Here is a 57,671-nt window from a genome sequence, read left to right as displayed (position 1 = left end):
CGAGCGCGTGCTCGACGTCGAGCTGCCCGCCGGTGACTACGAAACGATCGCCGGGCTCGTCATTTCCGCATACGGCGGCCTTCCGGATCCGGGCACTCGGATAGAGATCGCGCTCGAACCCAGCGGCGCCGACTACATCGATGAGCACGGTTCGGTCGAGCGCACTGTGCGGGCGGAGGTCAGGGCGGTGGCCAAGCATGTGCCCGCGTCGGTGTTCGTGAATCTGCGGATCGAGCGGAAGGCGGCCGAGGATGAGTAATCCATGGGTTGTCGCGGCTGTCACAACCGCCTTGATCGCGGCCAGCGCCTTCTTCGTCGCGGTCGAGTTCGCGCTGATCGCGGCGCGGCGGCACCGCCTCGAAGACGCCGCCGCGACCAGCTCCGCCGCCCGCGCCGCACTGCGCAGTTCGTCGGAACTGTCGGTGTTGCTCGCGGGTTCGCAACTCGGCATCACCGTCTGCACGCTGGCGCTGGGCGCGGTCACCAAACCTGCCGTGCACCACTGGCTCACGCCGTTGTTCGAGCGTCTCGGCGCGCCGTTGTTGGCCGCCGATGCCGCCGGGTTCGTGCTGGCCCTGGTGATCGTCACCTTCCTGCATCTGGTGGTGGGGGAGATGGCGCCCAAGTCGTGGGCGATCGCGCATCCCGAGCGTTCGGCCACGGTGCTGGCGATTCCGATGCGCGCCTTCATGGCGGTCACCAGGCCGCTGCTGAAACTGCTGAATCAGATGGCGAACCGGTGCCTGCGCCGCGTCGGGGTGACGCCGGTCGACGAAGTGGATTCCGGGCAGGACCCGGCGGCATTGCGTCATCTCGTCGAACATTCGGCTACCGCAGGCACCCTCGACGAACGTTATCGCGGCAACCTGATCAGCGCGCTCGAGCTGGAACAACTGTCCGTCGGCGACCTCATGCGCCGGGAGGCCGACCCCGATGCGGTCGCACCCGACGCACATCGGGAGGCGATCCGAGCGATGTCTCGCACTACCGGCCACCTGCGGCTGCTGGTGCGTGACGGTGACGGTTTCCGCGGGGTCGTGCACGTGCGCGACAGCCTCACCGCCACACCGGAGGCCACGGCGGCCGAGCTGATGCGCCCGGTGCTGACCCTGTCGGCGACCATGCCCATTTACGAGGCGCTGCGCACCATGCGCGAAACCCGTACCCATCTGGCGGTGGTGACCGGCGGCCCGACCGGCGAACCGGTCGGGCTGATCACCATCACCGATGTGCTGCGACGGCTCTTACCCACCGCTACCGGGGCGCCGGATCAGCGGGTGGTGTAGCCGCCGTTGGCGAAGATGGTCTGCCCGGTGACCCAGCCACCGTCGGTGACGAGGAATTCCACCAGCGGCGCGATGTCCTCGATGCGGGTCAGCCGTCCGCCCATCGCCTGCGACTTGTGGAACTCCACGCGCTCGGGAGTTTCCTGCGGATAGAAGAACGGGGTGTCCATCGGGCCCGGTGCCACATTGTTGACCGCGATGCCGCGCGCGGCGAACTCCTTGGCAGCGGCGCGGGTGAAGTGCTCGACCGGACTTTTCGCTCCGGCGTAGGTGGAGTAGCCATCGGTGAACGCGGCCAGCAGCGAGGTGACGACGGTGACGATGCGTCCGCCGTCGGCGAGCCGCTTGCCCGCCTCCTGCAAGAAGAAATAGGCGGCCTTGGCGTTGATGTCGAACATCGAGTCGTACTCGGCCTCGGTGACGTCGATGATCGGTTTACGCAACACCTTGCCGACGGTGTTCACCGCGATGTCGACCGTGCCGAAAGCTGCGACAGCGGCGTCGAACATCGCGGTCACCGTCGCGGGCACAGTGAGATCGCCCTGGAAGGTGATCGCTTTCGCGCCCGCGGCTTCGACCGCGGCCACGGTCTTCTCGGCGTCGGCCTCGGTGCTCGCGCTGTTGTAGTGCACCAGAATGTCGGCGCCCTGTTCGGCGAGGGTGGTGCTGATCAGGCCGCCCAGGTTCTTCGCGCCCGCGGCGACGATGGCGGATTTGCCGGCCAGTTTGTCGGTCATCGTGGTGTCCTCACTTGTTCGGGAAGTGGTGTCGACACCGACGCTATGACCGAACGTGACAAATGAAAAACAGATCTTCGCCGTAGTTTCACAAGCAACACTTGTTAGCCTGGCAGGATGCCTGATGACGTGCTCGACCCCCGCCGACTCCGCCAGTTCCTTGCCGTCGCCGAGCACATGAACATGAGCCGGGCCGCGGCCGAACTGCATCTCACTCAGCAGGCGGTGAGCAGCACCATCAAGACCCTCGAACGCGATCTCGGGGTGCGGCTGCTGCACCGTTCGGGCCGTCGGATCTCGCTGACCGCGGCGGGTGCGGCGCTGCACGCGGGGGCCAGGCCGGTGATCGACGCGGCGGCCGCGCTGGCCCGGTCGACCAGACAGTCCGCGCATGGCGAGCGCGCGCAGCTGGTGATCGCCCACACCCCCGCGATCTCATCCGAGGAAGTATTCGATCTGACCGCCGGTGTCCGCGCGGCCTTCCCGGACGCGTCGATCACCGCGCGCCAGTGTTTCCCCGACGAACTGGTCGCCGCGCTGCGCGAGGGGGCGGCCGACGTGGCGTTGCGGCGCGGCGCCACAACGCCCGAGGACGTCGCCGCCGCCGTCATCGCCTACACGCCGTTGCATGTGGCTGTGGCCGCCGCTCATCCGCTGGCTGCGCACACTTCGCTGCGGATGGATCAGCTCGCCGGTGAACGGCTCATCGTGTGGGGCCCGCCCGGTACGTCCTTCTATGCCGATTATCTGCTGTCGATCTGCCGGCGCGCCGGGTTCGAGCCGTCCGTCGTCGTCAACCACATCCAGGGCACGGCGCCGACGACCGCCGTGATCGGCACCGACTGCTTCGCCTTCGTCACCGCCGAACCGGGCACCTACCACCACGGGCAGACAGTGGTCCGCCCGATCGATCAGCCACCGGTCGCCCCGGTCCAGGCGCTCTGGTTGCGGCACACCGAATCCGCCTTGCGGCGAACGTTTCTCAGTGGGCCGCAGGAGTCAGAGGATGGGCCTGCCGCCGGTGACGGCGAGGCGGGCACCGGAGATGTAGCTGCCGTCGTCACAGGCCAATAAGACGTAGGCGGCGGCCAGTTCGGCGGGCTGGCCGGCGCGGCCGAGGGGGACGTCGTCGCCGAAGGCGGTGACCTTCTCCACCGGCATGGTCGACGGGATGAGCGGCGTCCAGATCGGGCCGGGCGCCACGCTGTTGACCCGGATTCCCTTGTCGCCCAGCAGTTGGGCGAGGCTGGCCGAGAAGTTGGCGATCGCCGCCTTGGTCGCGGCGTAGGGGGCCAGCGTCGGGGAGGGCATATCGGAATTGACCGAGGAGCTGCCGATGATCGACGAGCCCGGCGGCATATGCGGGACCGCGGCCTTGACCAGATGGAAGTAGGCGCCGACGTTGACGCGGAAGGTGTAGTCGAATTCCTCGGCGCTGATCTCCTCCAGGGTTTCGTGGGTCATCTGGTAGGCGGCATTGCTGACCAGCACATCGATGTGCCCGAATTCGCGCACGGCGTGCTCGATGACGGTGCGGCAGTGATCGGGATCGGCCAGATCGCCCGGCACCAGCTCGGCGCGACGGCCCGCTTGCTCCACCAGCTGCGCCACCTCCTGCGCGTCCTCGTGCTCGTCCAGATAGGAGATGAGCACATCGGCGCCCTCGCGGGCGAAGGCGATGGCGACCGCCCGGCCGATTCCGCTGTCGGCGCCGGTGACGACGGCGGCCTTACCGGTCATCTTGCCCGAGCCGCGGTAGCTGTCCTCCCCGCAGTCCGGGCGCGGCTGCATCTGCGACTGGATGCCGGGGACCTTTTGCTGCTGTTCGGGAAAGCCCATGGTGATGTCCTTTCTCAGCGGTCAGTGCTCATCGAGGGCGATGACGACCTTCACGTCATCGGGGTCGGGGGTGAACGCATCGGCGAACTTCGTCAGTGGCAGGCGGCGGGTGATGAGGCCGTCGAGCCAGGCCGGGTCGGCGGCGGCGAGTGCGTCGGCGGCGAGACGGTAGTGGCGCAGGTTGGCATTGACGGAGCCGACCACCACGTCGTTTTCCAGCACGATGTCGCGGTGCACAGCGCCGGCGTCGACCTCGATCAACCGGCCCACCGGCGACACTCCGGTCAGGCACACCACCCCGAACGGGGCGGTATTGCCCATGGCGGCGAAGACCACCTGATTCGCGCCGGTGGCCTCGATGATGATGTCGGGGCGCAGGCTCTCGGCGACCGCGGCGGCGTCGCCGTGGTGGTAGGTGGCGCCGAGATCGCGGACCAGGCGCGGTTTCGCGCCGTGCTCGACCCGATCGAGCACGTGCACGTCGAGGCCGCGCCGGCTGCCGAGCAGGGCGGCGAGCAGCCCGATCGGCCCGGCACCGGTTACCAGCACCCGCGACGGCGCGAACCAGCCGCGCTCACCGATGCGTTCGACCTGCTCCCAGGCCTTGGCGACCACGCTGGCCGGTTCCAGTAGCACGCCGACCCGCGCCAGCCGCGGATCCAGCGTCACCGCGTATTCCGGGTCCACACACCACTGTTCGGCGCCGTACCCGTCGAGCTCCTTGATGCCGCGTTCGGTGTAGCGGCCGTTGCGGCAGTTGTCGAATTCGCCGCGGGCGCAGGCCTCGCACGGCACCGGGTCGGGGCGGCGCACGACTCCGACGACGAGATCTCCGGCGGAGAAATCCGAGCCGTCCGGTGCGCTGCGGACCCGGCCGAGGGATTCATGGCCGAGGATCAGCCGGTCTTTGCCCGGTGGCGGCGTGCCGTAGGCGCCGTCGGCGATGTCCCGGTCGGTGCCGCACACACCTACCGCGAGTCCATCGACCAGAAGTTCGCCCGGGCCGGGTTCGGGGTCGGGCAGCTCGTCCAGGCGCAGTGATTCTGGGCGGGCCGGATCCACGGTGAGCGCGCGCATGATGCCGGGCTACCCGTATCCGCGCAGGTCATTCGTCGGCCGCGAGACCTGGTGCCGGACAACCGGTTCGCCGGTGGAGATCGGTGAGAAAAAGTCGGGGCATCGGCGATTAGTCCGTGACGGACCGGGAATCGCACCCCTCGAGGCCGGTGACGGTCTCAGACCAGAAAGGAGTACGAGATGGCAGACTCCAAGAATCCTGGGCAGTTCGGCAATCGTCCGGACACGGAGGAGCAGGCCCGCCGCGGCGGCCAGGCCAGCACGGGTAGCTTCGGCGAGCGCAACGCCGCCGATCCGAGCCAGGCCGGTCGCAAGGGCGCCCAAGCTCAGCCGACCGAAGCGAAGGCACGCGGTGGGCAGCACAGCCATGGCGGCCACTGACCGCCGCCCACCCGACGGTCGCAGCCGCTAGCGGCTGATCCGGACCCGGCGTCGCCACGCCCCGCACCCCTCCGGGACGTATGCGCGCCGGGTCCGTTGCTGGTCTACGAGGCAGCCCGGCGACCGTTGCGCGGAGCGGCGTCGCCCCGCATCACGCTCAACCGCCTGCGCATCGGCGCCACCAGCCACACCACGACGAACACCACCGCTGTCGCCACTCCGGTGACGATGGCAGCGACCGGCCCGACGACCACATCGACGATCAGCGTCGTCACCCCGCACATCGCCACCCCGAGCAGTGCCAGACCGGCCAGCGTGCACCGGTGCGCCGCGGTGACGATGGTCTGCAACCGGTGCCTGCGGAACAGCAGCCGATGCCAGGAGACCGGAGCCACCAGGAAGATGGTGCCGCCCACCGCCGCGCCCGCGGTGACCAGATACACCGCTCGCATACCGGAATCGAGCGCATCGAACGAGGACTGGAACGGCAGGATCATCAGGAAACCGGTCAGCAATTGCACGCCGGTCTGCAATACCCGCAGCTCCTGCAGCAGATGCGCCCAATTGCGGTCCAGCCGCTGCGTGGGGGTCTCGGCCCGGGCATGCCAGTTCCAGGTGTCGTGATCGGCGCCCGCGGGCGTGGAGCCGCGACGATGGCCCGGACGCCGCGGCCGGGCATTGCCCGTGGAGTGTGTGCGACGTACCGGCATAGCGTTCCTCTGTGTTCACCTGCGATGGTCCGGGGACCTGGTTGCGGCGTACCCGCAGCGAACCCGCTCATGCAAGCGGTCGAGGACCTCGAACCGGGCTCACCGATCACCGTAACGCCGCGGCCCGGCGATTCGGCGGTGGTGCACCGGGTACGTCATCGATAGCGGAGCGGTCGGCCGGCGACGCCCGGCCGGACGCCGGAAGCTCAGGAAGGAGCTCTGCGATGCCGAAGACAACCGCACGTGGCGAGGCCAAGCGCTCGGAGTTGCCGAGCACGGTGGCGCGCTCGAGTGAGAAGGCGCAGCGAACCTTCGCCAAGGCCCACGACGCCGCGCTCGAGGAGTACGGCAGCGAATCCCGCGCGCACCGGGTGGCCTACAGCGCGCTCAAGCACAGCTATGAGAAGGTCGGCGACCATTGGGAGCCGAAGGAACGCCGCGGACCCTCCGACGAACGGGCCGCGAGCGGCGGGCCGAACGCGAAGGGCGACACCGCCGAGGGCGTGAACGCCAACGCGACCAAAAAGCACCTGATCAACGTCGCGGGACGGCTGGAGATCACCGGCCGCTGGAAGATGACCAAGTCCGAATTGATCGACGCCATCGAGAAGACCAATCGCCGGAAGACCGCGGCTCGACGCGGGTGAAGCCGGCGCGAACGTCGGTTTCGCGCCGGTCGGACAGGGAATTACGCGACTGTAGGCAGGGCCGGTTGTCGAGAAAACGGCACCGGCCCCCGGGGGGAACCGCATGAATGCCGGTCGGAGCAGGACAGCTCGACAACGGCGTCGGCTCGGCCCGACCGGTGATGTCCCGGCCGCGTGAGCGCCCGGACAGGCGGTGTCGCTCGCGATCAGCGCGCCGACGATGTCGCGCCGACCACGAGATCACCGCCGTGAAGATGGGCGACAGGTCACTCCCGCCGGTGCCTGCGATGGCTCGTGTCGCACAACGGGTAGCACTTGGACCGTTTGCACAGGCAGATCGCGACTTGAAATCTGTCCGAGCGCACGGTGCGTCCATCGGCGGTGGTCAGTTCGACGGGGCCGTCGACGAGCGCGGGGCCGTCTGCGGTGAACCGCACGCGGGTGGGCTCAGGGCTTGGTTCGGTCGGCACGAATCACCACCAGTTCCTCATGTCGCTGACCGGGTTCGATGAGTCCCTGCTCGGCCAGCCACTGTGCCCGCGAGCGCATGACGGGCCCGAACGGGATGTGTGTGCGGGCCACCACGGCCGCCTTCAATCCGCCGGCCTTCAACCGCGACACCGTGATATTCGGTCCGCTGATCGCCGACTGCACCAGCAGGGCGACGCCATTGAGGTCCAGCAGACTCGGCAGCCGGGCGCACAGCGGGTCGAGCAGGTCCCGGCCGTGATGGCCGGCGTCCCACGCCTGTGCGCCCAACCGGGACCTGGCACCGTCGGCGACCGGAACATACGGCGGGTTCGCCAGCACCACATCGAACCGGCGGTTGTGCATGACGGTGCGGAAGTCACCGTGCACCAGCTCCACGGCCAGCCTGCGCAGCCGGATGTTGAGCCAGGCCGAGAGCACGGCCGCGCGCGAGATGTCGACCGCGGTCACCGAGGCGGCGCCGGCCTTGGCGGCGGCGATCGCGACGGCGCCGGTGCCGGTGCACAGGTCGAGCACCCGCCCGCCGGGTGCCAGGCCGGCCTCGGTCATGGCGCGGGCGAGCAGCCACGAGTCGGCCTGGGGGCGGTAGACGCCGGGGGCGCTGATGAGTCTCATGCGAGGGGGATATCCCGTTTACGCCGGGTCATTCTCGCTGGTCGTCGGCGCGCTCGGCAGGACCGATGGATCGAGCAGCGAACTGCGCCCGGCGCGCCAGCTATCCACCACATGATCACCGAAGCGATCCTCGAGCAGATTCGTCGCCTGGATGCCGAAGACGATAGACGGAACAAGGGCGGGTTCGCGGGCCGCCAGATCGCCGATGACGCCGTCACGCATGACCTGCTCGTGGACCGCGTCGGCCTCGACATGCTCGCGGTAGAACAGCACACAGGCCGGATCGGCGCCCATCTGTTCCAAGATCTGCACCAGCCGCGCAGATCCCGGCGGTGAGGTGATCTCCACGGTGGCGAAGTGCCCGACCAGCGCCCCGCGCCACTTCCGGTGCAGCCCGAACAGCGACATCGTGTTGACCAGCGCGATCATCGGCGTTGGCACCGCGTCGAGATAGTGCAGGTAGCCGGAATCCAGGCCGGCTCCTTCGAGGAGGTCGGCGAACAGCCGGGCATGAACTCGCTCGCCGCGCCCGCCGCCGAACTCGTCGAACTCCACCGCCACCAGCGATGCCTTGGCCTGGCCCCGCAGCCGCGGAATCACCCAGGCATACGGGTCGGCTTCCTTGTGGTGGTAGATCGAGCGGTGCACGAAGTATTCACGCAGGTGTGTCCAATCGGGATGTTCGTGCAGATGCCTGGCCACACCCGGGGCGTCCACCGGTGCGGTGAGCAGATACTCGAGTTCTCCGTCGAGGTCGTCGCCGCCGGGGACGTCATCGTGTAGCGCCTCCGACCAGGCCCGCTCGAGTTCGGCACGCAGCCGCAGCAGCCCCGGATCCCATTCCCAGTCCGGATCCACCCCGTCGAAGCCGTGATAGTGCAGCTCATAGCAGGTATGCAGGGCCAGGTGCAGGTCATCGCTGTACGGATCGACATGGCCGGCAGGCGGCACCGGGTTGCCCGGCTGCCCGCGCAAGGTCCGCATGACGGCCTCCGACAGCGGGCCGCGGGGGCGGGGCAGCACGAAATGGTCCTCGATCACAGGGGACATGCTCCCCGCTTACCCGGTGCCGTGGTGATCAATCAGCTCACAGCGCAATCCCGATGTACTTGGTTTCCAAGTACTCCTCGAGACCCTCGACGCCACCTTCCCGCCCCAGACCCGAGGACTTCACACCGCCGAACGGCGCGGCGGGATTGGAGACGACGCCGGAGTTGAGGCCGATCATCCCGGTCTCCAGCCGCTCGGAAACGGTGAGCGCTTCGCCGATGTTCTCGGCGAAGACGTAGCCGATGAGACCGGCGTCGGTGTCGTTGGCCATGGCCACGGCCTCGTCGGTGGTGGCGAAGGTGCGGATCGGGGCGACGGGTCCGAAGATCTCCTCGCGCAGGATCGCCGAGGCCGGATCGAGATCGGTGAGCACGGTCGGTTCGACGAAGTAGCCGGGGCCCGGGAGGGCCTTGCCGCCGGTGAGCACCCGGGCACCGCGGTCGACGGCATCGTCGACCAGCGCGTTCACCTTGGCGACGGCGGCGGCGTCGATGAGCGGTCCGACGTCGGTGTCGGCATCCAGGCCGTTGCCGACCGTCAGCCCCGCCAGGGCATCGGCCAGCCGCCGGCCGAATTCCTCGGCCAGCGATTCGTGGACCAGGAACCGATTCGCGGCCGTGCAGGCTTCGCCGTTATTGCGCATCTTGGCGGCCACGGCTCCGGCGACCGCGCGATCGAGATCCGCGGAGGCGAGCACCACGAACGGCGCGTTGCCGCCCAATTCCATCGATACCCGCAGCATCCGCTCGGCGGCCTGCGCGGTGAGCGCGCGGCCGACGGCGGTGGAGCCGGTGAAGGTCAGCTTGCGCAGCCGCGGATCGGTGATGAGTGGATGCGACAGTTGCGGCGCGGCCGAGGTCGTCACGCAGTTCACCACACCCGGCGGCAGCCCGGCCTCGTCGAGCACCGTCATCAGGGCCAGGGTGGTCAACGGTGTCTGCGGCGCGGGTTTGATCACCACCGTGCACCCCGCCGCGAGCGCGGGCGCGATCTTGCGGGTGCCCATGGCGAGCGGGAAATTCCACGGCGTGATGGCGAAAACCGGGCCAACGGGCTGTTTCAGCGTCATGATCCGGTTGCCGCCGGACGGAGCGCGCTGGAAGCTGCCCGCGGCGCGCACGCCCTGTTCGGCGAACCAGCGCAAGAATTCGGCGCCGTAGGCGACTTCGCCGCGCGCTTCGGCGAGGGGTTTGCCCATCTCCAGGGTGATCAGGGTGGCGAACTGTTCGGCCCGTTCGTGCAACAGGGCGAACGCGGCCATCAGGATGTCGGCGCGAGCACGTGGGTCGGTCTCGGCCCAGCCGGCTTGGGCGCGCACGGCGGCGTCGAGGGCGGCGCGGCCGGTGGCCGGATCGGCGTCGGCGACGTGGGTGAGGGTGGTGGCGGTGGCGGGGTTGTCGACGGCGAGGGTGGCGGCGTCATCGGTCCAGTGGCCGTCGATGAAATGCCCGGTGGGTAGGTCTTTCAGCACTCGGTCGGCGGCGATCATGCCTTCACCCGCTCGGTCCCGTCGAACATGATGACCTGGCGGATCGCCAACCCGTCGGCGAGCAGGTCCATCGCCTCGTTGATCTCGGTCAAGGCGATTCGTGACGAAATGAGCTTGTCCACCGGCAATCTGCCCTCCCGCCACATCTGCGCATACCGCGGGATATCGCGCGACGGGACAGCCGAACCGAGATAGCTGCCCACCACGGTGCGTGCTTCGGCGGTGATGGTCAACGGCGAGATCGAGGCCCGCGCCGCCGGGGCGGGCAGGCCGACGGTGATCGTGGTGCCGCCCGATCGGGTTGCGGCGAAAGCGGTTTCGAAGGCGCGCGGATGACCGGCGCATTCGATGACGTAGCGGGCCTTGATCCCGTTCTCGGCGACCTGCTCGGGGGTGTAGACCTCGGTCGCGCCGAGCGCCTTGGCCTGCTCGAGCTTGTCCGCCACCGTGTCCACGGCGATGATCTGCCGCACGTGCTGTGCCTTCGCGGTGATCACCGCCGCCATACCCACCCCGCCGAGCCCGACCACCATCACCGAATCCGACGGCGCCGGGTCGGCCACATTCAACACCGCGCCGCCGCCGGTGAGTACCGCGCAGCCGAGGACCGCGGCGATATCCGGCGGGATATCGGCGTCGACCGGCACCGCCGAGGCGCGGTCGATCACGGCGTGGGTGGCGAAACCGGAGACACCGAGGTGGTGGTGCAGGGTTTCGCCGTCACGGGTCAGGTGCCGCGTATGGTGCAACAACTCGCCCGCATTGTTGGTGAGAGTGCCCGCCGAACACGGCAGCCGCCCGTCCTCGGCGCAAGCCTCGCATTGTTCGCAGCGCGGCAGGAACGACATCACCACCCGCTGACCAGGGGCCAGGTCTGTCACGGCGTCGCCGGTGGCCTCCACGATGCCCGCCGCCTCGTGACCGAGCAGCATCGGCGTCGGACGCAGGCGGTTGCCGTCGACCACACTCAGATCCGAATGGCAGACGCCCGCCGCCTCGATGCGGACCAGCAGTTCGGTGGGTCCGGGCGGGCTGAGTTCGACCTCTCCCACGGTGATCGGCCGCGATTGTGCGAACGGCCGGGCCCGGCCGGATTCCTCGAGGACTGCTCCGGTGATCTTCATCGGCTCCCTGACGTCGTGATGGACCCGGCGGTGCCGGGTGCGGGCGAGCGATTCCACGATATGGCCGCGGTCACCACCTGTATATGACCGGAACGTACATTCATTCAGAAGGTAGGTGTGCGCCGCGCATATAGAAAGGGGTCGGCTATGGATATGTCGTTGTTGGAAGACATCGATGCCGGCATCTCCGAGGCCGAACTCGACGCCCGGCTCACCGAGGCGTTGCGGCGGCACGAGATCACCGAGGCCACCGCAGCGGCCGCGCGCGGCATCCACCGCAGGCTGGCCGAACGGCGCGAACGCGAAGAGCTGTTGCGGGTCTTGCACGACACCGCGACCGACCTGACCGGAATCCGCGACGTGGAGGCGGTATTGGCCGCCATCGTGCGGCGCACCCGGCTGCTGACCGGCAGCGATATGGCCTACATCAGCCTCAACGACTACCGCACCCGCGAGACCTATATCCGCAAGTCCGACGGTGTGATCACCCAGGCCTACCGGACCATCCGGATGCCGATCGGCACCGGCGTGCTCGGCAAGGCCGCGGCCGGACTGTCGCCGTATCAGTCGGCCGACTATCTCGCCGATCCCGGCATCGTGCACTTGCCGCACATCGACGCCATCGTCCGCGCCGAAGGTGTGCGCGCGATCCTCGGGGTGCCGCTGAATCTGCACGGCAGCGTGATCGGCGCGCTGTTGATCGCGGACCGGTCGCCGCGCAGCTATCCCAGCACCCTGATCGATCTCATCGACACGGTCGGCAAACACGCCGCCGTCGCGCTGGACAACGCCGAACGATTCACCGAGATCACCAGTGCGCTCGATGATCTCGCGTCCGAGCAGGACCTCCACGTCAGCCGGGTGCGCCAGCTCCAGGACGTGATCGCGCTGGATGAGCGGCTGATCGAAACCGTGGTCGGCGGACGCGGACTGGACGGATTCGCCGAACTCGCGCATCAGGTGCTCGCGGCGCCCGCGGTGGTGCTCGACCCCGCCGGCGGTGTGCTTGCCGCCCATCCCGGCGACCACGCGTGGGTCGACGCGATCGCCGAGCAGGCCAACGGCACGGAGTTCGCCGGCGTGATCGCCACCGGCAAACCCCGGGCCCTGCGAGACCGCACCCTGGTGCCCGCCAAGGCCGGCGGCACCCATCTGGCGACGTTGGTCCTGGCCGGATCGATTCCCGCGGGGCAGGGTGGGCTACTCGAGCGGCTGGCGATCTTCCTGACCGTGCTGCGCCTGTTCGACCAGGCTGCCCACGATTCCGCGCAGCGCCAGCAGTTCGAGGTGCTCGACGACATCCTCTCCGGACGTGTGGTCGATCTCGAGCAGTGGCAACGGCGTGCTGCGCGCTTCGGGCTCCGGCCGGGCGATCGGCTGACCAGCATCGTCATCGATGTGCACGGCGCCGATCACCGGCGCGTCGATGCGCACATCCGGCGTGCCCTCGGGGCGAGTCCGGCGCTGGTGGCCGAGCACGGCGGGCATTTCTGTGTGCTCGTCGCTGCCGGGCAGCACGCCGTCGCCGCTCTGGAAGGGGAGTTCGCGGCGCACGGTGTGCTCGCCACCCTCGGTTACGCCGGGCCGGCCGCGGGGCTCGACGCCGTCGCCGCCACCCACCGGCAGGCCGAACGCGCGCTGTCGACGCTGGTCCTGCTGGGCCGCGCGGGCCAGAGTCTCGACGGGGCCAGGCTCGGTGCCGTCGGCCTGCTGCTCGACGCGGCGGGCAAGCTCGGCGCCGAGTACGAGCCACTCGGCGAAATCGCGCCGCTGCTCGCCTATGACCGCGACCACGGGACCGCGCTCACCGAGACCGCCTGGGCCTACCTGGAAACCCATGCCGCACTGGCCGACACGGCCGCCCGGTTGTTCATCCACCGCAACACGGTGCGGCAGCGGCTGGCCCGCATCGCCGATCTGCTCGGCGAGGACTGGCTCGACAGCACCCGCCGACTCGACCTCCACCTCGCGCTGCGCATCTGGAAGTTGGGGGCCTCTCCCACTCAGTAGACGGATAACGGCAGTTTCTGCCACTAAGGCGTAGGCTGGGCTTATGGCACGCAAGCCACTGGAACCAGAAGTCCTGGTGGAAATCTCCCGCACGTGCGCGGACCTGTTCGTCCGCGCGGGTGGGTCGTCGCCGACAGTCGCGGAACTGGCCGCTGCGGCCGGGCTCGCCGAACGCAGCTTCTACCGCTATTTCCCGACCAAAGAAGACAGCCTGCGCCCGATGTTCGACGACGGCAACCACGCCTTCGCCCGCGCCATCGACGCCAGGCCCGAGGCCGACACCTTCGCCGACGTACTCGTGCACGCCTTCGAACGCACCTTCGCCGACACCGGCGACGAGCGATCGCGCGCGATCATGGCGACCGTCTTCGCCGACCCGGCCCTGCGGCGGGTGTGGCTCGAGGCCAGCTACGAGACCGCCGCGGTCATCCGGCCCGGCATCGCCCGCCGGATCGGCGCCGACGAAGCCGCCGTCGCCACCACCGTGGCCTGCGGTCAGGCGGTGCTGTTCGTCATCGCGGGCATGACCCACATGGTGCGCGACGGGCTGTCGTCGGCCGCGGCGGCCGCCGCCGTCGCCCGCGCCATGTTCGGGCGCACCGAAACCCCGAGCGGTGCCGGATCCGCACCGCGAAACGAAAGGAATCCCCATGAATCTCGCTGACAAAGTCGTCCTGGTCACCGGTGGCGCGCGTGGGCTCGGTGCAGCATTCGCGCGCGGCGTCGTGGCCGCGGGTGGTCAGGTGATGATCGGCGACCTGCTCGACGAGGAAGGCGCGGCGGTGGCCGCCTCGCTCGGCGACCAGGCCGGCTATGTGCACCTCGATGTGACCGATCCGGCCGACTGGCAGGCCGCCGTGGACGCCACCGTCGCCGCGTTCGGCAAGCTGAACGGACTGGTCAACAATGCAGGCATCTCCGCGTCCGGCCAGACCGTCGCCGACGAGCCGCTCGACACCTTCCAGCGCATCATTCAGATCAACCTGGTGTCGGTGTTCACCGGCATCCACACCGCGGTGCCCGCCATGCGCGCGGCGGGTGGCGGCTCGATCGTCAACATCTCCTCGGCGGCCGGCCTCATCGGTATGGCCTTGACCGGCGGATACGGTGCGGCGAAATGGGGTGTGCGTGGCCTCACCAAGGTGGCGGCGGTGGAGCTGGGGCGGGAGAACATTCGCCTCAACTCCGTCCATCCCGGCATGATCTACACCCCGATGACCGCCCCCACCGGCATCAGCCCCGAACCGGGCGCCTTCCCCAACAACCCTTTCCAGCGGGTGGGCCGGGCCGAGGAACTCGTCGGCGCCGTCACCTATCTGCTCAGCGACGCCGCCTCCTACACCACCGGCGCCGAACTCGCCGTCGACGGCGGATGGACGGCCGGGCCGTCGGTGGAATACATCATGGGGCAGTGAGCGGCTCGGCTCACCAGTCCGACGAGGCGCGCGCTGAAGTTGCGCTCGGCCGCCACGAATGCGAGCAGCTCGCTCGGCATAAGGTGCGCGAAACCATCGTTGCAGTTCAAAGGCTATTTCTGGCAGGCCGTGCCGGGAGTGGAACGCGAGTTGTGGGCCGCTGTCGTGAGCCGCAGGCTTGGTGCATGGACTACCGCAGATACGCCCAGTTCCTTCCCGCCGGTTACCGCGCAGAATCCCTGACCGCCCCGGAATCGACGTGGTGGTCGTGGCGCGGGCATCGGGTGCATGTCGCTCGCGCAAGGGTGCCGGAGGCATCGGTGCGGGTGCTGGCGGTGCACGGAGCCGGCGGGCACGCCGGGCTGGTGTGGCCGATCGCGGCGCTCGCCGCACAGGCCGGGGTCGACACAATGGCGATCGATATGCCCCTCTATGGCGATACCGTGGTGCCCGACCCGCATTCGGTGCGCTACACCGACTGGATCGAGCTGCTGTGCGAGTTCGTTTGCGCGGAAACTGCATCCGATCCGAGGCCGTTGATCGTGTTCGGCGCCAGCATGGGCGGGATGCTCGCCTATGAGGTCGCCGCCCGCACCGGAGCGGTTGCCCATGTGGTGGCGACCTGTCTCCTGGATCCGGCCGATCCGGCCGCGCGGCGGGCGGCGGTGCGTTGGTCGTTCACCGGTGGCGCCGCACCGACGGTGCTGCGGTCGGTGCGGCCGCTGGCGGGCGGGCTCCGGGTGCCGATCAAGTGGCTGGTCGATATGGGCAACATGAGCCTGGATCCCGAGCTGTCGCGGCTGTGCGCTGCGGATCCGAAGGGCGGCGGCGTTCGGGTACCGCTGGGGTTCCTCGCCGATTTCCTCGACTTCACGCACACACCGCCGGATTCGACTACGACGCCGCTCACCCTGGCACATCCTGCGGCCGATCGCTGGACCCCGCCCGAACTGAGCATCCGATTTCTCCACCGGATCGCGGCGCAGACACGACTCGTCCTCCTGGACGGCTGCGGGCATTTTCCGATCGAAGATCCAGGTATCAGGCATCTGCGGGACACGCTCATCGGTGTGCTGGAGGAGGTTTCGCACTCACACTGACGGCTGATCGGCCGGCGCGGCAGCGATCTGCCGCGCCAGCGTCATCAGCGCATCGGTGTCGAGCCGGTGCCGGGTCAGCACGCGGTGCAGGTGTGCGTCGATGGTGTGCACCAGGGTCTGAGCGAGATACCGCGGGTCCGCGCCGCCACGGCCGCACCGTTCGAGATGGAAGGCGACCTCGGCGGCGAGATGATCCTCGAAAGCTTGCAGCGCGGCCGCTTCGCCCGGCATCCGCGGTGCGACCCGGTGCAACAGGGCGTGCAGTGCCGGCCGGTCACGGTGCAGCTCGACCACAGCCTCGAGGATTGACCGCATGGTGTCCTCGAAATCCGGTCGCGTGGTGCGTAGTTCGGTGAACACCGCCTCGAGCCGCTCGGCCGACTCCGCCAGGTGTCGCTCGGCGATCGCCCCTAACAGCGCGTGTTTGTTCGGGAAGTACTGATACAACGTCCCCACCGACAGCCCCGCCCGCTCGGCGATCCGATTGGTCGTCGTCGTCAGCCCCTCCCGGGTGAACATCTGCGCGGCCGCCTCGAGCAGCGTATCCACCGTCTCCCTGGACCGCCGCTGCCGCGGGACCTTGCGCGCCTCGCTCATGGTGGCTCCACTTGTATGCACCTGCGCGAGGCTCGGCTACGCCTCCAGCCGCGCTATCGACGCTGTTCGAGCCGGCGGATCAGCCCGTGCACCTTCGGGTCGGCGGCCAGGCGGCTGTCCAGGACGATGTTCACCGCGCCGCGGAGCAGGGCGTAGGGCTCCCAGCCGGCGGGGGCGATGGTGCGGGCGGCGCGGCGGGAGATGCCGTCGGCGATGGTGCGGGCGGCCTGTTCGGCGGTGATGCGGACGTTGAGGGGCCAGGGGAGCATGGCGTCGAGTTCGATGCCGAGTTCGTCGGCGTCGAGCATGTCGTGGGTCATCGCGGTCTCGACCACCCCGAAGTAGGCGATGCCCGCGCTGGCGCCGACGGCGGCGAGTTCGACGCGCAGTGCGCGGCCGAACTGTTCGACGGCCGCCTTGCTCATCATGTACGGCGATCCGCCCATGCCCGGCGCGAACGCCGCACAGGAGGACACCACGACCACATGGCCTTTCGATGCGATCACCGCATCGAGAGCCGGATGCACGGTATTGAACACCCCGGTCAGGTTGATCCCCATGACGCGATCGAATTCGCGAGGATCCATCGTGCGCACGGTCGCGGGTGCCGGGGTCACTCCGGCGTTGGCGACGACGACGTCGAGTGCCCCGAAATGCCCGATCGCGCGATCCACGACCTCGGCCATCCGGTCCCGGTCCGCGACGTCGGCGCCGAGCGCGAGCGCCCGTGGACCGAGCGCGCGGGCCGCCGCCTGTGCCGCCGCCTCGTCGATATCCACCAGCACCACCGACGCGCCACGGGCGTAGAGAATCTCGGCCAGCTCCAGCCCGATGCCCTGGCCGGCGCCGGTGATGAGCGCGGTCCGGCCGGCGACCCGGTAGCTGTCGCGACCGGTGAAGGGGCTGAGCAGTTGGCTGATCACAGGGTCACCTCATAGGACTGCGCGTCGAATTTGCTGGTGCGGCGCCGGTATTCGAAACTCCAGTTGGGGTAGAGCCCGGCATTGCCGCCGTCGGGGGTGGTGTAGTAGCTGGTGCACCCACCCGTCAGCCACACCGTCGACGCGCTGCGCTCGGCCATCTCGCGAACGAACGCGTCCTGGACGTGTCGGCGCACCTCCACCCGCCGTGCGCCGCTGTCGCGCATCGTGGTCAACGCATCCACGATGTAGGTGATCTGCGATTCGATCATGTAGATCGCGGACTGATTGCCCGCCGCCCCGAACGGTGCGAGGGTCGCGAAGAAGTTCGGGAATTCGGCGAGGGCGGTACCGAGATAGGACTGGGGACGCCGGTGATACAGGTCGGCGATGGATCGGCCCTTGCGCCCGACGAACCGCTCGAAGACGGAGGGAATGGGGTCGAATCCGGTGCCGTAGATGATGGTGTCCACCGGGATCTCCGCACCCGCCCAGGTGACGATGGAACGCGGCCTGACCTCGGCGATCGGATCGGTGACCACATCGACGTTCGGCTGGTCGAGCGCCGGCAGATACGCGTCGGAGAAGATGGCGCGTTTGCAGCCGATCATGTAATCGGGGGTCACCTTCTTGCGCAGTTCCGGGTCCCGGATCTGACGTCGCAACTGCACCCGCCCCAGCAGCTCATAGGGATGACGGAAACGGTTGTCCACGAATCCGACCAAGCCGAAGCCCTCGATCAGGGTGTACCAGGTGCCGCGGATGGCCTTCTGCGCCAGCGGCACCCGGTCCAAGATCATCCGCTCCAGCGCGACGGTGCGCCGGTCCATGCGCGGCACGATCCACGGCGCCGAACGCTGGAAGACGGTCAGCCTGCCGACCTTCGGCTGGATCTCCGGGATGAACTGCACCGCGGACGCGCCGGTGCCGATGACCGCGACCCGCTCACCGGTCAGATCGTGCTCATGGTCCCAATGCAGGGAATGAAAGGCCGTGCCCTCGAACGATTCCAGCCCCGGCAGCGACGGGTACTTCGCCTCGGCGAACACTCCCGCCGCCGAGATCAGGAAGTCCGCGGTGAGCGGGCCGCGCGAGGTATCGATGTGCCACTGCGCACGCTGCTCGTCCCAGCGCGCTCCGGTCAGTTCGGTGTCGAATCGGATATGGCGCACCACATCGTGTTCGGTGGCCACCGAGCGCAGGTACTCGAGGATCTCCCGCTGTTTGCCGTAGGTGCGCGACCAGCGCGGATTCGGTGCGAACGAGTAGCTGTACAGATGCGAGGGGACATCGCAGGCGCAGCCGGGATAGGTGTTGGCCTGCCAGGTGCCGCCGAGATCGCCGGCGCGTTCGAGCACCACCAGATCGTGGAAACCGGCCTCCCGCAGCTTGATGGCGAGCCCGATTCCGCCGAATCCGGCGCCGACGATGGCGATGGGGGTGTGCTCGATGCTGGACATCGCAGGGGACTCCTCGTCGGGGTGGGTCGAGACGCGCGTGCGTCGAGTACTCGGGGCCATGGGCTTCACAGATCGATCACGAGCGAGTGGCCCGCGGCACGGGAGACGCAGGTGAGCATCCGGTCCTCGCGCTCGGTGGCGGTGAGCAGCCGGTCACGGTGATCGACCGCGCCGGACAACACCGACACCTTGCAGGTCCCGCAGAAGCCCTGCCGGCAGGAATAGAGGACATCGGGGACAGCGCGCGCGATGGCGGTGAGCGCGGTTTCCGCCGCGTCGACGCGCACCGTCGTCCCGGTGCGGGCGAGGGTGAGATCGAAGGGCTTACCGTCGCGCACCGGCAGGGCCGAAAAGCGTTCGGTATGCAGCGAACCGGTGGGGTTCAGGTCGAAGAAGGCGCGCTGGGCTTCGGCCAGGACCGGCGGCGGGCCGCAGACGTACACCGCCGCACCCGGTGCGGCGCGGGCGATCAGCTCCGCGATGCGCGGGCTGCCGTATTCGTCGTCGGGCAGGACCTCGGCGGTCGTGGGCAACTCGTCGAGGAAGGGCATCGTCGAGCGCGACCGGCCCAGATAGATGAGCTGTCCGCGCGCTCCCGCCGCCTTCGCCATCGGCAGGATCGGGGTGATGCCGATACCGGCGGCGAGAAACAGATACGAGGGCGCGTCGACGAAGCTGAACGCATTGCGTGGCCCGCGCACCCGGATGGTGTCACCGGCGCGCAGGGTGTCGTGGATTTCGACCGAACCGCCGCCGCCGTCGGGGAGACGGCGCACCGCGATCCGGTAGGAGTACCGGTCGGCGGGATCGCCGCAGAGGGAGTACTGGCGTTGCCTGCCCGACGGCAGGACGAGGTCCAGGTGCGAGCCCGGTGTCCACCTCGGGAGCGGACCACCGCCGGTGGCACGGAGTGTGAGCACGCGCACGTCCTCGGCCGCCGAGGTGCTCGACGCGACGACCATGGCCAGTTCGAAGCCACTGCGCCGCACCGGCTTCGGCCGGGACAGCAGGGGAGCCGCGGGCCCGGCGACGAACAGGTGTTTGTACACGTCGACGGCTGTGGCGAGCACCCGAAGGCTCGCCGGGGGAGCGGGACGATCGATCACCATCACCACGCCACCAGGTGCTCGTCGCCTTCGGGAGCGTGCGCGGTACGGGCGGCCGGCGAATGGGCCAGGTAGCGCAACGCGTTGTCCATCGAGCCCAACTGCGAGGGGTGGAAACTCGGCCGCAGATACCGGGGCATCTCGGTGAAGAACACCGTCCAGCTCGGTATCACGCCACGCGCGGTCGCGCTGACGAATTGCAGCGGCCAGAACCGGCCCTTGTCGGGTGAGGGATCCTTGCGATACAGGTACGCCGTCGACACGATGAACAGCGGCAGCAGGGTCGCGGTGGCCAGCAGCGCGGTGCGCGCCCGCCGGGCATAGCCGCCGTCCAGATGCATGTAGGCGTCGAAGACGACACTGCGATGCTCGACCTCCTCGGCGCCGTGCCAGCGGACCAGGTCGAGCATCGTCGGGTGCATGCCCTTCTGCTCGAGTACCTGCGCTTCGAGCAGCCATTCGCCGATCACCGCGGTGAAGTGCTCCATCCCGGCGAACAATCCGAGCCGTTCGCGCAGCCAGGCACGCTTGGCCCGCCCGGTCAGGCCGTGATCGCCGAGCACCCGATCGACCAGCCAGGACACCGCCTGCACGTAGCCCTCGGCGTCGAGGCCGAGCGATTGCAGATGCTTGCGGGCGCCTTCGTGGCTGCTGGCATGCATCGTCTCCTGGCCGACGAAGCCCTGCACTTCTTCACGTAGCCGAGGGTCGTCGATATGGGGGAGTGCCTCGGCCAAGGCCATCGCCATCGCGCGTTCGCCTTCGGGCAGCACCAGGTGCATCACGTTGACGATGTGGGTGGCCAGTACCTCGTCGGGGATGTAGTGCATGGGCACCGACTCGAAGTCGAAGTGCACGTCGCGGGCGTGGATCGCGTGCGCTTCTTCCTGGTACGGACGCCTCGTTGCGTCGATTTCCGCCATGCGCCGACCGTACAGTGCAACAAATAGCTTTGCAATGTTGCAGCAACAAATCGCCACAGAATGTTGCACTGCCGTGCCGGGTTGCTAGTTTGGGAGCTGTGACCACAGCGGCTGCCAGCAGGGACGACACCGATTCGATCGAATCGCGGATCCTCGACGCCGCCCTGGCGCAATTCGGTGAGCTCGGCATCAAGAAGACGACCATCGAGGACATCGCCCGCAAGGCGGGCGTGGATCGGGTGACCGTCTACCGCCGCATCGGTTCCCGCGACGACGTCGTGCGTGCGGTGGCGCTGCGCGAGGTGAACGCCGTGCTCACCGAACTCGACGACGTCGCCGCGCGTAACGACACGCTGGCCGACCTCGTCGCCGACATCTTCGTCACCGTTGTCACCCGCTGGCGCGCGCATCCGCTGGTGCAGCGGATGCTCACGGTGGAGTCCGATCGGCTGCTGCCGCAACTGACCACCGAAGGCGGCGCGGCGTTCACCGTGTCGACCGCCGCGGGCGTCGCGGCGGTGCGGCAGGCGGTCGAGCGCGGCCTGCTCCCGGATTCACCCGAGCTGAGCACCCGGGTGGAGATCGCCTGCCGGTTCGTGCATTCGCTGATCCTGCAGCCGGTCGGCTCGATTCCGCTCGACACCGACGAGCAGATGCGCGATTTCGCGCGCACGTATCTGGTGCCCATCGTCACCGGCTGACACGAGATCGCCGGGGGCGGGGCCGATCCTGCCTACTGGGTGTCGTCGCCTTCCTCGGCCTCGGCATTGAGCGCCTTCTCCAATTCGACGCGCAGCCGGTTCGCGGTCGAGGTGTCACCCGCGTCCTCGGCGGTGGTGATGTCCTGGCGCAGCTGCGCGATCGTGTCCTGAGAAACCATGAGTCCTCCTTCGGGGTTGCGGTCGTGTCGTCTCTGACGGGTTGTCCGGTTTCGCGGCGGAGAAACCGGCGGGCCGCCCGGTCGGCGGGGTACGGTGCGAATCCAGACGGCCGTAATGAGATGGGCGTCACAGTCAGTGGGTGAACGGTTGTGCTCTGAAATGGTGGGACCACGTTCGCGTCGTGTGTGGCGATGCGATCTGGGTATGGCAGTGGATGTAGTCGAAAACCGTCGGCCAACTGCGCGAGGACGTAGCTGTGCCGACAACGGAAGTTATGTAGTACTGTCCGTAACATTCATTCGAGACGAGTGTTGACTCATTGCAGTGGGAGGTCTTCGTGTCCGGCGCGATGCACGATGTGGCAGGCGGACTGTCCGCACAGGGCGCCGAAGGTGGCGGCGCGGCGCTCGACCAGGTCGCGATCATGACCGGCTCCGCCGGAGTCATCGCCCTGGTGCTGCTGTGGGTGGGATACCTGCATCGCACTCGCCGCATCACCTGGCTCGGCTCACTGGCCGACCGCGTCGGCGCCCTGGTGAACCGGCCCGGCTGGGTGGCCCTGCCGATCGTGATGTTCCTGGCCACCATCCTCACCGCGCTGCTCGGCTTCATCTGGGACGTCAGCCTGCACATCGGCAACGGCCGGGACGAAGGTCCGCTGGCCAACCCCGCGCACTACTTCATCCTCGCGGGGCTGTTCTTCCTGTTCACCGCGGGCATGCTGGCCATCGTGCTGCCGCTGGACGAGAAGCCCGGCGTGGCGTCCGTGCGCATCACCCGCACCTGGTACGCGCCCGTCGGCGGCATCCTCATCGCCGGCGCGGGTCTGTACGCGCTGATCGGGTTCCCGCTCGATGACATCTGGCACCGGCTGTTCGGCCAGGACGTCACGCTGTGGGGCCCGACCCATCTGATGCTGATCGGCGGTGCGGGTCTGTCCCTGGTCGGTGTGCTGCTGCTGGAATTCGAGGGCTCGCGCAACCGGCCCGATCCCGAACGTGCGGACAACCGGGTGAACTGGCTGTTGCGCGCGTTCGCCTTCGGCGGCTTGATCATCGGTTTGTCGGTGTTTCCGGTCGAATACGATTTCGGCGTCGAGCAGTTCCGGCTGGTATTGCAGCCCATGCTCCTCGTCGCCGCGGCCACCATTACCCTCGTCGCGGCCCGCATCACGCTCGGCGCGTTCAGCACGTTCGTCGTGGTCGCCTTCGCCGTGCTGGTGCGCGGGGTGGTCGCCTACCTCGTCGGCGGCCCGATCATCGATGCGCCGCGCAATGTGTTCCCGCTGTATCTCGGCGCCGCGGTCGTGGTGGAGCTGATGGCCTTGCTGCCGTTGCTCAAGCAGCGGGTGTGGTGGGGTGCGCTGACCGGGTTCGCGGTGGCGACCATCGGCATCTGGCTGGAATCGCTGTGGGTGTCGGCGATGTTCGTCGATCCGTGGCCCGCGTCCATGTGGCCGGAGCTGCTCGCGATGGCGGTACCGACGGGCGTGGCCGGCGGTGTGGTCGGTGCGCTGTTGGGCATCGTGCTGCGCGGTGAGGTGCTGCCGCGTCCGCCGGTGCGTCGTGGGTTGATGGTCGCCGCGGTGCTGATCGTCGCCGCCGCCACCGCGAACGGGCTGATCATCGAGGTACCCGAGAACGCGAAGGCCACGGTGACGTTGCGCGAGGCCGAACCGGTCGACGGCGGGCGCATGGTGACCGCCGATATCCGCTTCAGCCCGACCGACCTCGTCGGCGACGATCCCGAATGGGTGCAGATCCTGTCCTGGCAGGGGGGCGTCGGCTCGGATAGTCCGGGCCGTGGCCTCGTTGTCGATCAGTTGCGTCGGGTCGGCGAAGGTCACTACGAATCCACCGAACCCGTTCCGGCGCACGGCACCTGGAAGACGGTGCTGCGGGTGCAGGACGGGCGGATGCAGACCGCGCTGCCGATCTTCATGCCCGAGGACCCGGGTATCGGTGCGGCCGAGGTCGCGGCGCCGCCGGAGTTCACCCGTGACTTCGTCGCCGAGATCACCGTGTTGCAGCGCGAACGTTCCTTCGACCATCCGGCGTGGTTGTTCGGCGCCGCCTCGCTGCTGGTGCTGCTGTGCAGCCTGATCCTGATCGGCTCGCTGTCGTGGGGTGCGGCCCGGATCAACGACCGCTACCTGGCGGCGGCGCCGCAGCCGAGTCCGGTGCGCGGAGGATGATCGCGGCCGTCGACCGGGTGGACGTGCTGGCCGACCATTCGGTGCTGCTCGCCGTCCCGGCCTTCGCCCCCGCGTTCGTGGTGGTCGGCATCATCGTGTTCATCGCGGTGCGCGATCGCCGCGCGGAGAAACGCGAGAACGGGCCGGAAACCACGCCAACGCAACATCATTCGCCTGATGAGGAGGAGCCTCGATGAGCCGCACCCTGCGGTATTGCGCGCTGACGCTGATGGCAGGCGCCACCATGCTGGCCTGTTCGTCCACACCGGAGCAGACCACCTCGGCCCCAGCGCAGCCGACGGCCGCCTCGGCCACCGATTCGGCCGCCGCGGATGCTCTCGTGATCGAGGTGCGCATCGCCGACGGTTCGGTGACGCCCGTGAACGCCCGATTGGATGCCACGGTGGGACGGCCCATCGAAGTGGTCGTCGACAGTGACACCGAGGAAGAGCTGCATGTGCACGCCACTCCGGAGCACACCTTCGCGGTGGTGCCGGGAGCCGGTCAGCGCTTCGCCTTCACCGTCGAGGTGCCCGGCCGGGTCGAGATCGAACTGCACGGATCGCACCGCACGGTGGCGACGGTGGACGTCCGCCCGTGAGCGATGTGCTCGCGCACGGGATCTCCGGCGCGACCGATCTGCCGATCCCGCTGTCGTACGCGCTGATCGGCGCGGCCTGGGCGTTGACGTTCTCGTTCGCGGTGCTGGCCTTCGCATGGCGGGAACCCCGGCTGGACCCGGATTCGCCGGGTATCCGGCTGCCCGGGGCCGCGCGCACTGTGCTCGATTCGACGGTGGCCCGGACGCTGCTGGCCGCGGCCGGATTGATCGGCGCCGCCGGAGTCGTCGCGGCCGGATTCGCCGGCTCGCAGCATCCGGCGGACAATCCGGTGCCCGGCATCGTCTACATCTTCGTCTGGGTGGGTGTGCCGGTGGCCTCGCTGGTGTTCGGGCCGGTGTGGAAGGTGGTGTCGCCGCCGCGGGCCGCGCACCGGCTGCTGTGCCGGTGCACCGGCCGGGCGCCCGGCCAGGGGTTGCTCCGGTATCCGGAGTCCTGGGGGTACCGGCCGGCCGCGGTGCTGCTGTTCAGTTTCGTCTGGCTGGAGCTGGCGTCACCGGAGCCGGGTTCGGTACTCGCGGTGACCATCTGGTTCACCGGCTATCTGGTGCTGAACACAGTGGGGCTGGTGGTCTTCGGCACCGTGTGGGCCGAGCGTGCGGACCCGCTCGAGGTCTACAGCAGTCTGCTCGCCCGCCTGAGCCCGCTGGCGCGGGGTGCGGACGCGGCGCCGGTGTTTCGGTGGCCGCTGAACAATCTGGCGGGGACGCCGGCGCTGCTCGGCTCGGTCGCCGTCGCCGCCACCCTCTTGGGGTCGACGGCGTTCGACAGCTTTTCGATGTTCCCCGGCTGGCGCGATCTGCTCATCGAGGTGGGCGGCGACTCCACCCTGATCACCACGCTGCTACGGACGGCCGGGCTGCTCGGGTTCATCTTGGTGGTCTGGGCGGTCTTCGAGCTCGCGACCCGAGCCACCGGCGGGCTCACCCGCGAGCAGCGCGCGAGGTTGCCGATCCTGCTCGCGCACAGCCTGACCCCGATCGTCGCGGGTTACATCATCGCCCACTACCTGACCTTCCTGGTGGAGAAGGGACAGGCGACGCTGATTCTGTGTGCCGACCCGTTCGGGCGCGGCTGGAACCTCGCCGGCCTGGCCGACCTCGAGGTGCACTACATCCTGTCCAGCCACCCCTCGGTGCTCGCGACCATTAAGGTGCTCGCCGTGCTCACCGGCCATATCCTCGGCGTCGCCGCCGCCCACGACCGCTGCCTGCGGTTGTTGCCGCCACGGCACCGGCTGACCGGACAGCTCGCCCTCATGCTGGTGATGGTCGGTTTCACCTTCACCGGGCTCTACCTGCTGTTCGAGGCCTGAGCGCCGATCAGCGGCCCTTCCAGATCGGATCGCGCTTCTCGGTGAACGCGCGCACGCCCTCGGCCGCGTCCTCGGAGAACAGGGCGGTGGAGGCGATGTCGGATTGCCGGTCGAAGGCCTCGCCGCGGTCCCAGTCGCCGGCCTCCTCGATGATCTGTTTGCTGCCGAGCACGCTCAGCGGAGCGTTGACGGCGATCCGTTCGGCGAGGGCCAGCGCGGCGTCCAAGGCGTCGCCCGGCTCGGTGATCGCGTTGATCAGACCGAATTCGGCCAGTGTGGTGGCAGGCATGGGATCGCCGGTGAGCGCGAGTTCCATGGCGATATTGCGGGGCAACCGCTCCCGCAATCGCAGCACACCGCCCGCCGCGGCGATCAGGCCACGTTTCGGTTCGGGTATGCCGAACTGCGCATCGCGGGCCGCCACGATGAGATCCGCGGCCAGCGCGAGTTCGCAGCCGCCGGCCAGTGCGGGACCCTCGACAGCGGCGATGAGCGGTTTACGCGGCGGCTTCCCGGTCAGCCCGAGGGGTCCGCGGCCTTCGGTCAACGGTGCTTCACCGCCGGCCATGGCTTTGAGGTCCATGCCGGAACTGAAATAGCCGTCGGCCCCGGTGAGTACCGCGACTCGCAGGGCGGGGTCGGCGTCGAACGCGTCGCAGGCGCGTTCCAGCGCGACGGCCATGGCGTGGTTGACCGCATTGCGGACCGCTGGCCGGTTCAGAGTGAGGATCATGATCGGGCCGCGCCGCTCCACCAGCACCGGAGGCGGGGGAGGGGCGGGCAACTCGATGGGGCGGTCGCCGTCGATGGTGATCTGCTCGCCGCGCACGGTGACGGGCAGTCCGAGCGCATCGGTATCGGCGAGCAGATCGAGCAGTCCGGATTCCTTGCGCCGCAGCAGAACTCGAGCACCCTCGGGGGTGAGCAGGCTCAGGATGGCGGCTTCGGGGCGGCCGTCCCGGTCATACGGCAGGGTATAGGCCTCGACGACGGCCTGCCCTTCATAGCCTTGCCGGACCGGGCGCGCCGGTGGATGGTCGACGATCGGCCGTAGATGCGCATACGCCTGCCGCGGCGGCGTCGCCGAGTAGACGCCGATCGCGTGCTTGGTGACATACCAGCCGAGCGAGGTACTCAGCCCGAACGTGTCGGGATGCGCGCGCAGCTGCTCCACCATGGTGGCGACGGCATGGGTTCCGTAGTTGTTGCCGGGTCCGCCGCCGAAGGTCAGCCCGCCGGTCACCGACAGCGGCCGGGCCGGATCGTCGTCCGGCAGGCCGAGTTCGCGGGCCGCGATCTGCACCGCCACCGGGAAACAGGAGTACAGGTCGACCGGTCCGATCTGGTCGATACCGATACCTGCGTGCTCGAGCGCGGCGGCGCCGATGGTACGAATCGCCGGAGAGGCGGCCAGTTCCGCGCGTTCGGAGACGAACCACTCGTCGTGCGCCGATGCCCCCGCATGCAGGAAAATCCACTTGTCCTGCGCGATGCCCGCCGCTTCGGCCGCCGCGACGCTGCACAGCACCAGGCCCGCCGCCATATCCACCTGGAGATTGGCGCACAGCAGTTTGGTGTAGGGCGCCGAGACCATCCGATTGTCGGACGACGGCGTGGTGAGTTCGTCGCCGGTGAATTCCTGCGGCAGCCAGGCATTCGGGTTGCGCGCCCCGATGGCCGACATCCGCGACCACAGCTCGCCGATCGCGCGCAGATGCTGCTTCGGTTCCCGGCCGAGGCGATGCCGGTTGGCAGATTCCATGAGCGCGTACATATAGATCGGCGCGCCCAGCCCGGCAGCGATCTCGGCGGCGTTGTTGGCTTCGCGATCGATGCCCGCCGTGCGGGTCGGCTGCGTCTCCGGACCTTGTTCCGGCCAGTCGATCTCGGCGCCGGAGCGTTGCGCGGCAGCCAGGGTGGCGCCGGCTTCGGCGCCGGTGACCAGCACCATCTCGTAGGTGCCGTCGGAAATGGCTTGGGCCGCTTCATTGATCAGTAGCTGACCGCCATCGCCGCCGTACCTCGACGACTGCACGGTGTCGACCTCGCGGGCGCCGACCGCCGCGGCTACCAGCGCCCCCATGTCGCGGTACTGCCAGGAGGCGCTGGCGACCGAGAACACCGCATCCGCGCGGGTGAGCAGGCTCTCGCCTGCGCTCGCCCCGGTATCGGCCGCGGCGATGCGCAGTGCCTTGGCCGCGAGCGTGGCCGGGTCGGCGGCGGTGTCCGGGGTGTGCGAGACGAACTGGCCGGCGCCAACGAGGACGGGAGTATTCGGTGCCAGTGTCCGGCCGGAAGCCGTGTGCACCACGGGCTTCGCGGTTCGGCGAGTGGCCAGCGGCCCGGCCGCCGCCACCCGGTCCGGCACCCGGTCCAGCGACTCGCGCAAGGCCTCGGACAGGGTGCGCACCAGCGACGCGCCCAGCGGGCCTTCGACGGGCTGCCCGGACAGTCCGGCGTCGAAGCAGGCGAGCGCGCCCGCGCCGTCGGAATGGACCGTCAACCAGAATCCGAGCGTCAGGCCCATCGGACCGCGACCGCGTAAGGCGATGGCGGTGGGCTCGGCGGAGACGACCGTCCAGGCGATATCGGCGGGCAGGCCCATGAACTTCACCTGCTGGCCGAATTCCAGTCCGGCGTACGCACCCGTCGGTGTCTCGCCGCGGAAGGCGGCATGCATGGTGAGCCATTCGGGGAAACGGGCGGGGTCGGTGAGATAGGCCGCGACCGTCTCCGCCGGGGCGTCGAGGTGCGTGGCGGCGTGCGCGCGTTTGTCGAACTCCGCGAGACCGGCGGGAGGAACGTGGTCGACGTCGATCGGCGTGGGCTCCGGTGATCCGGCACGGCCGAGCGCGCCGGCCGCGAGATCGCGCAGGATGCGCGGATTGCCGAGCACGGCGTCGGTGAGCTGCCGCACCGCCCGCGCCTGGTTACGTGCCTGCCGCAGCACGCGGGGAACACGACCCACGTCGGTCACCACCTTGTCTTGACGTTGATGGAACTACTGGGTGCCCAATAGTTCCGTGGGACTATTAGACGGTTAGTAGTTCCACGTGTCAATATTGATGCCGTGACCAGACCGGGTGCGCCGCTGCCGAGCCTGCTCAGTCGTGCCATGACCCAGGTGCTCGGCGCGGTGCCCGGCGGCGACGACACCGACGCCAAGGTCCTCGACGCCGCCCTGCGGGTGCTGGCCCGCCGCGGCACCCGCGAGGCCACCATGGACGACATCGCCGCCGAATCCGGCGTCGGCCGCACCACCCTGTTTCGCCGCTACGCCAGCAAGGATCAGCTCTTCGAGCGCGCCCTCGCCCGCGATATGGGCCGCTTCCTCGACGATCTCGCCGAACGATTCACCGTCGTCACCGACCCCACCGAGCAGGTGGTCATCGGCTTCATCGCCGGTCTTGGCCTCGGCGATCACATCCTGTTCCGGGACGCGGACCAGGTACGCAGGGCCGAGCTGCTGCAGGCCCTCGGCCACGGCGACCCGTCACCGATCTCCCTCGGCTACAAGGCCGTTCGCGCCAATATCGCCAAAGCGCAGGCCGACGGGAAGATCCCGGTCCGCGATCCGGACGCGCAGGCCGACGCGCTGGTCCACCTGATGATCGGCTACCTCGCCGCGCCGAGCTTCGCCGTCGACCTCACCGATCCGGCGGCCGTGGAACGGCTGGCGCGCGCGGCCGTGGCGCCGATCCTCACCGGCACCATCTGATCAGGTCGGTCGACGCGGGGATCAGGACACGACCTCGAAATCGGCGGGATCGAACTTCGCCTGCGCCTTGTACTGGATCCCGAGCAACGGCCAGTTGGTGGTGATGCGGCCGTCGGGCTGGCGGTACCAGGACGAGCAGCGGCTCCACACGCTGCCGGAGAGCTCGCCCTGGATCCGCTCGTCGAAGGCCTGCTCGACCTCGGGGCGCACCGCCAGCGGGGCCCCGGCTCGGCCCAGGTGATCCACGTAGTCGGCCAGGTATTTCGCCTGCGCCTCGAGGAAGTAGATGATCGAGCCGCCGCCGGTATTGGTGTTGGGCCCGTACATGATGAACAGATTCGGGAAGCCCGGCACTGTCATGCCGTAGTAGGCGCGGGCGCCGTCCTTCCACTCCTCGTGCAGGTCGCGGCCACCGGCTCCGGTGATGGTCATCGGGGCGAGGAACTCGGTGGCCGTGAAACCGGTGCCCCAGATGATCACATCGGACTCGTGCTCGACCCCGTCGGCGGTGCGCACGCCCGATGGCGTGATCTCGCTGATGCGTTCGGTGCACAGCTCGGCATTGGGCTGGGTCAGGGCGGGCAGGTAGTCGTCGGAGAACAGGATGCGCTTGCAGCCCACCGGATAGTCCGGCCACACCTTCTCGAACAATCCCGGCTTCGTCTTGGTCTGCCTGCGCATATGCCACTTGGCGACCCCTCGGATCGCGGCGGCCAGCGGTTTGGCGTAGACCCATGCGACGCTGAGCCCCTCGACCACGGCGTACCAGGTGACCCGCTCGCCGAGTTCGGTCACCGGCGCCTTCTCGAAGACCTTGTGGTGCAGCGGGGAGAATTCCCGGTCCGGGCGCGGAACGATATAGGGCGCGGTGCGCTGGAAGACCGTCAGCCGCTCGACCAGCGGCTGGATCTGCGGGACGAATTGGATGGCGCTGGCGCCGGTGCCGATCACCGCCACCCGCTTGCCGGTCAGGTCGACGTCGTGGCGCCACCGCGCGGAGTGGAAGCTCGCGCCCGCGAATCGCTCGCGCCCGGCGATCTCCGGTAGCGACGGCCGCGCCAGCTGCCCGACCGCGGACACCACCACGTCGGCGGTGACCGCATCGCCGGTGCTCAACCGCACCGTCCACCGCCCGGTCGCGTCGTCGAACGCCGCGCCGAGCACCTCGATCCCGAATCGGATGTGGCGGCGCACGTCGTACTTGTCGGCGACGTCGCGCATATAATCCAGAATCGCCGGCTGCCGGGAGAACCGGTGCGGCCAGCGCGGATTCGGCTCGAAGGAGAACGAATAGAACGGTGAGGGCACATCGCAGGCCGCTCCCGGATAGGTGTTCTCCCGCCACACCCCGCCCACATCGTCGCCCTTCTCGAACACGACGATGTCGTCGAAGCCCCGCTTCTTCAACTCGATCACCGCGGCCAGCCCCCCGAAACCACTCCCGATGACCGCCACCTTCGGCCGCATTCCGGTTCCTCTCGCCGCGCCGTCCGAACATCTCCAGTGTTCAGCATTCCGGGGACCTCGCCCCCGTGTTCGACGGAAAATCGGCGATTCGGTCCTGGCCCTCGCTTGCGGTGGCGTTGCCCGCTGATTCCGGCAATGCGAGCTGGGCGAGACGCCCGCTGGCCTCTCCGGGCAACAGGGTGCGAGCGGGGCTCGGCTGGCTACTGCTCGATGCGAGCGCTGAGCAGCTCGGTGAACTCCTCGGCGTAGGCGAGCTGGCGGCGTAGTTTCGCGCAGCTGTCTTCGGCCTTGGCCCTGAGCTCGTGCACGGTCCCGGTGGCCAGGGCCCGCTGCTCGCGCCCCGATTCCGGGTCGGCGAGGGTGTCCAGCGCGTCGAGCAGTTCCTTCATCTCGGCCAGGGTGAAGCCCAGCGGCTTCATCCGGCGGATCACCAGCAGGCGGGTGACGTCCTCGGCGGTGTAGAGGCGGAACCCGCCGGCGCTGCGCGCCGACGGGGTCACCAGGCCCACCTCGTCGTAGTGGCGAATGGTCTTGATGGACAATTCGGTTCGTTCGGCGACCTGCCCGATCTGCAGGTGCGCGCGGGCGGTGGTCTCGCTCATCTCAATGGGCTCCGGCGAGATGGCCGGACAGGCGCTCACGGCGCTGCTCGGAGGCTTCGTTCAGGCCGATGATCTCGACGTTCTTGCCCTTGCTCGCGTACTTGGTGGTGATCGCGTCGAGGGTGGCGACGGTGGAGGCGTCCCAGATATGGGCTTCGGACATATCGATCACGATATTCCGCGGATCGCCGAGGTAGTCGAATTGGTAGACGAGGTCGTTGCTGGAGGCGAAGAACAACTCGCCGCGCACCTTGTACACCCGAGTGTCGTCGTCGGTGTCGCCTACCTCGGTCACGTCGGTGAAATGCGCGACCCGATGCGCGAACGCGACCATGGCGGTGAGCACGCCGACGATGACGCCGTAGGCCAGGTTGTGGGTGGCCACGGTGACCGCGACGGTCACCACCATCACGGTGGTCTCCGCGATCGGCATGCGGCGCAACGTCTTCGGTGCGATCGAATGCCAGTCCATGGTGCCGACCGACACCATGATCATGACCGCGACCAAGGCCGCCATCGGGATCAACGCGACGACATCACCCAGTCCTACCACCAGGACCAGCAGGAAGGCGCCGGCCAGGAAGGTCGAGATCCGGGTGCGCGCACCGGAGACCTTCACATTGATCATGGTCTGGCCGATCATCGCGCATCCGCCCATACCGCCGAAGAAGCCGGTGACGATATTGGCCACTCCCTGGCCCCAGCCCTCGCGGGTCTTGTCGGAGTGGCTGTCGGTGATGTCGTCGACCAGCTTGGCGGTCATCAGCGATTCGAGCAGCCCGACCAAGGCCATCGCCAACGCGTACGGCGCGATGATCTTCAGCGTCTCCACCGTCAACGGCACATTCGGGACCAGCAGTGCCGGCAGGCTCGATGGCAGTTCGCCCTCGTCGCCGACATTCGGCACATCCAACGCGAAAACGATCGTCGCCGCGGTCAGTGCCACGATCGCCACCAGCGGCGCCGGAACGACGGTGGTGAGTTTCGGCAGCACCACGATGATTACCAGCCCCACCGCGACCATCGGATACACCAGCCACGGCACCCCGAGCAGATGCGGTATCTGCGCCAGGAAGATCAGGATGGCCAGCGCGTTGACGAACCCGACCATCACGCTGCGTGGAATGAACCGCATCAGCTTGGCCACCCCGACCACGCTCAACACGATCTGCAACACGCCAGCCGAGATCACCGTCGCGATCAGGTAATCGAGCCCGTGCTCGCGCACCACCGGCGCGATCACCAGCGCGACCGCCCCGGTAGCCGCCGAGATCATGGCCCGCCGTCCACCGACGATGGCGATCGTGACGGCCATCGTGAACGAGGCGAACAACCCGACCCGAGGATCGACCCCGGCGATGATGGAGAACGAGATCGCCTCCGGGATCAACGCCAGCGCCACCACCAGGCCTGCGAGTACCTCGGTGCGCAACAACCGCGGGCTGCGCAGCGCGGCGAGCACCGAACCCTCGGTGTTTCGCACGGTGGGCACAGGTGTAGGCATCGGGACTCCAAAACGGGTCGAGGCGGCCGGCCGGACAGCGGTAGCAGGCGCTCGCGGACAAGTTCGCATGATGTGCGCAGCCGCCGAAACGCGGCACCGTCGGCGTTGACGGGCATGAGCGGCTCGCGACGGCTGAACCCTACCCTCCCGTACGGGTAGAGTCCGTCTCGGTGGGGTCATCAGTGGTGAGAGTCTCAATCGTCGGTGGTGGCCGCGAGCACGCGGCAGCCCACAACGGGCCGCCGATCCGGTGAGAGACGCTCACGACGACGGGTGCCATCGTTGCGTCCGGGTCACCCGCGGCGGGTGATGTGCGACGTCCCCGGGTCGGGTGACAGTCGAGCGGCGGCACTGCGGAAGGAGCCGACCATGTGCCACGGGAGCCACTGAATCGTGCGGAGGCTACCGCAGCGGTTGCGGGATCTGCTGCCCCGCGAGCGCATGCGGAAATCGGATGTGGTCGCGGGGTTGTCGGGTGCGATCGGCAGCGTTCCGGACGGGATGGCGGCGGGAGTGCTGGCGGGGGTGAGTCCGGTACACGGGCTGTACGCGAGTATGGCGGGACGGCTGTTCGGGAGCCTGTCGACCAGTACTCGGCTGATGGTGGTGACGGCGACGAGTGCCTCGGCCCTTGCCGCTGGATCGGCGCTGGTGGGCGTGGCACCGGAAGACCGGCCCGCCGCGTTGACCATGCTGACGATGATCTCGGGCATCACCATGATCGTCGCGGCGGTGCTGCGGCTGGGACGCTATACCCGCTTCGTCTCGCATTCGGTGATGACCGGGTTCCTGCTCGGTATCTCGGCGAATATCGTGTTCGGGCAGCTGGCCCAGCTCACCGGTGTCAGCGCGGACGCCGAGCTCGCGGTGGGCAAGGCGATACACGTCCTCACCCATCCCGGCCAGATCGATATCGCGTCATCGGTGATCGGGCTGCTGGCGTTCGGGCTGCTGGCCGGCATGGCCCGTACCCGCCTGCGTGTGCTCGGATCGCCGGTGGCGCTGATTCTGCCCACGCTGCTGGTGCTGGTGGCCGACTGGGACTCGGTGGCCAGGGTCTCGGATGTCGGCGCCATACCGACGGGATTTCCGCTGCCGCAGCTGCCGGACCCGACGGTGCTGTCGCCGTCACTGATGGCCGGCGCGGCAGCGGTGACGGTGATCGTGCTGGTGCAGGGTGCCGGGGTGGCGCAGTCGGTGCCGAATCCGGATGGCTCGCATTCCGAACCCGATCGCGATTTCACCGCCCAGGGCGTCGGCAATATCGCCGCGGCCCTGTTTCGCGGCATGCCGGTCGGTGGATCGGTCGGGCAGACGGCACTCAATGCCACGGCCGGCGCGCGCACCAGGTGGGGCGCGATCTGGTCCGGCGTATGGATGCTCGGCATTCTGGTGGTGTTCGCCCCACTGGTCGGTGCGGTTCCGATGCCGACGCTGGCCGCGGTCCTCATCATGGCGGCCTTCGGCGCGATGGATCCGGTACGGCTCTCGGCCATCTGGAGCAGCGGCTCCACCTCGCGCATCGCCCTCGCGGCCACCTTCCTTGCGACGCTGCTGCTGCCGGTCACCACGGCGGTGGGGATCGGCGTCGCGCTGTCGCTGATCTTGCAGCTGAACCGGGAAGCGATGGATCTGAAGGTGGTGCGGCTGCGCGTCGACGGTAGGCACCTGGTGGAAGAGCCGGCGCCGCGGCGGCTCAGCGACCGCCAGATCGTGATCCTCGATGTGTACGGGAGCCTGTTCTATGCCGGCGCACGCACATTGCAGGCGCGGCTGCCGGACCCGAAGGGCGCGGATGCGCCGACGGTGATCCTGCGGCTGCGCGGGCGCACCACGGTGAGCGCGACGTTCCTCGCGGTCGTCGCCGATTATGTGCGCCGTCTCGACGAGGTGGGCGGCGCACTGTATCTCAGCGGCGTCGACCCGCGCGTGCGCGATTTCTGGACCGACGATCTGCTCGACCGGCAGGGCGTGCGGCTGGAGTTCTTCCCGGCCACACCGACGGTCGGGGAGTCGACGCTGGCTGCCTACGCCGAGGCCCGGCTGCGCTCCCGCACACCCGGCGACTAGCGCTTTCACCCGCAACGAATGACGTCACTGCCCGCGCCTTCCCGATAGCGTGAGCTCCCGCGGTTGTCCCGGACGGAGGAGCCGACAATGGGCGAGCTGCTGCTGGTGCTGCTGCCGGAGATGACCGGGCTGGTCGTCACGCCGGGCGCGATCGCCGGATGCATCCTGCTGCTGCATTCGCGACAACCGGTCCGCAATGCGCTGGCCTTCGGCGGCGCGTTCTGCACGGTGTACGCGCTGATCGCGCTGTCGGCGCTGCTGGGCGGTGCTTCCGATCCGGGTGCCACCTCGAAGGGCGTCTCGCACGGGACGGGACTGGTGGTCGGTGTGCTGTTCCTGCTCACCGGCGCGTGGATCTGGTTGCGTAAACCGGTCTCCCGGCGCGCCGGTGACGAGCCGCCGAAGATGTTGCGGGAACTGCAGTCCAGCGGCCCGCGCCGGGCCTTCGTGATCGGCATCGCGCTGGCGGTGATCAACCCCAATCTGTTCCTGATGATGTCGGGTATGGCCGCGATCTCCAGCTCGGACGCGAGCCCGGGCGCGGCACTGCTGGCCACGCTCCTGCTGCTGTTCGCCGCGTCGCTGGATTTCCTCGTGCCGATCGGTGTGTTCGTGGTGCTGGGTGAGCGCGCCCAGCAGTGGCTCGACGCCCTGCAGATCTGGATGATCCGCAACACCAGGGTGCTGTCGCTGGCCGTGCTCTTCGGTTTCGGTGCGCTGTTCACCGTCCGCGGAATCGTCGACCTGCGGTGACCGCGGCACCGGACGCATTTCACCCGGGACGGGTGAACCGCGCGACCGCTCGCTGTCACTAGCGTCCGAAGCATTCGCTGCCGGCCGGCGTGGCCGGAGCTCGACAGGATCGGGGTTCGAGGATGTCGGTGTGGGAAGTGCTCTGGTTGATCGTGGTGAGTTTCGCGTTCATCGCGTACCTGCTGATGCTGTTCTTCATCATCGGCGACCTGTTCCGGGACCGGCAGACCTCGGGATGGGCGAAGGCGGCGTGGATCGTGTTGCTGTTCATCTTCCCGCTGCTCACCTCGCTGGTGTATCTCATCGTGCGGGGTAAGGGGATGTCGGAGCGGCAGGCGGCGGCGATCGATGAAGCTCAGGCGGCGCAGCAGCGATACATCAGGGAAACCGCGGGCACCAGTCCGGCGGCGCAGATCGCCGATGCGCGCAAACTGCTGGAGGACGGCACGATTTCGCAGGCCGAGTTCGATCAGCTGAAAGCCAAGGCGCTCGCCTGAGAATGCCGGAGATCCGTACGGATAACGCTTCGGGCACAGGCGAATTGCGGAACGGGCATCCATTCACACATTCGAGGTGACTACGCATGACCACACATCTGGACTTCGACGACACCACCGACTTCGATAATGCCGACCGCGGTTTCATCGAGGCGCTGGAATCGACCGAGCTGCGCGCCACCGACGGCCGGATGATCTGGGACAACGGCGCCTACAAGTTCCTGTCCGGCGAATGCCCGCCGACGGCGAACCCGAGTCTGTGGCGGCAGGGCCAACTATGTAACAAGCAGGGGCTGTTCGAGGTCACCGAGGGCATCTACCAGGTCCGCAACGTCGACCTGTCCAACATGACGTTGATCGAGGGCCGTACGGGCGTCATCGTCATCGACCCGCTGATCTCGACGGAGACCGCCGCGGCCGCCTTGGCGCTGTACCGCAAATGCCGGGGCGATCGTCCGGTGACGGGCTTGATCTACACCCACTCGCACGTCGACCATTTCGGTGGTGCGCGCGGGGTGGTGCCGGAGGGGCACGCGCCGGTGCCGGTGTTGGCGCCCAGTGGTTTTCTGGAACACGCGGTCAGCGAGAACGTCTACGCGGGCAACGCCATGACCCGGCGTGCGATCTACATGTACGGCGCCGGCCTGGACAAAGCGCCGGATGGCCAGATCGGCTGCGGCCTCGGCATGACGACCTCGCTCGGCACCGTCACGCTGATCGCGCCGACGGTCGATATCACCCGTACCGGCCAGGTCGAGGAGATCGACGGGGTGCGGATGGTCTTCCAGCTCACCCCCGGCACGGAAGCACCGGCCGAGATGAACTTCCTGTTCCCGGATCGGCGCGCGCTGTGCATGGCCGAGAACTCCACCCACAATATGCACAACATCCTGACGCTGCGTGGGGCGCTGGTGCGGGACAGTCGCGTCTGGGCGCGCTATCTGGACGAGGCCATAGCGTTGTTCGGCGACAAGGCCGATGTCGCCTTCGCCTCGCATCATTGGCCCACCTGGGGTAGCGAGAGCTGGATCGAGCTGCTGGCCGTGCAGCGGGATATGTACGCCTACATGCACGATCAGACCCTTCGGTTGACCAATCGCGGCCTGACCGGCACCGAGATCGCCGAAACGCTCTCATTGCCCCCCGTGCTCGACCGGGCCTGGGCGAACCGTGGCTACTACGGTTCGCTGAACCACAATGTGAAGGCGATCTACCAGCGCTATATGGGTTGGTTCGATGGCAATCCCGCGCACCTGTGGCAACATCCGCCGGAAGAACTCGCCAAGCGATATGTCGCCGATTACGGCGGTGTGGATGCCGTGCTCGCCAAGGCCAGGGACTATGCCGAGGCCGGGGATCTGCGTTTCGCCGCCACCCTGCTCGATCACGCGGTGTTCGCCGAGCCCGGCAACGATTCGGCGAAGCAGGCACTGGCCGCGGTGTACGAGAAGCTGGGATACGGTGCGGAGAACGGAACGTGGCGCAATTTCTTCCTGGTCGGTGCACAGGAATTGCGGCAGGGGGTGACAGCCACGCCGGTTCAGACGTCCGACCCGGAGATGATGTCCGCGCTCACGGTGGACATGCTCATCGACTCGCTGGCGGTGCGCGTCGACGGCCCGCGGGCCGCCGAGAGCGGGTTCACCATGGACTGGAAGCTGACCGATGAGAATCGCGTCGTCCGGCTGACCCTCTCCAACGGTGCGCTCACCCACCGCACCGGAACCGACGATGCGCCCTTGCGGGGTTCGGCGGACCTGACGCTGACCATGACCAAACCGCAGCTGGTGAACCTGGTGCTCGGCAAGAGCGAGGGCGTCGCGTTCGACGGCGACCATGCGGTGCTGTCCACTCTGGTCGGGCTGCTCGACACGCCGGATCCGCGGTTCCCGATCGTCACGCCATAACAGCCTCCGCACCGGGCCCGCCGCCGCTGCCGCCGACGGTGGGCCCGCTGCTGTGCGCCGGAAATGTTCATACGGTCATGGGATGATGCGGAATCGAAATCGGCACGGCAAATTTGAAAGGGCAACGTTCCGGTAAACTCCAGCGCGAGCAGTGGTCCGAAGCTAGTGGGTTGCACCTTGTCGCATCGGAGGCCTGATGGCTGGTTCGAACGACCTCGATACGCACCATCATGCCGAGCCCGTAGCGGCCACCTCGGACATTCCTTCCTTGCCGTTCACGCCTATTCCACGGCCAGCGCTGCTTTATCAGCTGGATGAATTCGCCAGCACCGGGACCGGCCGTGTGCTGTTGATTTGCTCTCCGGTCGGCAGCGGTAAGACCGTCCTGCTCGCCGACTGGACCGCACGGACGGCGCGGAGCCTGCCCGGCACACCAACGATGGCCTGGGTGACGATCACCGAGCAGCGCTACACACTGGACGGACTGTGGGCCGACCTGCGCGCCCGGCTCGGCTTGGCGCCGCCGGTGGCGGCGGCGCTGCGGACACCGGTCGCCCGGGCCACCGAACTCGTGGCCGATCTCGAGCGATCCGGCCGGCGGGCCGTGGTCGTCATCGACGACGCCCATCTGATCACCGACCCGATGACCCTTGCCGGTCTGGAGTACTTCCTACGGCATCTTCCGTCGCGGGTCGCGGTGGTGCTCTGCGCGCGTTTCGACCCGCCGATCCGGTGGCATCTGCTCGAGCTCGAGTCGCGGCTGGCCCGCTGGGGCGCTGAGGAACTCGCGCTCTCCGCCGATGATGCCGCGCGGCTGTGCCTGGAGCACGGGTGCGAGCTGGCCGACGCCGAACTGGCCACGCTGATGGAGCTCACCCACGGCTGGGCGGCGCTGATCCGGATCGCGGCGATCTACCTGGCCGCCCATCCGGGCGATTACCGCACCGCGCTCGCCGTGCTCGCCCGGATGCCCAATTCCATCTCCGACCTCCTGGCGGGTGAACTGATCGACGCGTTGGCGCCCGCCCTGCGCCAGTTCCTCACCCAGACCAGCATGCCGGTGGAGTTCACCGAACGGATGGCCGACGAACTGGTCGGCGGCGGGGCCGCGTACTGGCTGCACGAACTCGAGCGGATCAGTTATCCGCTCACCGCGAAGGTGCGCGAGGGCAGGGTCTGGTACGCCTATCACCCGTTCCTGCGCGGCTATTTCCTGGCCGAGGTGAACCGGCTCGGCGCGGGATACCACGACGACCTGCGAGTGCGCACCGCGCAGTCGCTGCTGGCCGCGGGCGAATCCACACAGGCATGGGCGCAGCTGACCGAGGTGTCCGAACCACGCCATCTGCTGGAATTCCTGTCCGCGCACGGGGTGTCGGAGGTCATCGCCGGCGGCGGGCCCGCAGTGTTCGATGCGCTGCGGCGCGCGGGTTCGGCGGTGCTCGACGACCCGTTCCTCCTGCTGTTGCGCGCCATCGATGCCCTGCTCAGTGGCGATCTCGCCGCGGCGGTGGCCTTCCGAGAGGCATTGGGCGGCCGACCAGGACCCAGTGCCTCGCTGGCCGAGCCCGAGGTGGTGGACGCACTCATCGACGCGGTGGACGCGGAGATCGGGGTGGCCACCGCGGACTCCGCCACCGCGCTGGTGCCACCGCCACCGACCCCGGTGCAGCCGCCGGAGGTGCAGTGCTATCTCGCCATCGCCGCGGCCACCGTCCAGATCATGGGCGACAACGTCGCCGTGGGCGAGGAGCGCATGCGGGCCGCGCTGGCCCTCGCGCAGTCCTCCGGCCATCCGCGACTGCATCTGCGCGCCGTCACCCGGCTGGCCACGGCCTCCGGCCGCACGGGAGCCATTACCGCCATGCGCCGCCGCGCCGGCCGGGCGATCGCCCTCGCCCGCGAATACCAGCTCACCCACACCCCCGACGCCGCGCACGCGGTCGCGCTCGAGGTGTTCGGCGCCTACCTCCAAGGGGAGGTGCCGGAGTCCGGCCTCGCCATCGGCCTGCTGACCGAATCCGCCGGCATCGACGGGCAGACCGCGCCTGCCGGTGGGCTGCCGGCCCAGATCGTCGGCACACTGGCCGCTTTCGACAGCGCCGCCGACCGCCGCCCGACCGCCGATCTGCTCCGCAGCGCCACCATCGACATGCTCGGTACCCATCCGTCGGCGGCGATCAGCGGTGGGCTGATCCCGCATGTGGTCTGGGTGCTGCTGCATGTGCAGGAACCGCGCACCGCGCATCTGCTCACCGAGCAGGCCAGGGCCGTGCTCGGCGAGATCCCGGAAACCGTCGTCGCCACCGCGGCGGTCGCCGTCGCGGCGCATCGGTCCAAAACCGTGATCGGGCTGGTCGAGCCACTGCTCGCGACCAGCGAGCCGCATCCGGTGCAGGCGGTCGCCGCATGGTTGCTGTGCTCCTGCGCCCACGCCGAGCTCGGTAATGCGACCAAGTCGATCGAGGCACTGAAATCCGCGGTCCGCATCGCCGCAGCCGACCAGATCGCGCGACCGTTTCTCGACGTTCCCGGTGTACTGAAGCAATTGGATGAATTCGCCGGAAGTTTCGGCCCCGACGAGGATTTCGTGGATTTCGTCCGGCACAATCCGGCCGCCGCCCGTGCGCACCGGCATCCCGCGCTCACCGAGACCCAACAGCGCATTTTGGGACAATTGCCGTCGGGCCGCACCACCCAGCAGATCGCGGCCGATCTGGGGGTCTCGATCAATACCGTGAAAACGCATCTGCGCGGCATCTACGCCAAGCTCGGCGTCAATTCCCGCACCGACGTGCTCGCCGAGGCCCGCCGCAGCGGACTGCTCTGATCGGAGTTCACCCGCAAGGGATGAGGCCACCTGTGCCCGGTCCGACCACACTCGGGGCGGTAGTCGATGAATCCGCCAGGGGAGGACAGCACATACGGAGGGAGGCCGCGCCCCGATGCCGATCCGCTACGAGTTCATCCTGGACGGGGAGCTGTCCGAACGCGCGCTGGCCGCCTTCCCCGAACTCACCCCAGGGCGACATCGACAGGGCACGACCGTGCTGTACGGGCCGCTGACCGGACCGACCGCGATGCGCACCATCCTCGCGCGCATCGACAACCTCGGGCTCACCCTGCTCGAGATGCGGCAATTACCCGATTGAAGGGAGCGGCCATGCATCTGCTGGTCCCCGCAGGTCAGCGGCGCACGCTCGACGAGCTCACCGATCGGCTCGATCTCGGCGTGGGCGAATCGGCGACGAAACGATCGGCATTCTGGATCATGCTCACGCTCTCGGGAATCATCGCCGCCTCCGGCGTGGTCGGCGATTCCACCGCGACCGTCATCGGGGCGATGATCGTCGCGCCGCTGTCGGTGCCGATCCTCGGGGTGGGACTCGGCATCGCCGCCGGACGCGGACCGCTGATCGCGCGCAGCCTGCTGCTGGTGCTGGCGGGCATCGTGCTGGTGGTCTTCGTCGGGTTCCTGTTCTCGCAGGTGCTGCCGAATCCCACGAATGTGCTGTCCAATTCGCAAGTGGTGGGCCGCACTTCGCCGAAGCTGATGGATCTGACCGCGGCATTGGCCACCGGACTGGTCGGCGTCATCGCCATCATCCGCCGCGACGTCGGCGACGTGCTGCCCGGCGTCGCGATCGCGATCTCGCTGGTGCCGCCGCTGGCCGTGGTCGGGGTATGCCTCGGCTCCGACGCACCCGGTCTCGCGCTCGGCGCGTTCGTGCTGTTCGCCTCCAACATGGTCGCGATGATCATCACCGCGACCCTGGTGCTCGTCGCGACCGGATACGCCCGCGAAGCCGGCACCGCGGCGGTGCGCCGGGGCCGGGCGTACGCGGTGCTGGCAGCGGGACTGATCCTGGTGGCGGTGCCGATGGTGGTGAACTCCTTGTCGTCGCTGTGGGCCGACCAGATCGCCGACGCGGCCAGATCCTGGCTGGCGGGAGTGCCCGGCGCCCAGGTCACCGACGTCAGCCTGCACAACGACGCGGCCACCATCCACGTGCTGGCGCGCGAACAGCTGCCTCCGGTCGAGGAGCTCGAGCGGACGGTGCGCGATCTGGTGCCATGGCATCCCGACGTCGTCATCGTGCACACCGTCGGCGGCCGCATCATCCGGTAGTGCCCGGGTTCATCCGTTTCGGGTGACGCGCCGCCCGCCCGCGCTACGGCATACCTGTACTACGGCCGATCACCGAGAAAGGGCTGGCCATGACACACATGACTGAACCCGCGCGCAATCCGGTCCGCCAGGGCGTCGCCGCGGTCACCACGATCGCCGCCGCGCTGCTGCTGCTCGTCCTCGGCGTACTGTCCATCGTGGAGGGCGTCTCCGCGGTCGCCGACGACGAATTGTTCATCGAGGGACCGGAATACACCTACCGGTGGGACCTGACCACCTGGGGCTGGATCCACATCGTGCTGGGCGCGCTGATCGCCGTCACGGCACTGGCGCTGATGACCGGAGCCGTCTGGGCCCGCGTCGTCGCGGTGTTCCTCGCGGGCTTGTCCATCGTCGCGAACTTCCTGTGGATCCCGTACTACCCATGGTGGTCGCTGCTGCTCATCGCCTTGAACATCGTGGTCATCTGGGCGGTGTCCACCTGGCGCACCGGAACGGTATAGCCCATGTCGAACGCAGCTGAACTCGGACCGGTGGAAATGGTCGTGGTCTCGTTTCCCGGTACCAGGGTGGATACGACCGTGCGGGCCGAGCTGGCGGCGGTGGTCGACGCCGGCTACGTCACCGTGCTCGACCTCATCTACCTCGCGATGGATGAGGGCGGGGCCGTCCGCCAGATCGAGGTGGACGAATCGCTGGCCGAGACCGGACTCGACGGCCTCACCGTCGATCCGCGCGGCTTGGTCAGCGATGCCGATCTCGATGTCGTCCGGGATGCGATGGACCCGGGCACCTCGGCGGTGGTGATCGTGTACGAGCAGACGTGGGCGCGCACGCTGGCGGGCACAGTGCGCGGCGCGGGCGGTGAGGTCGCGCTGCATGTGCAAATTCCCCGCGATGCCGTCGACGCGGCGCTGTCGGTCCAGTAGCGGGTCATCGATCGAAAGAGGAGGACGGCAATGGTTTTTCGTGGCGGACGGGTCGGGCGCCCGGGGTTGTTGGGAACTGTCGCGCGGACCGCGGTGATCTCCGGAACCGCACGGGCGACGGCCAACGCCGTGGATCGCCGTGCCCAACGGCGTGCGGCCGAAAGCCAGGCCTACGCCGCCCAACAGCAGGCACCACCACCACCGCCATCACCGCCGATGCCCGCACCCGCGCCCGCGGCCGGCGGGGGCGAGGACCTGGTGGCGAAACTTCAGCAGCTGGGTCAACTGCACGATTCCGGCGTGCTGTCCGACGACGAGTTCGCCGCGGCGAAGCGGCAATTGCTGGGTTGACTTCGCCGATTCGCCCGAACGGGACCGCATGCGCAGGAGGCCGAGCTGCGCGAGGTCGTCGCCAACTGAACGCGTGCCGAGGAGGTCGCCCATGGGAGCCGAGGGTTCGCCGGTGGCGGCTGGTGCGCCGTCCACGATGTGGTCGATTCCGCGTGGGCTGATCGTGTTGCTGGCCGTGGCCGGCGCGGTGGTCGCAGTCGCGGGGGCCAAGGTGTTCGCGGGGATCCTCGGCCCCGTCTTCCTCGCCCTGATGCTCACCATAGCGGTGCAGCCCGTGCAGGGGTGGGCGCGCAAGCGCGGCTGGCCGGCTTGGCTCGGCATGGTGGCCGCGGTGGTGGCGGTGGGCGCGATCATCGTCGGGCTGATCGGAGCGCTGATCGTCTCGGCGGCCCAGTTGGCCACCGAGTTACCGAAATACACCGACAACCTCGACGACCTGCTGGCCGGGGTACGGAATCTGCTGGCCGGCGCCGGGGTGGACCACGATCGGATCAACACGGCCACGAGCAGCGTCGATCTGGGCAAACTCGTCCGCTACCTCGATGACGTGCTGGCCGGACTGCTCGGGGTGTTCTCCAACCTGTTCTTCGTGCTCGCCCTGCTGCTGTTCATGGCCGTCGACGGCATGACGATCGGCAGGCGGATGCGGCTGGTGCGGCGAGCGCGCCCCGATATCGCCTTCGCGCTGTCACGTTTCGTGCACGGCACCCGCACCTACCTGCTCGTCTCCACGGTGTTCGGGTTGATCGTCGCCGTCCTCGATGGTGGCGCGCTGTGGTTGCTCGGTGTGCCGCTGCCGGTACTGTGGGCGATCTTGTCGTTCATCACCAACTACATCCCCAATATCGGCTTCGTCATCGGGTTGATCCCGCCCGCGCTGCTGGCGCTGCTCGACGGCGGTCCGATGGCGATGGTGTGGGTGATCGTGGTCTACAGCGTCATCAATTTCGTGATCCAGTCGATCATCCAGCCCAAATTCGTCGGTGACGCGGTGGGTTTGAGCGTCACGGTGACCTTCCTATCGCTGGTGTTCTGGTCCTGGGTGCTCGGTGCGCTCGGTGCGCTGCTGGCGATCCCGTTGACGCTGCTGGTGAAGGCGCTGCTGCTCGACATCGACCCCTCGACCCGCTGGGTCGATGCGTTGATCGGCGGTGCCTCCGGCGACGACGAAGACGCGGTGCCCACCCCGGACGAGTCCGTGAAATCCGGTGCCGGCGGGCAAGCGCCACCTGCGGCCACGGCGCCGCCGAGCGAACCGGCTTCTCCCACACCCGATTCGGAGCGAGGCGAGCCGCCGTCGAACCGCTAACGGCGATCGAGATCATCGACAGCCGCGCGCACCGTCGGATACACCGGCACCGGCTCGGAACCGGAAATCGAGCGCGCCAGCGCATCTCGGAACTGCCCGACATCGCGCGCCACCGCGAAATCGATACGGCGCCGCGCCAGCACGGTCCGCAGCTCCGCCAGCATCTGCGCGGCGCTGACGTCGATGACGGGCGAGGTCTCGGCGTCGAGTACGACGAGCTTGGTGCGATCGGTGCACTGCGCCTCGATGTGCTGTTTGACGTAATCGGCGTTGGCGAAGAACAACCCGGATTCCACACGCACCACCAGCACATCGGGCCTGCGCTCGAGCTCCGGATGGCGTTCGGCGTCTACCCAGCGGGAGCCGTCCTTGGCCAAGGTCGCGATATGCGGTTGTGAGGTGCGATAGAGCAGCAGCAGCATCGACACTCCGATACCGATGACCAGGCCGGGGAGAGTGTCGAACAGCAGCACCCCGGCCATCGCCGCGATGGCGGCCAGGAAATCGGCGCGGGCGGCGTGGCCGTAGATGCTGCCGAGCCGGGCGGTCCAGACCCGGTAGAGGCGGCGCAGCGCGGCGATATCGACGAGCTCGATGACGGCGGCGATCACCACACCGGCCAGCGTCGCTTCCGGTAGCTTCTCGAACAGCCCGGTCAGAAACAGCAGCGTCAGCACCACGAGTGCCGCCACGACGAGCCCGCTGAGCTGGGTCCTGGCGCCCGCGCTGCCGTTGACGGCGGTCTTGGACAGGCTGCCGTTGACCACCATGCCCGAGCTGAGCCCGGATCCGAGATTGGCCGCGCCGAGTCCGAACAGCTCGCGGTTCGCGTCGACCTCGTAACCGGCTTTGGCTGCATAGGTTTTCGCTGCGCCGAGCCCTTCGGCGAACCCGATCAGCAGCACCCCGACCGCGGGTCCGAGCAGGTCGATGAGGTCACTCGCGCCGACCCCGTCCGGCAGGCCGACCGACGGCAGTCCGGCGTCGATGTGCCCGACGATGGCCACCCCGTGCTCATCGAGCCCGAAGACCGTGACCGCGCCGATGCCGAGCAGCACCGCCAGCAGCGAGCCTGGCACCAGTGGCAGCCAGCGTTTGAGCCCCAGTACCACCGCGAGCGACAGTGCGCCGATCAGCAGCGTGCGCCACTGGGTATCGCCGAGGTGCCGGATGACGCCCCACGCCTGCTCGAAGAAATTGCCGTGTTCTTTCTCGATGCCGAACAGTTTCGGCACCTGGCCGATGATGATCGTCAGCGCGAGCCCGACGATGAATCCCTTCAACACCGGTTCGGAGATGAAGGAGGCGATGAAGCCCAGCTTGATGAGCCCGGCGATCAAACCGACGATGCCGGTGGCGATGGCCAGCGCGGTCGACAACGCGACGAAGCGCGCGCCGTCACTGCCGGCCAGCGGCGCGATGATCGCCGCCGACAGCGCCGCTGTCGCCGACATCGGGCCGACCACCAGATGCCGGGAACTGCCCGCCAGCGCGTACAGCACCAGCGAGGGGACCGCGGCGTACAGCCCCACCACCGGCGGCACCCCGGCGATGGAGGCGTAGGCCAGGGCTTCGGGGACCAGCACCGCCCAGACCGTCAGCCCGGCGAGTACGTCCGGGCGCAGCCAGCCGCGCTGGTAGTGCTGCAACGAGAGGAACACCGGCCAGGTGCGGGCCGGTGCTCTCGTCTCGCTCGGGTCGGCCGTCACAATCCGCCGATGCCCTTCCCGAGCACCACCGCGCCCATGATCAGCAGCACGATGGCCATCACGATGTGGTTGTTGGCCTGGAGCCAGGCCTTCATGGTGTCGAGCCCGCCACGGAGCGTGTCGGCGGCCACCGCGTAGCCGATGACGGGCACCAGCACGGTCGAGCCCGCGAGAACGGTGAAGATCACGACCGCCAGGACAACGCCGCCGGCCGAGAGCCCGGCCGTTCCGATGACGACGCCAGCGGACAGGCACAGCAGCAGGTTCTTCGGGTTCACCGCCGACAGCAGCACGCCGAGCCCGACCGCTTTACCGAATCCGAACTCGTCGATGGCCTGCATCCAACCCGGTACGGCGGTATCGGCGCGATCGAGCCATTGTTTGGCGGCGAGCCCGATCAGCAGGACGCCCAGGACGATCTTGATCCAGGAGGCGGCCGCTGACGGTTGGTCGTCGGTGGAATCGCTCAGGCTGCCCGACAGCGCGACGACGATGCCGGTGACCACGACGATGCCGACAACCCAGCCGAGCCCGAATCCGGTACTGGTCTTGCCCGCGTTGGCGGACAACAGCATCAAGATGGCCGCGACGATCGGGATCGGTGAGATCGCCACACCGACGGCCAACGGCAGCAGATCTCCGATTACGGCACCCATACCGTCAACCTAGGGATCTGCTGCCGCCACCGCGTCACACGGCGAGGGTGAAATCGCGGTCCCCGCACGTCACATCCGATCGGGGTTCCAGGTGGTCACCGCCCAGATGACGACGATGTTCAGCGCGATGATCAGGATCGACCACAGCGGGTAGTAGGGCAGCCACAGGAAGTTGGCGATGATCGACAGCGCCGCGATGGTGACCGCGGCGATGCGTCCCCAGGTGGTGCCCGACATCAGGCCGATCGCGCTGACCACCAGGACGATGCCGAGGATGATGTGGATCCAGCCCCAGGTGGTGGTATCGAATTCGTAGACATATTCGATGCCGACGACGAACAGCTGGTCCTCGGCGACCGCGGAGATGCCCTGGAGGATCGACAGCACACCAACGGTGAGCAGCAGAATCGATGCGCCGATGGAGGTCCCCGCCGCGAAGCCCTGCTTGACCGGAGAGTCGGTTTCAGTGGAGTGCGACATCGTTCATCCCTTCGTGGGGTGCGGATAGTGATCCGAATGTGCCCGATTCGATGCGTCTCCGCTTCACCCGTCGAGGGTGATGACCGGCCCGATCCGGCGCGCCGACGTCGACGATGAGACGCCGCCCCGGGCCCGTACTCGGATCGGGCCCCGTTGTCGCTGGTACCAGCGCCGCGTCGGCCCGTTTGGGTGTGGACCCAAACCTGGGTCGATCTGTCTCGGATCCCGGGGCGCCGGTCGTAGCCTCGGCCGCACGAAGGCCCATCCGAGACGATCGTGAGGTTCCCGAGTGGATGTCCGCACCGGCGGCCGGGACCGCCGCACCCGCCTGCGCGGCTCACCGCTGCTGGTGCTGACGCTCGCGCTGGCGCTCGGCGGATCGCAGGGCCAGGCGACGGGTGCCCCCGGCCCGCCCGCCGATCCGCCGTTCCCGGTGCGCGCGATGGACGCCGCCAGGCCGGCGGACAACGGCTCACGGCTGCTCACCGCGCAGCACGGTCCAGGGCGCGTCGTGGATCTGACGGTCCATTCCGCTGCGATGGGTAGGCCCATCACGGTCGAAGTGCTTCCGGCTGCCGATGCTTCGCGGCCCGCGCCGACGCTGTATCTGCTCAACGGCGTCGACGGCGGTGACGAGAACGGCGCGTGGACCGAGAGCAAGAATTGGTTCACCACCACCGACGCCGTGGAGTTCTTCGCCGGCAAGCAGGTCAACGTGGTGATGCCGGTCGGCGGTAGCGCCAGCTTCTACACCGATTGGCGCGCCGACGATCCCCGGCTCGGACGCAACCGCTGGACGACCTTCCTCACCGAAGAGCTGCCGCCGGTGATCGACTCCGCGTTCACGACCACCGGCGTCAATGCGGTGGCGGGCTTGTCGATGGCCGCCGCCGCGGTCTTCCAGCTGGCGATCGAAGCCCCGAAGAAGTTCCGCGCCATCGCCTCCTACAGCGGCTGTGTCCGCACCAGCGACCCGCGCGGCCGGGCGCTGGTCACCGCCGTCGTGCTGGGCAAGCAGGGCGATCCCGCCAAGATGTGGGGGCCGCCGTCGGACCCGCTGTGGGCGGCCAACGATCCCTACCTACGCGCCGAAGAGCTGCGCGGCACCGCCATCTACGTCGCCACCGGCACCGGCCGGCCGGGCCCGCTGGATGCCCTCGACGGTCCGGGAATCCACGGCGACCCGGGGAAACTCGCCGATCAGATCGTGCTCGGCGGCATGCTGGACGCGGTCGCCCATACCTGCACCGAGCAGTTGCGTGACCGGCTGCGCGAGTTGAACATTCCCGCCACCGTCGACCTCCGGCCCAGCGGCACCCACTCCTGGGGCTACTGGCAGCAGGACCTGCACCATTCGTGGCCGATGATCGAGGCCGCGATCACCGAGTGAGGGCACTTCGCTCGACGGGGATGGCCCCCGGGAAGGCGGGAGAGCTGGTCGGCGGCCGGATTCGGAGAGCGGCCTGCCCGGCGCACGCGCGATGGCTGTAGTCGACGATCGCCTGTGCGCGAAGCGGTCGCTCAGCGCAGTCCACCCGCTGCCGGCGCCGGATCCGCGTCACCGGATGACGTGACCGCCGGTTCCTTTTCGACCACGACCGCGCGCGGCACCCGCCGCATCCACGCCGGGGCCCACCAGCACGCCTCGCCGAGCAGTTTCATGCTCGCGGGCACCAGCAGCACGCGCAGCACCGTGGCGTCGATGAGCAGCGCTGTCACCATCCCGAAGGCGATGTACTGCATCATCACCAGCTCCGAGAGCGCGAACGCGCCGGTGACCACCAGCAGGATCAGGGCAGCGGCGGTGATGATCCGCCCGGTATGGGCGACGCCCGCGCGGATCGCATCCGTGGTGGACAGGCCCGCCGCCCGTGCTTCGACGATGCGGGAGAGCAGGAATATCTCGTAGTCGGTGGACAGCCCATAGATCACCGACACGATCACCACCAGCACCAGCGCCATGATCGGCTGCGGTGTGAAACCGAGGAGATCCGCGCCGTGGCCGTCGATGAACACCCAGGTCAGCACCCCGAGGGTGGCGCCGAGACCGAGCAGGTTCAGGGCGGCGGCCTTCACCGGAAGCACCAGCGACCCGAAGGTCAGCGCCATCAGGACGGTGGTGGCGAGGAAGACCAGCGCGATCATGTACGGCATGCGCGCGACCAGCGCGTCGATGCTGTCCTTCTCGATCGCGGGCTGACCGCCTACGAGCAGCGTGGTGCCCGCCGGTAGCGGCATGGAGCGCAGATAGTCGATGGTTTCCCCGGCCTCGCCGGAGGCGCCGAGCACGGTCTGCGTGGCGAACACATTCGGCTGGGCCGGGCGCTGCATCAACGCGGGGAACGGCGCAGCCAGGCCGGGCGCCTGATTGGCGCGGGCCAGGACCGTCTCGCCCGCACCGGTATCGAAGGTGACGACAACCAGGTCGATCGGGTCGATCTGGCGCAGCGGGAACAACTCGTCGAAGTGCTGCTGGGCCAGCCGGGTGGGATGCTCCGGCGGCAGGAACCGCTCGTTGATCGATCCGAAGGCGAGGTTGCGCATCGGCAGGATCACCAGCAGCAACCCGAGACAGACCACGAATCCCACCGCCAGCGGACGCTTCATGACCCGGCCCGCGATGCGGCCCCACACATTGTCGGGCTCCTGGTTCGGGGCGCTGGTGCGGCGGAACCAGGCGACGCCGAACCGATCCACTCGGCGCCCGAGCACCGCCAGCAGGGCGGGCAACACCGTGATCGAGGTGAGCGCTGCCAGTGAGATGGTGATGATGGCACCGTAGGCGAAGGATTTCAGGAATCCCTGCGGGAAGACCAGGATGGCGCCCGCCGCAACGACCACGATGGTGGCCGAGAACAGCACGGTGCGACCCGCGGTCGACACCGAGCGGCGCACGGCGTCGTCCACCTCGCGGCCGTCGGCCAGCTCTTCCCGGAACCGGCTGAGCACGAACAGCCCGTAGTCGATGGCCAGCCCGAGCCCGACCATCGAAACCACCGGGGAGACGAACGAATTCACCTCGGTCACCGTGGTGAGCAGCCGCAGCAGGCCCCAGGCGCCCAGCACGGTGAGCCCGCCGACGATCAGCGGCAGCGCCGCGGCCACCACCCCACCGAACAGGAAGAACAGCAGCACCGCCACCGCGGGGATGGCGAACAGCTCCATTCGCCGCTGATCATCGGCCATGGTGTCGTTCAACGCGCCGGCCACGGCCTGTCCACCCGCGACTTCCATATCGACGCCCGGCAGGGTGAGAGCAGGGGCGACGGCGCGGAAGTTGCGCATCTGCGCGGTGTCATCGGTGCCGCTGATCGCCACCGACGCGAAGGCGTGCCGTCGGTCGTCGGTGCCGAAGATATCGGGCATGGCCACGCCGGTGTCGGTCGGCCAGAAGGCGCCGTTGACGCGCTCGATCTGCTCGGGGAACCGTTGCGGCAGTGCGTTCAGCCACGCCACGATCGGGTCGGCGAACGCCGGGTCATCGATGGCCGTGCCCTCGGGAGCGTGGAACAGCAGCAGCACATCGGCGCTGTGGTCGGTGCCGAACACCTCATCGCGCAATTGCGCCGCGCGCACCGACTCCGAGCCCGGATCATCCCAGCCGCTGGAACTGAGCTGCCCGCCCAGCCCGAGCCCGTACCAGCCGAGGGCCAGCAGTCCGGCCACCATCACCCCGATGACGGTGAAACGCCGCCGCACCACCACATCGGCCCACTGTGTCAATTCGGCGAACAATTGCCGCCTCCCATTTTCATTGCACGGTTCGGCCCGGTCTGCTGCTACGCGGCGCCGACTCCGCCGGGCATCATCGGACAAGGCGGGACGAAATGTACTCACGAATTCACCACCGGTAGCGATGAATAATCGCGGATGCCGGCTGTATGCATGAGGATCGACGCGACGATACAACTTCGCCGCAGCGCTCCGGGCGGAACGGTGCCGATTTCCGTGGCGTCACAAGAGCGAGTCGTAATCGTTTGTGACGCATGTGTATCGGTGCGCCGTGCGTCGTCAAGGGGCGTGCGCTTGCGGCTTTGTCCGGTGTGGAATGCGGTGGTGAAATGCGGATTCACGACTCTCGCCGGTCGTCGGAGCCGGTCGCCTTCCGGTGCGCCGGGTGGCGGACTGGTGTGCGATCACAAGCCGCACCGGTACGCGCCAGTGGAGTTCCCCAACCTCGGTCGAATCGTTTCCATATCGTTTCGTTCGGTCATAGTTTGGGCCCCATCGGTCGACTGCGTAGGGCCGCATGAGACGAGTGTGATCGCCGAGAAAAGGTTGCGGTGATCGCCGCTACCGAGACACCGGAGGAATGTGTGTCTGATATTGCCATCGTGGGTATTGGTTGTCGGTTCGCGGGTGGAATCGACTCACCGGAGACCTTCTGGGATTTCGTGATCGACAAGCGGGACGGCGTCGTCGACATGCCCGCCGACCGCTGGGACTACCGCCGCTACTACGACCCGGAGCCGCGCACACCTGGCCGCTCCTACACAAAGCGCGGCGCCTTCATGACCATCGATCCGTGGGAATTCGACCCCGACTTCTTCGGCATCTCACCGCGTGAGGCGACGGTGCTCGACCCGCAGCAGCGACTGATGCTCGAGGTCACCTGGGAAGCGCTCGACGACGCCGGGTACGCCGGACGCGCAGCCGGCTCGTCGGTCGGCGTGTACGTCGGCGGGTTCGTGGTGGACCAGTCGGTGATCGGCGTGGTCGGTCCCGCGCTGTTCCACACCGATATGCACACCCCGGCCAGCGCGTCCTACACCATGCTGTCGAACCGGATCGCCTACGCGCTCAATCTCGTCGGCCCGGCGATCACCGTCGACACCGCCTGCTCGTCGTCGCTGGTCGCGTTCCATCTGGCCTGCCAGGCACTCGACAACGACGACTGCGAAGTGGCGCTGGCGGGCGGGGTGAACGTGATGTTGCAGCCGGAGACGTTCGTCCTGATGTGCAAGGGCGGCTTCCTCGCCGCCGACGGCCGCTGCAAATCCTTCGACGCCTCCGCCGACGGATACGGTCGCGGCGAGGGTGCGGGCATGGTGGTGCTGAAGAAGCTCGACGCCGCCGAGCGCGACGGCGACCGGATCTATGCCGTGGTCAAGGCCACCGGATCGAATCAGGACGGGCGCACCACCGCGATCACCGTGCCCAATGTCGATTCGCAAGAGGCGCTGGCGCGTTCGGTGTGCGAGCGTTCGGGCCTGGCCCCGGAATCCATCACCTACCTCGAAGCACACGGCACCGGCACGCTGGTCGGCGACCCGGTCGAATTGCGGGCCCTCGGCCAGGTATTCGGTGCGGCGACCGGGCGTGACGGCACTGTCGGCGTCGGCTCGGTGAAGGCGACCATCGGGCACACCGAGGCCGCCGCGGGCGTGGCCAGCGTCATCAAGGCGGCACTGGCCATCAAGCATCGCACGCTGCCGCCGCAGGGCTGGCTGGAGAAACAGAACCCCGACATCCCGTTCGACGAGCTGGGCCTGCACGTGCAGACCGAGGCACAACCGCTGCCCGCCGACGCGCCGCCGATGTCGGTGGCGGTCAACGGCTTCGGCTACGGCGGCACCAACGCCCACGCCATCTTGCAGGAGTACCGGGGCGCTCCCCGGCAGCCTGCCGAGACCAGGACGAGCTGGACCCACCTGGGCATCCTGCCCATCTCCGCGCGCAGCACCGCCGCCGCCCGGACGCTGGCCGGACGTTTCGCCGACCTGCTCAGCGCCGGCGCCGACCCCGAGCACCTCGCCGAAGCGGCGTGGACGCGGATGGCGCAGCACCCGTACCGCACCGGTGTGCTGCTCGGCGACTCCACCGACGAGCTGATCCACGACCTGCGCGCCTACGCCGGCGGCGAAGGCCGCGACGCCTCCAAGACCATCATTTCCCGCGCCGCCGAACCGGTGTTCGTGTTCTCCGGCATGGGCCCGCAGCACTGGAAGATGGGCCGGGAACTGCTCGCCGACGGCGGCGCGTTCGCCGCGGCCGCCGCGGAGGTCGACGCCGAGTTCCGGGCCGTCGCGGGCTGGTCGATCATCGAGGAGCTGCGCAAACCCGAGGACGAGTCGCGGGTCACCCACACCGAGGTGGCGCAGCCGGCCAACTTCCTGGTGCAGGTCGGGCTCGTGCGTGAGCTGGCGCAGTACGGGATCGAGCCCGCCGCGATCGTCGGCCACAGCGTCGGCGAGGTGTCGGCGGCCTACATCAGCGGGATGCTGTCACTGCCGGACGCGGTGCGCGTGGCCTACCACCGGGCCCGGTTGCAGGCGACCACCGCGGGCACCGGCGGTATGCTCGCGGTCGGTCTGAGCCAGGAGCAGGCAGTCGAACTCATCGGCGGCGATCCGCGCATCGATATCGCAGCCATCAACAGCCCCACCGCACTCACCCTCTCCGGTGACGTGCAGAGGTTGGACGAGCTGGCCGAAAAGCTCACCGAGGAGGGTGTTTTCGCCCGGCGCCTGCGCGTCGAAGTGCCCTATCACAGCAAGCTGATGGAGCCGATCGAAGCCGAACTGCGTGAGGTGCTCGCCGGGCTGGACCCGCGTGCGCCCAGGGTGCCGCTGTACTCGACGGTCACCGGCGCACAGGTCACCGAGGGCGACTGGAACGCCGAGTACTGGTGGTCGAATGTGCGTCAGCCGGTGCGCTTCTACGACGCCATCAGCGCGCTGACCGCCGCGGGCAGCCGCGTGTTCCTCGAGGTCGGCCCGCATCCGGTGCTGTCGGGCAATATTCGCGAGGCGATGCTCAGCGCCGACGTCAACGGCACCACCGTGGCGACCCTCGACCGCGAGCAGCCCGATGCGGTGAGCCTGCGCCGCACCCTGATCGGCCTGCACGCCGCCGGTGTGCTCGACCGCGACCAGCTGTTCCCGCCCGATCGCCCGGCCACTCCGCATCTGCCGCTGCCGCGCTACCCGTGGCAGCGCACCCGGCTGCATTCGGCGCTGCCACTGTTCGAACAGGCCCGCCTCGGCACCCCCGATTCCTATGCGATGCTGGGCGATCCGGACGTCGAGGGCCGCCCCGAATGGTTGTTGCAGGTGGGGACCGAAGTGCTGCCGTGGCTGTCGGATCACGTGGTCAACGGCATCAAGATCATGCCAGGTGCGGCCTACCTGGACGCGGCGCTCAGTGCCACCGCGTCCAGGATCGGCGCGAAACAGGTCGCCTTGGAAGGGGTGCGGTTCATCGCGCCGCTGATCATGGGCGCACCGGACGTGCCGCTGGTCGCGTTGAGCGTGGAGGAGGCCAGTGGCCGCTTCCTGATCCGGTCGCGCAGCGCCACCGGAACCGCATGGACGGTGCACGCCTCCGGGCGGACGTTGACCGGCAGCCATGAGCAGACCGTGGTCCGGGTGCCGTCCATCGAGGTCGGCGTGGATGTGGATCCGGCGATGTTCTACTCCGGTCTGGCCGCGGCGGGCCTGCAGTACGGTCCGTCGTTCCAGCGGGTGACGTCGGTGCGGGTCGGCCGCGACGCGGTGGTGGCCACCGTCGACGGCTCGATCGCCGCCGATTCCGGGCACCTCGCCCACCCCGCCGTCGTCGACGCCGCCATGCAGTGCGCCGCCCTGTTGTTCGCCGATGAACGCATCAACGAGGGCGTGATGGTGCCCGTCGGTGTGGCAGCCGTTCGCCTGCTGGCCGATCTGCCGGACGAGATCACCGTCGTCGTCCGGCGGGACCCGTCGGCCCGACTGCGCGCCGACGTGGATCTGCTCGACTCCGATCACCTGCTGGTCGCCAGGCTGACGGGCCTGCAGATCGGTGCGCTCAAACCCGGTGACAGCCCGATGCACCGGATGGCCGATTTCTACTACAGCGACACCATGGAACAGCGGGACCCGATCGACCCGGCCGCGCTGGCCGAGGCCGGAACGGTGTCCACCGTCATCGTGCAACTCGGTGCGGGCAGCCGTGCGGGCGAACTCGCGGCCGCGCTGCCCGGTTCACGGCTCTACGTCGCCGATCCGGCCGCGGATTCGCTCGACGCCGACCTGGTCGCGAACCTGGCGGCCGCCAGGGCCGACGGCACCGATCGACTGCATGTCTGCCTCGTCGCAGGCACGGTCGACGACGATATGACCGCCCTGTGGACGTTGAAGCGTCTCGCGGTCGCGGTGGACGAATTCGCCAACCCACCCGTCGAGGGCGCCGACACCCCGCAATCGGTCTTCGGTGACGGCGTCGTCCACTGCACCCTGGTCACCGAGGGCGCGTTCACCCTGCCCGACAGCCAGGTTCCGCCGAATCCGCATCAGGCCGCGCTGGCCGGTGCCCGGCGCGTGCTGCTCAACGAGCAGACCCCGCTGCGGTGGCGGCTCGTCGACATCGAGCCGGGCACCGCGATCGCCGACCTGGTCGCCGAACTGGCCGTGCCGGGCGCTTTCTCGCACGACAACTGTGACGAGGTGCTGTTGCGCGATGGCACACGCTGGGCGCCGGTGGTCACCAAGCCGCTGCCCGACCGGCTCGAGGAACTCGATGCGACGACACCGCTGACCGATCCGGAGGCGAACTTCGCACTCGACATCCCACGCAACCGGCTGCTGTCGGCGCTGGCCTGGCGAGAATGCCCGCGCACGGCACCGGGCGCCGGTCAGATCGAGGTCCGTATGCAGGTCATCGGCTTGAACTACAAGGACCCGCTCAAGATCATCGGGCTGCTCGGTGAACGCGAGCTGGCGCCGACCTACTTCGGCACCGTGCCGGGTATGGAAGGCGTCGGGACCGTGGTGCGCGTCGGCGACGGCGTCGATGACGTCGCGGTCGGTGACCTGGTGGCGGTGGCCTCCAAGGGCATGATGCGCCGGTACGCCGTGGTGGACCGGCAGCTCGCGGTCGTGCTGCCCGCCGACACCGATCCCGCCCACTGCACCAGCACCATCGCCTTCGGCACCGCCGAATACGCGCTGCTGGATCTGGCGAGGCTGGAGCCGGGGGAGACGGTGCTGATCCACGGCGCGGCCGGCGGCGTCGGCACCGCCGCCATCCAGGTGGCGAAGGCACGCGGAGCCCGCATCATCGGCACCGCGAGCACCGACGAACGCCGTGCCCATGTGCTCGCCCTCGGCGCCGATTACGCGGTGAATTCGCGCTCGCTCAACTTCGTCGACGATGTGCTGGCCCTGACCAATGGCGTGGGTGCCGATGTGATCGTCAGCAGTGCGCCGGGGGAGATCCTGCGGCAGAACTTCAATGCCGCCGCGGAGTTCGGCCGGATCGTCGAGGTCGGTAAGGCCGACATCTATACCGGCGGACTGCTGGAGCTGGCCAACTTCGACAAGAACCTCGCCTACTACTCGATGGACCTGGACCGGCTGGTGGCGGTGCAGCCGCAGCGGCTGGCCCGGCTGCTCGAGCGGGTGTTCGAGAAGGTCACCGACGGCACCTACACTCCGCTGCCGTACCAGCTGTACGAAACCGAAGAGGTGAGCAAGGCGTTCGAAGAGACGTTGCGCTCGTCGCGGCCGGCCCGGATCGCCCTGCGGATGGATTCACCCGAACCGCCGGTGCGGCCCCACCTGCCCGAGGTCGAGATCAGCGACACCGCGAGCTACCTCGTCACCGGCGGTTTCGGTGGGTTCGGCCTG

Annotated in this window: 51 protein-coding genes (2 of these 51 cut by a window edge); 28 read left to right on the top strand and 23 right to left on the bottom strand. The window is 68.5% G+C overall.

The annotated features are described in order from the left end of the window. Positions 1-259, top strand: the 3' end of a protein-coding gene (locus GV790_RS08935; protein ID WP_163812445.1) for a hemolysin family protein. 1,106 nt of this gene lie to the left of the window's left edge; 259 of the gene's 1,365 nt are visible here — the last part of the coding sequence; its start codon lies beyond the left edge, outside the window; its stop codon occupies positions 257-259. Then, the gene (locus tag GV790_RS08930; protein ID WP_163812443.1) at positions 252-1,286 is read left to right on the top strand and encodes a hemolysin family protein; all 1,035 of its coding nucleotides are present in this window, start codon (positions 252-254) and stop codon (positions 1,284-1,286) included. Before GV790_RS08935 ends, GV790_RS08930 begins: the two co-directional genes overlap by 8 nt. Here the strand turns inward: GV790_RS08930 and GV790_RS08925 are convergent. After that, positions 1,271-2,023, bottom strand: coding sequence for an SDR family oxidoreductase (locus GV790_RS08925; RefSeq protein WP_163812440.1), 753 nt, complete (start codon positions 2,021-2,023; stop codon positions 1,271-1,273). The genes GV790_RS08930 and GV790_RS08925 overlap by 16 nt on opposite strands. A gap of 117 nt (positions 2,024-2,140) precedes the next feature. Between GV790_RS08925 and GV790_RS08920 the strand changes: the two genes are divergently transcribed. Beyond that, positions 2,141-3,097: a LysR family transcriptional regulator gene (locus tag GV790_RS08920; RefSeq protein ID WP_163812438.1), complete on the top strand. Its 957-nt coding sequence runs from the start codon at positions 2,141-2,143 to the stop codon at positions 3,095-3,097. On the opposite strand, the gene GV790_RS08915 is transcribed toward GV790_RS08920, so the two are convergent. Together GV790_RS08915 and GV790_RS08910 are read right to left on the bottom strand one after the other, a co-directional pair. Then, positions 3,023-3,862: an SDR family oxidoreductase gene (locus tag GV790_RS08915; protein ID WP_163812436.1), complete on the bottom strand. Its 840-nt coding sequence runs from the start codon at positions 3,860-3,862 to the stop codon at positions 3,023-3,025. The genes GV790_RS08920 and GV790_RS08915 overlap by 75 nt on opposite strands. A gap of 21 nt (positions 3,863-3,883) precedes the next feature. Then, complete coding sequence (locus GV790_RS08910) at positions 3,884-4,939, bottom strand: glucose 1-dehydrogenase (RefSeq protein WP_163812434.1); 1,056 nt, start codon at positions 4,937-4,939, stop codon at positions 3,884-3,886. Between the two features lie 180 nt (positions 4,940-5,119). Here GV790_RS08910 and GV790_RS08905 point away from each other — a divergent pair, with 180 nt between their 5' ends. Beyond that, a complete protein-coding gene (locus GV790_RS08905; protein WP_163812432.1) occupies positions 5,120-5,320 on the top strand; it encodes a hypothetical protein in 201 nt (66 codons plus the stop codon). A 104-nt stretch (positions 5,321-5,424) separates the two neighbouring features. On the opposite strand, the gene GV790_RS31025 is transcribed toward GV790_RS08905, so the two are convergent. Further along, positions 5,425-6,030, bottom strand: coding sequence for a DUF6328 family protein (locus GV790_RS31025; RefSeq protein ID WP_228806454.1), 606 nt, complete (start codon positions 6,028-6,030; stop codon positions 5,425-5,427). Positions 6,031-6,254: 224 nt separating this feature from the next. Between GV790_RS31025 and GV790_RS08895 the strand changes: the two genes are divergently transcribed. Next, complete coding sequence (locus tag GV790_RS08895) at positions 6,255-6,677, top strand: ChaB family protein (protein ID WP_163812429.1); 423 nt, start codon at positions 6,255-6,257, stop codon at positions 6,675-6,677. A 266-nt stretch (positions 6,678-6,943) separates the two neighbouring features. Here GV790_RS08895 and GV790_RS08890 read toward each other — a convergent pair whose 3' ends face one another. Genes GV790_RS08890 through GV790_RS08870 form a run of 5 tightly spaced genes read right to left on the bottom strand, consistent with a single transcriptional unit; the run spans position 6,944 to position 11,444 of the window. Further along, positions 6,944-7,114, bottom strand: a complete 171-nt coding sequence (locus tag GV790_RS08890) for a CDGSH iron-sulfur domain-containing protein (RefSeq protein WP_163812427.1) — start codon at positions 7,112-7,114, stop codon at positions 6,944-6,946. Positions 7,115-7,124: 10 nt separating this feature from the next. Continuing rightward, positions 7,125-7,781, bottom strand: a complete 657-nt coding sequence (locus tag GV790_RS08885) for a HemK2/MTQ2 family protein methyltransferase (protein WP_163812425.1) — start codon at positions 7,779-7,781, stop codon at positions 7,125-7,127. An 18-nt stretch (positions 7,782-7,799) separates the two neighbouring features. After that, entirely contained in the window at positions 7,800-8,831 is a 1,032-nt protein-coding gene (locus tag GV790_RS08880) for an iron-containing redox enzyme family protein (protein WP_163812423.1), read from the bottom strand. A 37-nt stretch (positions 8,832-8,868) separates the two neighbouring features. Continuing rightward, the gene (locus tag GV790_RS08875; protein WP_163812421.1) at positions 8,869-10,320 is read right to left on the bottom strand and encodes an NAD-dependent succinate-semialdehyde dehydrogenase; all 1,452 of its coding nucleotides are present in this window, start codon (positions 10,318-10,320) and stop codon (positions 8,869-8,871) included. Continuing rightward, positions 10,317-11,444, bottom strand: coding sequence for an alcohol dehydrogenase catalytic domain-containing protein (locus GV790_RS08870; RefSeq protein ID WP_163812419.1), 1,128 nt, complete (start codon positions 11,442-11,444; stop codon positions 10,317-10,319). The genes GV790_RS08875 and GV790_RS08870 overlap by 4 nt, the downstream gene beginning before the upstream one ends. A gap of 147 nt (positions 11,445-11,591) precedes the next feature. Here GV790_RS08870 and GV790_RS08865 point away from each other — a divergent pair, with 147 nt between their 5' ends. From GV790_RS08865 to GV790_RS08850, 4 genes are all read left to right on the top strand, one after another. Next, complete coding sequence (locus GV790_RS08865) at positions 11,592-13,454, top strand: helix-turn-helix domain-containing protein (protein ID WP_163812418.1); 1,863 nt, start codon at positions 11,592-11,594, stop codon at positions 13,452-13,454. Positions 13,455-13,497: 43 nt separating this feature from the next. Beyond that, on the top strand, positions 13,498-14,118 hold the full coding sequence (locus tag GV790_RS08860) for a TetR/AcrR family transcriptional regulator (RefSeq protein WP_163812416.1): 621 nt from the start codon (positions 13,498-13,500) through the stop codon (positions 14,116-14,118). Further along, the gene (locus tag GV790_RS08855) at positions 14,105-14,869 is read left to right on the top strand and encodes a glucose 1-dehydrogenase (protein ID WP_175585832.1); all 765 of its coding nucleotides are present in this window, start codon (positions 14,105-14,107) and stop codon (positions 14,867-14,869) included. The genes GV790_RS08860 and GV790_RS08855 overlap by 14 nt, the downstream gene beginning before the upstream one ends. Positions 14,870-15,054: 185 nt before the next feature. After that, positions 15,055-15,969 (top strand): alpha/beta hydrolase, encoded by a 915-nt coding sequence (locus GV790_RS08850; RefSeq protein ID WP_163812414.1) that lies wholly within the window; start codon positions 15,055-15,057, stop codon positions 15,967-15,969. On the opposite strand, the gene GV790_RS08845 is transcribed toward GV790_RS08850, so the two are convergent. From GV790_RS08845 to GV790_RS08825, 5 genes are all read right to left on the bottom strand, one after another. Beyond that, on the bottom strand, positions 15,961-16,566 hold the full coding sequence (locus GV790_RS08845) for a TetR/AcrR family transcriptional regulator (protein WP_163812412.1): 606 nt from the start codon (positions 16,564-16,566) through the stop codon (positions 15,961-15,963). The genes GV790_RS08850 and GV790_RS08845 overlap by 9 nt on opposite strands. A 53-nt stretch (positions 16,567-16,619) precedes the next feature. Then, a complete protein-coding gene (locus GV790_RS08840) occupies positions 16,620-17,486 on the bottom strand; it encodes a short-chain dehydrogenase/reductase (RefSeq protein ID WP_175585837.1) in 867 nt (288 codons plus the stop codon). Then, positions 17,486-18,946: a flavin-containing monooxygenase gene (locus tag GV790_RS08835; RefSeq protein ID WP_163812408.1), complete on the bottom strand. Its 1,461-nt coding sequence runs from the start codon at positions 18,944-18,946 to the stop codon at positions 17,486-17,488. The genes GV790_RS08840 and GV790_RS08835 overlap by 1 nt, the downstream gene beginning before the upstream one ends. A gap of 65 nt (positions 18,947-19,011) precedes the next feature. Continuing rightward, on the bottom strand, positions 19,012-20,055 hold the full coding sequence (locus GV790_RS08830; RefSeq protein WP_163812406.1) for a PDR/VanB family oxidoreductase: 1,044 nt from the start codon (positions 20,053-20,055) through the stop codon (positions 19,012-19,014). Continuing rightward, positions 20,055-20,975, bottom strand: a complete 921-nt coding sequence (locus tag GV790_RS08825; RefSeq protein ID WP_163812404.1) for a metal-dependent hydrolase — start codon at positions 20,973-20,975, stop codon at positions 20,055-20,057. The genes GV790_RS08830 and GV790_RS08825 overlap by 1 nt, the downstream gene beginning before the upstream one ends. A 98-nt stretch (positions 20,976-21,073) precedes the next feature. On the opposite strand from GV790_RS08825, the gene GV790_RS08820 reads away from it, so the two are divergent. Beyond that, complete coding sequence (locus GV790_RS08820) at positions 21,074-21,676, top strand: TetR/AcrR family transcriptional regulator (RefSeq protein ID WP_163812400.1); 603 nt, start codon at positions 21,074-21,076, stop codon at positions 21,674-21,676. A 32-nt stretch (positions 21,677-21,708) separates the two neighbouring features. Here the strand turns inward: GV790_RS08820 and GV790_RS08815 are convergent, their stop codons facing one another. Next, entirely contained in the window at positions 21,709-21,855 is a 147-nt protein-coding gene (locus GV790_RS08815; protein ID WP_163812398.1) for a hypothetical protein, read from the bottom strand. Between the two features lie 350 nt (positions 21,856-22,205). Here GV790_RS08815 and GV790_RS08810 point away from each other — a divergent pair, with 350 nt between their 5' ends. The 4 genes from GV790_RS08810 to GV790_RS08795 are packed head-to-tail and all read left to right on the top strand — an operon-like array spanning position 22,206 to position 25,985. After that, on the top strand, positions 22,206-24,050 hold the full coding sequence (locus tag GV790_RS08810) for a hypothetical protein (RefSeq protein ID WP_163812508.1): 1,845 nt from the start codon (positions 22,206-22,208) through the stop codon (positions 24,048-24,050). Continuing rightward, positions 24,047-24,247, top strand: coding sequence for a hypothetical protein (locus GV790_RS08805; protein ID WP_163812395.1), 201 nt, complete (start codon positions 24,047-24,049; stop codon positions 24,245-24,247). The genes GV790_RS08810 and GV790_RS08805 overlap by 4 nt, the downstream gene beginning before the upstream one ends. Further along, entirely contained in the window at positions 24,244-24,651 is a 408-nt protein-coding gene (locus GV790_RS08800; RefSeq protein ID WP_163812393.1) for a hypothetical protein, read from the top strand. The genes GV790_RS08805 and GV790_RS08800 overlap by 4 nt, the downstream gene beginning before the upstream one ends. Beyond that, on the top strand, positions 24,648-25,985 hold the full coding sequence (locus GV790_RS08795; protein ID WP_163812391.1) for a hypothetical protein: 1,338 nt from the start codon (positions 24,648-24,650) through the stop codon (positions 25,983-25,985). Before GV790_RS08800 ends, GV790_RS08795 begins: the two co-directional genes overlap by 4 nt. Before the next feature lie 7 nt (positions 25,986-25,992). On the opposite strand, the gene GV790_RS08790 is transcribed toward GV790_RS08795, so the two are convergent. Next, positions 25,993-28,953, bottom strand: coding sequence for a crotonase/enoyl-CoA hydratase family protein (locus GV790_RS08790; RefSeq protein ID WP_163812389.1), 2,961 nt, complete (start codon positions 28,951-28,953; stop codon positions 25,993-25,995). A gap of 102 nt (positions 28,954-29,055) precedes the next feature. On the opposite strand from GV790_RS08790, the gene GV790_RS08785 reads away from it, so the two are divergent. Continuing rightward, positions 29,056-29,703, top strand: a complete 648-nt coding sequence (locus GV790_RS08785) for a TetR/AcrR family transcriptional regulator (RefSeq protein ID WP_163812387.1) — start codon at positions 29,056-29,058, stop codon at positions 29,701-29,703. A gap of 21 nt (positions 29,704-29,724) precedes the next feature. Here the strand turns inward: GV790_RS08785 and GV790_RS08780 are convergent, their stop codons facing one another. From GV790_RS08780 to GV790_RS08770, 3 genes are all read right to left on the bottom strand, one after another. Beyond that, the gene (locus tag GV790_RS08780) at positions 29,725-31,170 is read right to left on the bottom strand and encodes a flavin-containing monooxygenase (RefSeq protein ID WP_163812385.1); all 1,446 of its coding nucleotides are present in this window, start codon (positions 31,168-31,170) and stop codon (positions 29,725-29,727) included. 200 nt (positions 31,171-31,370) lie between these two features. Next, complete coding sequence (locus GV790_RS08775) at positions 31,371-31,772, bottom strand: MerR family transcriptional regulator (RefSeq protein ID WP_163812382.1); 402 nt, start codon at positions 31,770-31,772, stop codon at positions 31,371-31,373. A 1-nt stretch (position 31,773) separates the two neighbouring features. Next, on the bottom strand, positions 31,774-33,276 hold the full coding sequence (locus GV790_RS08770; protein WP_163812379.1) for a SulP family inorganic anion transporter: 1,503 nt from the start codon (positions 33,274-33,276) through the stop codon (positions 31,774-31,776). Between the two features lie 393 nt (positions 33,277-33,669). On the opposite strand from GV790_RS08770, the gene GV790_RS08765 reads away from it, so the two are divergent. From GV790_RS08765 to GV790_RS08715, 11 genes are all read left to right on the top strand, one after another. After that, positions 33,670-35,346, top strand: coding sequence for a SulP family inorganic anion transporter (locus tag GV790_RS08765; RefSeq protein ID WP_163812377.1), 1,677 nt, complete (start codon positions 33,670-33,672; stop codon positions 35,344-35,346). Between the two features lie 87 nt (positions 35,347-35,433). Beyond that, positions 35,434-36,099 carry a GAP family protein gene (locus GV790_RS08760; RefSeq protein ID WP_163812375.1) on the top strand — a complete coding sequence of 222 codons (666 nt, stop codon included), beginning with the start codon at positions 35,434-35,436 and terminating at the stop codon, positions 36,097-36,099. A 122-nt stretch (positions 36,100-36,221) separates the two neighbouring features. After that, on the top strand, positions 36,222-36,596 hold the full coding sequence (locus GV790_RS08755; RefSeq protein WP_163812373.1) for an SHOCT domain-containing protein: 375 nt from the start codon (positions 36,222-36,224) through the stop codon (positions 36,594-36,596). An 86-nt stretch (positions 36,597-36,682) separates the two neighbouring features. After that, positions 36,683-38,503: an alkyl/aryl-sulfatase gene (locus GV790_RS08750; RefSeq protein ID WP_163812371.1), complete on the top strand. Its 1,821-nt coding sequence runs from the start codon at positions 36,683-36,685 to the stop codon at positions 38,501-38,503. A gap of 343 nt (positions 38,504-38,846) precedes the next feature. Beyond that, the gene (locus tag GV790_RS08745) at positions 38,847-41,333 is read left to right on the top strand and encodes a LuxR C-terminal-related transcriptional regulator (RefSeq protein ID WP_163812369.1); all 2,487 of its coding nucleotides are present in this window, start codon (positions 38,847-38,849) and stop codon (positions 41,331-41,333) included. 115 nt (positions 41,334-41,448) lie between these two features. Beyond that, positions 41,449-41,655: a hypothetical protein gene (locus GV790_RS08740; RefSeq protein ID WP_014350714.1), complete on the top strand. Its 207-nt coding sequence runs from the start codon at positions 41,449-41,451 to the stop codon at positions 41,653-41,655. Positions 41,656-41,666: 11 nt separating this feature from the next. After that, on the top strand, positions 41,667-42,632 hold the full coding sequence (locus GV790_RS08735; protein ID WP_163812367.1) for a DUF389 domain-containing protein: 966 nt from the start codon (positions 41,667-41,669) through the stop codon (positions 42,630-42,632). A gap of 89 nt (positions 42,633-42,721) precedes the next feature. Then, positions 42,722-43,135, top strand: coding sequence for a DUF7144 family membrane protein (locus GV790_RS08730; RefSeq protein ID WP_163812365.1), 414 nt, complete (start codon positions 42,722-42,724; stop codon positions 43,133-43,135). A 3-nt stretch (positions 43,136-43,138) separates the two neighbouring features. Continuing rightward, positions 43,139-43,561, top strand: coding sequence for a DUF6325 family protein (locus GV790_RS08725; RefSeq protein ID WP_163812363.1), 423 nt, complete (start codon positions 43,139-43,141; stop codon positions 43,559-43,561). 30 nt (positions 43,562-43,591) lie between these two features. Then, positions 43,592-43,912, top strand: a complete 321-nt coding sequence (locus GV790_RS08720) for an SHOCT domain-containing protein (RefSeq protein WP_163812361.1) — start codon at positions 43,592-43,594, stop codon at positions 43,910-43,912. A 91-nt stretch (positions 43,913-44,003) separates the two neighbouring features. Continuing rightward, complete coding sequence (locus GV790_RS08715) at positions 44,004-45,221, top strand: AI-2E family transporter (RefSeq protein ID WP_163812359.1); 1,218 nt, start codon at positions 44,004-44,006, stop codon at positions 45,219-45,221. Here GV790_RS08715 and GV790_RS08710 read toward each other — a convergent pair. The 3 genes from GV790_RS08710 to GV790_RS08700 all read right to left on the bottom strand — a co-directional run bounded on the left by GV790_RS08710 (position 45,218) and on the right by GV790_RS08700 (position 48,066). Next, a complete protein-coding gene (locus tag GV790_RS08710) occupies positions 45,218-46,930 on the bottom strand; it encodes a SulP family inorganic anion transporter (RefSeq protein ID WP_280212418.1) in 1,713 nt (570 codons plus the stop codon). The genes GV790_RS08715 and GV790_RS08710 overlap by 4 nt on opposite strands. Then, the gene (locus GV790_RS08705; RefSeq protein ID WP_163812356.1) at positions 46,927-47,586 is read right to left on the bottom strand and encodes a GAP family protein; all 660 of its coding nucleotides are present in this window, start codon (positions 47,584-47,586) and stop codon (positions 46,927-46,929) included. The genes GV790_RS08710 and GV790_RS08705 overlap by 4 nt, the downstream gene beginning before the upstream one ends. A 69-nt stretch (positions 47,587-47,655) precedes the next feature. Further along, positions 47,656-48,066: a DUF7144 family membrane protein gene (locus tag GV790_RS08700; protein ID WP_163812354.1), complete on the bottom strand. Its 411-nt coding sequence runs from the start codon at positions 48,064-48,066 to the stop codon at positions 47,656-47,658. A 346-nt stretch (positions 48,067-48,412) separates the two neighbouring features. Between GV790_RS08700 and GV790_RS08695 the strand changes: the two genes are divergently transcribed. After that, on the top strand, positions 48,413-49,456 hold the full coding sequence (locus GV790_RS08695) for an alpha/beta hydrolase (RefSeq protein WP_163812504.1): 1,044 nt from the start codon (positions 48,413-48,415) through the stop codon (positions 49,454-49,456). Positions 49,457-49,587: 131 nt separating this feature from the next. Here the strand turns inward: GV790_RS08695 and GV790_RS08690 are convergent, their stop codons facing one another. After that, on the bottom strand, positions 49,588-51,801 hold the full coding sequence (locus GV790_RS08690; RefSeq protein ID WP_163812352.1) for an MMPL family transporter: 2,214 nt from the start codon (positions 51,799-51,801) through the stop codon (positions 49,588-49,590). 581 nt (positions 51,802-52,382) lie between these two features. Between GV790_RS08690 and GV790_RS08685 the strand changes: the two genes are divergently transcribed. Then, positions 52,383-57,671: the 5' portion of a type I polyketide synthase gene (locus GV790_RS08685; RefSeq protein ID WP_163812350.1), read on the top strand. The gene runs 1,179 nt beyond the window's last position; 5,289 of the gene's 6,468 nt are visible here — the first part of the coding sequence; it begins with the start codon at positions 52,383-52,385; the stop codon falls past the right edge of the window.

This window comes from Nocardia cyriacigeorgica, assembly GCF_010858045.1.
Lineage (GTDB): Bacteria > Actinomycetota > Actinomycetes > Mycobacteriales > Mycobacteriaceae > Nocardia > Nocardia cyriacigeorgica_E.
Note: the sequence above shows the minus strand (reverse complement) of the source record. Positions and strands in the feature narration are given on the sequence as shown.

Excerpts from the sequence above, each read along its gene's own strand:
- GV790_RS08880 (WP_163812423.1), bottom strand. The coding sequence starts at position 8,831 with ATGTCCCCTGTGATCGAGGACCATTTCGTGCTGCCCCGCCCCCGCGGC.
- GV790_RS08845 (WP_163812412.1), bottom strand. The coding sequence starts at position 16,566 with ATGAGCGAGGCGCGCAAGGTCCCGCGGCAGCGGCGGTCCAGGGAGACG.
- GV790_RS08805 (WP_163812395.1), top strand. The coding sequence starts at position 24,047 with ATGATCGCGGCCGTCGACCGGGTGGACGTGCTGGCCGACCATTCGGTG.
- GV790_RS08830 (WP_163812406.1), bottom strand. The coding sequence starts at position 20,055 with ATGGTGATCGATCGTCCCGCTCCCCCGGCGAGCCTTCGGGTGCTCGCC.
- GV790_RS08815 (WP_163812398.1), bottom strand. The coding sequence starts at position 21,855 with ATGGTTTCTCAGGACACGATCGCGCAGCTGCGCCAGGACATCACCACC.
- GV790_RS08865 (WP_163812418.1), top strand. The coding sequence starts at position 11,592 with ATGGATATGTCGTTGTTGGAAGACATCGATGCCGGCATCTCCGAGGCC.
- GV790_RS08750 (WP_163812371.1), top strand. The coding sequence starts at position 36,683 with ATGACCACACATCTGGACTTCGACGACACCACCGACTTCGATAATGCC.
- GV790_RS08855 (WP_175585832.1), top strand. The coding sequence starts at position 14,105 with ATGAATCTCGCTGACAAAGTCGTCCTGGTCACCGGTGGCGCGCGTGGG.
- GV790_RS08725 (WP_163812363.1), top strand. The coding sequence starts at position 43,139 with ATGTCGAACGCAGCTGAACTCGGACCGGTGGAAATGGTCGTGGTCTCG.
- GV790_RS31025 (WP_228806454.1), bottom strand. The coding sequence starts at position 6,030 with ATGCCGGTACGTCGCACACACTCCACGGGCAATGCCCGGCCGCGGCGT.
- GV790_RS08800 (WP_163812393.1), top strand. The coding sequence starts at position 24,244 with ATGAGCCGCACCCTGCGGTATTGCGCGCTGACGCTGATGGCAGGCGCC.
- GV790_RS08825 (WP_163812404.1), bottom strand. The coding sequence starts at position 20,975 with ATGGCGGAAATCGACGCAACGAGGCGTCCGTACCAGGAAGAAGCGCAC.
- GV790_RS08740 (WP_014350714.1), top strand. The coding sequence starts at position 41,449 with ATGCCGATCCGCTACGAGTTCATCCTGGACGGGGAGCTGTCCGAACGC.
- GV790_RS08735 (WP_163812367.1), top strand. The coding sequence starts at position 41,667 with ATGCATCTGCTGGTCCCCGCAGGTCAGCGGCGCACGCTCGACGAGCTC.
- GV790_RS08700 (WP_163812354.1), bottom strand. The coding sequence starts at position 48,066 with ATGTCGCACTCCACTGAAACCGACTCTCCGGTCAAGCAGGGCTTCGCG.
- GV790_RS08920 (WP_163812438.1), top strand. The coding sequence starts at position 2,141 with ATGCCTGATGACGTGCTCGACCCCCGCCGACTCCGCCAGTTCCTTGCC.
- GV790_RS08885 (WP_163812425.1), bottom strand. The coding sequence starts at position 7,781 with ATGAGACTCATCAGCGCCCCCGGCGTCTACCGCCCCCAGGCCGACTCG.
- GV790_RS08770 (WP_163812379.1), bottom strand. The coding sequence starts at position 33,276 with ATGCCTACACCTGTGCCCACCGTGCGAAACACCGAGGGTTCGGTGCTC.
- GV790_RS08905 (WP_163812432.1), top strand. The coding sequence starts at position 5,120 with ATGGCAGACTCCAAGAATCCTGGGCAGTTCGGCAATCGTCCGGACACG.
- GV790_RS08835 (WP_163812408.1), bottom strand. The coding sequence starts at position 18,946 with ATGTCCAGCATCGAGCACACCCCCATCGCCATCGTCGGCGCCGGATTC.
- GV790_RS08915 (WP_163812436.1), bottom strand. The coding sequence starts at position 3,862 with ATGGGCTTTCCCGAACAGCAGCAAAAGGTCCCCGGCATCCAGTCGCAG.
- GV790_RS08755 (WP_163812373.1), top strand. The coding sequence starts at position 36,222 with ATGTCGGTGTGGGAAGTGCTCTGGTTGATCGTGGTGAGTTTCGCGTTC.
- GV790_RS08850 (WP_163812414.1), top strand. The coding sequence starts at position 15,055 with ATGGACTACCGCAGATACGCCCAGTTCCTTCCCGCCGGTTACCGCGCA.
- GV790_RS08715 (WP_163812359.1), top strand. The coding sequence starts at position 44,004 with ATGGGAGCCGAGGGTTCGCCGGTGGCGGCTGGTGCGCCGTCCACGATG.
- GV790_RS08895 (WP_163812429.1), top strand. The coding sequence starts at position 6,255 with ATGCCGAAGACAACCGCACGTGGCGAGGCCAAGCGCTCGGAGTTGCCG.
- GV790_RS08875 (WP_163812421.1), bottom strand. The coding sequence starts at position 10,320 with ATGATCGCCGCCGACCGAGTGCTGAAAGACCTACCCACCGGGCATTTC.
- GV790_RS08730 (WP_163812365.1), top strand. The coding sequence starts at position 42,722 with ATGACACACATGACTGAACCCGCGCGCAATCCGGTCCGCCAGGGCGTC.
- GV790_RS08720 (WP_163812361.1), top strand. The coding sequence starts at position 43,592 with ATGGTTTTTCGTGGCGGACGGGTCGGGCGCCCGGGGTTGTTGGGAACT.
- GV790_RS08870 (WP_163812419.1), bottom strand. The coding sequence starts at position 11,444 with ATGAAGATCACCGGAGCAGTCCTCGAGGAATCCGGCCGGGCCCGGCCG.
- GV790_RS08780 (WP_163812385.1), bottom strand. The coding sequence starts at position 31,170 with ATGCGGCCGAAGGTGGCGGTCATCGGGAGTGGTTTCGGGGGGCTGGCC.
- GV790_RS08910 (WP_163812434.1), bottom strand. The coding sequence starts at position 4,939 with ATGCGCGCGCTCACCGTGGATCCGGCCCGCCCAGAATCACTGCGCCTG.
- GV790_RS08930 (WP_163812443.1), top strand. The coding sequence starts at position 252 with ATGAGTAATCCATGGGTTGTCGCGGCTGTCACAACCGCCTTGATCGCG.
- GV790_RS08775 (WP_163812382.1), bottom strand. The coding sequence starts at position 31,772 with ATGAGCGAGACCACCGCCCGCGCGCACCTGCAGATCGGGCAGGTCGCC.
- GV790_RS08810 (WP_163812508.1), top strand. The coding sequence starts at position 22,206 with ATGCACGATGTGGCAGGCGGACTGTCCGCACAGGGCGCCGAAGGTGGC.
- GV790_RS08760 (WP_163812375.1), top strand. The coding sequence starts at position 35,434 with ATGGGCGAGCTGCTGCTGGTGCTGCTGCCGGAGATGACCGGGCTGGTC.
- GV790_RS08705 (WP_163812356.1), bottom strand. The coding sequence starts at position 47,586 with ATGGGTGCCGTAATCGGAGATCTGCTGCCGTTGGCCGTCGGTGTGGCG.
- GV790_RS08925 (WP_163812440.1), bottom strand. The coding sequence starts at position 2,023 with ATGACCGACAAACTGGCCGGCAAATCCGCCATCGTCGCCGCGGGCGCG.
- GV790_RS08860 (WP_163812416.1), top strand. The coding sequence starts at position 13,498 with ATGGCACGCAAGCCACTGGAACCAGAAGTCCTGGTGGAAATCTCCCGC.